Genomic DNA, 42,814 nt, shown 5'->3' with positions numbered 1-42,814 from the left:
GCAAGACGCTTTTTCAAACCCTTGCCCCGAACAAAACCCCGAAAACACCGTCTCCGAAGCCCGCTGGGCCAGCCCGTCTCCGAGCGAGGCGGCGATATACGTCCGCTCTTTCCGACTGGCAAGCGGCAAAAGCGGCTTTCCCGATCTATCCACAGAACGGGCGCTTATGCACAGGACGAGGCCGCGCCCTACCCCGCCGCTATATAGGTGCGCAGGCTTTCAGCTTCCTGCGTGGCCTGGGCGATCTGGCATTTGACCACGTCGCCGATCGAGACGACGCCGGCCAGCCGCTTGTCCAGCAATACGGGCAGATGGCGGATTCGGCGGTCGGTCATACGCGCCATCAGCGCCTCGACCGTTTCGGCCGGATCGGCGAAGACCACTTCGCTCGTCATATAATGGGAGACGGGACGCTTCAGCGCCTCGGGGCCGTCGCGGGAGATGGCGCGGACGATGTCGCGCTCTGACAGGACGCCGACCACGCCTGCGTCCTGACAGACGATCAGCGCCCCGACCTGGCGTCGCTCCAGTTCGGCGCAGGCGTCATTCAGAGAGGCGTCCGGCGCCAGGGTGAAGACGGCGTCTCCCTTGCCCTTGAGAATCTCGGCGACCAGCATGGCGACTTCCTCCTTATGGGCAGGCCGTCGTCCGCGCGTGTCGCGGACCGGCCGCAAGGCGGACAGGTTCGCTCAGACGCCGCCGATAGGCAAATCACGGCGCGCGGCGAACCACCCGCCGATGGGGCCGATGGCGACAATACCGAACAGGAAGCCGACGGCGTGCGCTTCCCAGGCGATGCGGGCGCCGTCCGCGCCCGGCGCCAAGCCGATCAGGCCCACAATGAGATTCACCGCCATCCACGCAGCGGACGCTTTCAGAACCATGGGATGAAACAGCGGCAGGACTCGCCCATGCCCGCCCATCAACCGGGTCGCGGCGCCGATCAGGCCGAAAACCGCGCCCGAAGCTCCGACAAGCGGCGCCATGCTGTTCGGATGCACCAGGCCATAGCCCAGCGCCGCCACGGCGCCCGCCGCTATATAGAAGAGAATGAAGACCAGGGGCCCCGGCCCGCGCTCCATCAGCCGCCCCACGGGCGCGCCGAAGGCCAGGGCGCCCACGGCGTTCATCGTCACATGGGGCCAGTTGCCATGCAGCAACATGGAGGTGAACAGCCCCGTCCATTCTCCGCGCCACAGCTCCAACGGGACGAAGGCCATGGAGAGTCCCTGATCGGGAAGCCGCTCCTGCAGATAGAAGAGCACCGGCATGGATGCTGCGATCAGCAGAGGCAGGAAGGGCGCGTTGAAGATCTTTTCGCGCGGCGGCCGCGGCGAACGGGCGTCAGATTGGGACATTCGCCCTTGATGGGGCCAGTCGCATCCGATCTCAAGACGCCGTTTTGCGCCAATACGACACTGAAACCGTATGGCACGGTCATTGCGTGAGCCGTTCCAGAAGTTCTCGGGAGCGCCTTATGCCGTCTCATAGCCTGACACTCATGACCGTAGCGGCCGCCGCCGTGCTGGCGGTCCTGCCCGCCGGTTCGGCCGCCGCGCAGTCGACCGGCTCGGCCGGAGCGGGCCAGTTCCAGGCCGGCTACGGCGCCTCGCGCTACACCACCGCCCAAGCCAGCCGCGGCACGACCCGCGACGCCAACGGCAACCGCCTGGTTGTCGACGGCATCATTCAGCAGAACGGCAGCGCCTACTCGCGCAGCGGCAGCAGCTCTTCGTCCAGCCACTTCAGCGGCGGCGTCGGATCGGGCGGCGGAACCAACATCGGCGGCTCCACCGCCATCGGCAACAACCTGAATGTGGTCGTCCAGGGCAACCGCAACACGGTCGTCGTCAACTCCAACCAGACCAACAACGGCGCCATCAACGCCGGCACCACCCTGAACGGGCCCCGTCCATGAACATCTCCGCCATCCGTCGCTCGCCCGTGCGCGCCCTCGGCTGCGTCGCCGCCGCTGCTGCTCTGCTGAGCGGCTGCGCCACCTCGGCCGGTCCCTCGGGCCAGTACGCCAAGCCGATCGGCAATGCGCCGGTCACGTCGAACCCGACGCCCTATTCGACCGCGCTGTACTGCCTGGCCGACTATGCGCGCCGCTACAACCTGCCCTCGCCGCGCATGGCGGTGGGCCGGATCAGTGACTACACCGGCTCTATCTCCTCGGACGGCGGCCGCCAGATCACCCAGGGCGCGTCCCTGATGGCCAACACCGCCCTGGCGAAAGCCGGTGCCCGCATCGTCGAGCGTTACGACACCTCGGTGTCCGAGCTTGAGCTGCGCTACGCCAACAACAAGCTGATCGGCGACGACGTGCCGAACGGCGCGCCCCAGGACGCCGCCTTCCGCCGCATCCTGGCCGGTCAGGTGCCGGGCTCGGACTTCTATGTGGTCGGCGGCATCACCGAGGTGAACTACAACATCCGCTCGGGCGGCTTCGACATCGCCGGCGGCGAAGTGGGCCAGAACGGCGGCTCGGGCCTGCTGACCGGCAAGGTGTTCGTGATGAACGTCGCGATCGACCTGCGCCTGGTGCAGACCACCACCCTCGAGGTCGTGGACGTCGTCTCCTATCAGAAGCAGATCGTCGGCCGTGAAGTGTCGGCGGGCGTCTTCGACTTCCTGAACGGCAACGTCTTCGACATCTCGGCCGGCACCAGCGGCCTGGAGCCCGTCCAGCTGGCGGTTCGCGCCCTCGTCGAACGCGCCACGGTCGAATTCATGGCCAATCTGTACGGCGCCCCCGGCCCGGAAATCTGCCTCAACCCCGCCAATGACCCGCTGGGCGACAGCCCGGTCGGCGCCACCGGCGGCTACTATCCCGCTTACGCAAACACGGACACGAACAATGGCCAAACTCGCGCCGACCCGTCTCGCTGGCACGATCGCCGCGACAGCGCTGTGCGTGGCGGCGGCCGCTGAGGCTTCCGCTCAGGATCGCGGGCTGGTCCTGAATGAACAGCTCAACCTGGGCGACGTCATCAGCGGTCAACGCCTGAACGTCGTCAACGTCAGCGATAACGTCGCCGTGTCGAACGCCGCCATGGGCAACGCCCTGTCCGGCGGCGCCGACGGCCGCGCCGCCGACATCCGCTCGACCCAGGACATGCAGGGCGCCGCCGTGGCGGACACCTCCCTGACCCTGCGCGGCGAGACCGGCTATGTGAACAGCGTGACCCAGGCGCGCGGCAACTATCTGGCCGGGACCGCGGTCAACACGGGCATCGACGTCGACGCCGTTCAGAATCTGAACGGCGACGTCACCGCGCGCAGCCAGATCGTGGAGACCGGCGCTCGCCTGAACTACGGCGGCCACGTCTCGGCCGACGCCATCGGCAACACCGTCGCCCTGGGCGCGAGCGGCACGGGCGAGCAACGCGGCGCCGTCACCGGCCGCACCGATCAGAACTCGACCGGCGAAATCTACGCCGAGAACGAAGCCCGTTTCACCTACGCCCCGGCGCCGGCCGTCTTCAGCAGCCAGGCTTCGGCCAACGCCGTGCAGGCGACCTCGACGCCGAACTCGCACCAGAACCTGGCGGTCAGCCAGAACGCCTCGGGCGCCGGCGTCACCGCCTGGACGGGCGTGTGGGCGGGCAACGCCTGGGACATCGCCGCGCGCAGCCGCGCCGCCTCCAACCAGGCCGCCTTCTACAACCAGGGCGGTTCGCTGGTCGTGGATGTGGATCAGCAGAACGCGGCGGAAGTGCTGTCGCGCACCGAGCTCAGCTCCTATGACTTCGGCGCCGCTCATTCGACGGCCGAGGCCGTGGGCAATGAGGTTCATGCGGGCAACAACGACATCTATGTCAGCATCGACAACACCCAGATGAACACCGGCGGCGTCACCGCCAGCGCCGGTTTCACGGGTCAGAACGGTTACGACGCCTACGTCGGCGCCAATGCGGCGGGCAACGCCGTCACCGGCTTCGGCTGCTCGACCTGCGGCAGCGACCTGAACGTGCGCAACAGCCAGACCAACATGGGCGACGTGCGGGCGACGGCGACGACCAACATCAACGGCTGGGGCCGCAACGTCGTCGCGGGCGCCAACGCCGTCGGCAACACGGCGAGCTTCTACGTCACCAATCCGGGAAATTAACTTTCGGTAACTTGAGGCAGTCAAGTTCGTTTGTCACCGTGAACAGGCGCGAGGCTGAAGAAGCTTCGCGCCTGTCTTACGTGCAGGGCCGCAATCAGTCCCGGGGGCCGCCCGCTCGCACGTCGCGGAGACTACTGAATGCGATCCCCTCGCCGCCTGCTCCTGCTTGCCGCGTCCAGTCTCGCCCTGATGGGCGGAGCCGCGCTTCCCGCTGTCGCCCTGACCCCGCCGTCAGCGGTCGCGACGCAGGACGCCCAATCTTCCAGGCCCTGGGCCCAGGCGACCAGCGACATTCCCGCCGACGCGGCCGTGCGCTTCGGCGTCCTGCCCAACGGCATGCGCTACGCCATCTTGAAGAACGCCACCCCGCCCGGTCAGGCGTCGCTGCGCCTGCGGATCGCGGCCGGTTCGCTGATGGAGAACGAGGACCAGTTGGGCCTCGCTCACTTCATGGAGCACATGGCCTTCAACGGCACGACGAACGTGCCTGAAAACGAGCTGCTGCGGATTCTGGAACGCCTGGGCCTGGCCTTCGGCGCCGACACCAACGCCTTCACCAGCTTCGACCAGACCGCCTATACGCTGGAGCTGCCGCGCACCAACGACGAGACCGTCGACACCTCGCTGCGGATCATGCGCGAACAGGTCTCCGAAGCCCTGATGAAGGCGGAAGACATCGACGCCGAGCGCGGCGTGATCGAGGGTGAAGAGCGCCTGCGCAACACCCCCGCCCTGCGCTCGCTGAAGGCGCAGATCGCCCTGCTGGCGCCCGGCCAGCGTCTGTCGAACCGTCTGCCGATCGGCGACCTCAGCATCATCCGCAGCGCCCCGCGCGAGCGCTTCGTCGAGTTCTACGAAGCCTATTACCGCCCCGAGCGCGCCACCATGATCGCGGTCGGCGACTTCGACGTCGATCAGATGGAAGCCAAGATCAAGGCGACCTTCTCGGACTGGACGCCCAAGGCCGCCGACGGTCCCGAGCCCGATTTGGGACAGGTCGCCCCGCGCCAGCCCGAGACCCGCATCCTGGTCGAGCCGGGCGTGCAGTCCTCGGTCCAGTTGAACTGGATCCGCAATCCCGACCTTGATCCCGACACGGCCGCACAACGTCGCGACGCCCTGCTGCAGAACCTGGGCATGGCCGTGCTGAACCGTCGCCTGGGCGAACTGGCCCGCGCCGACAACCCGCCCTTCATCGGCGCCGGCGGCGGCCAGGGGACTCTGTTCAAGACCCTGGACCTCGGCAGCGTCTCGGCCGCCTTCAACCCCGGCGGCATCAAGCGCGCGCTGGAGACCATCGAGCAGGAACAGCGCCGCCTGGTGCAGTTCGGCGTCTCGCAAGTCGAACTGGATCGCGAAGTCGCCAATACGCGCACGGCGCTGGAAAACGCCGTTCAGGCCGCAGCGACGCGCAGCACCCCGGCTTTGGCCAACGCCCTGCTGGGCGCCGCCAACGACGACAAGGTGTTCTCAGCGCCCGCCACTGACCTGGCCCTGTTCGAGGCCGCGGTGAAGGATCTCAAGGCGGAACAGGTCAGCGCCGAGGTCAAGCGCGCCTTTGAAGGTCAGGGCCCGCTTGCCCTGGTCATCACGCCCGAACCGATCGAGGGCGGCGAGGCGGGCGTCACCGCCCTACTGGAAGCTAGCCGCGCCACCCCCGTGACCGCCCCGGCCGCCCAGGTCGAACTGGAATGGCCCTACGCCGACTTCGGCGCCGCCGCCACGCCGGCCTCGACCACCGAAGTCGCCGCGGTCGGCGCCACCGTCGTCACCTTCCCCAACGGCGTGCGTCTGACCGTCAAGCCCACCGCCTTCAAGGATCAGCAGATCCTGATCTCGGTCCGCACCGGCATCGGCGAAATGGGTCTGCCGACCGACCGCTTCACCTCCGAGTCCCTCGCCCCGATGGTCTTCACGGCAGGCGGTCTGGGCAAGCTGACGGCGGATGAGCTGAACCGCGTCCTGACCGGCAAGATCTACGGCGCAGGCTTCGCCATCGACGGCGACGCCTATCAGCTGTCGGGCGCCACCCGCCCGGCCGATCTGCAACTGCAGATGCAGGTGCTGGCTGCCTATCTGACCGATCCGGGCCTGCGCCCGGCGCCGTTCGAACAGATCAAGGCCGTCCTGCCGCAGTTCATGGCTCAGCAGATGGCGACCCCCAGCGGCGCCTTCAGCCTTCAGGCCAGCGGCCTGCTGGCCAGCGGCGACAAGCGCGAGTCCATGCCCTCGCCGCAGGAAATCGCGGCCTTCACCCTGGATGAGCTGAAGCAAGGCGTGGTTCAGGGCCTCGCTTCCGGCCCGATCGACATCGTCATGGTCGGCGACGTGAAGGTCGAGGACGCCGTCGCCTCGGTCGCCTCGACCTTCGCCGCCCTGCCCGCCCGCGCTCCGGCCGCCCAGCCGATGGCCGGTTCAGATCAGCGCCGCTTCCCGGCGCCGACGGCCCAGCCGATCCGCCTGACCCACGCAGGTCCGGCCGAGCAGGGACTGGCCTATATCGCCTGGCCGACCACGGATGCGGTCAACGATCGCACCGAGTCGCGCCGTGCCGCCATCCTGGCCGAAGTGCTGAAGCTGCGCGTCCTGGACGAAATCCGCGAGAAGCAGGCCCTGGCCTATTCGCCCAGCGTCCGCGCCTCGGCGTCCGACGTGTTCCAGGGCTATGGCTCCATCTCGATCACGGCCGACACGGCGCCAGAGAAGTTCGGCGCCTTCTTCAGCGCCGTCGACGCCATCATCGCCGACCTGCGCGACAAGCCGATCAGCGAGGACGAGCTGAACCGCGCCCGCCTGCCGGTGATCGAGTCCCTGCGCCGGAGCCAGGCCGGCAACGAATACTGGCTGGGCCAACTGGAGGATCTGGCCGCCAAGCCCGCCTCCCTGGAGCAGATCCAGACGCACATCAGCGACCTGGAATCCTTCACCGCCGCCGACATCCAGGCGGCCGCGCGTCAGTATCTGAAGCCGGACACGGCGTGGAAGGCCGAGGTCGTCTCGGCCAGCGCCGCGCAGTAAGACGGCTTAGACGAAGAAAGGGCCCCGTTCCGCAAGGAACGGGGCCCAGTCATTTAGGCCTATCGACGGAGAGTCGATGCCTGGACCTTAGGCGTCTACGCCTGTCGCCAGGCTGAACAACCGGTTCAGAAAACCCGGCCGCCGACCCCGCCGTCCATCATGATCATGCCCGTGGACGCCGCGCCCTCGACCATTTCCTCGCGATACTCGGTGTAGGTCTCTTCGCGCATCATGGTCAGCACCTTCACGCCGGCGCCGTAGCGACGCAGCAGCGAACGCTCGTTGCACTGACGCGCCTGCTTTTCAGGACGGCATTCCAGACGCCCGCCCGCGCCGTGCCACAGGGCGTCGCCCTTGTTGCAGGCCACGGTCTCGCCCGGCGCGCCTTCGGCGTCGCTGATGGTCCACTGCAGCTTCGTGCCCGCCAGGCAGCGATACAGTTCGCCGTCATAGCTGTTGGCGACGTCGCGGCCCGGCGTCACCTGGGACGCGGGGTGCGGCACATTGCGGTCGTCGATGCAGACGGCCTGCAGCACGACCTGCTTTTCGATGCGGCGCGTGGCGGTGAAGGGCACGCGCACCGACTGCATCCCACCCTGGACGTTCAGGCCCTGGATGGTGGTCGGATAGGGCTGATCGACGTTGAAGTAAGCGCCGCCGCCGCCCGCGACGATGACCGTCGAGCCTGCTCGCGATCCGGCCCAGGCGCGCGCCGAGGCGTTGGCGCTGGCGTTCGCATTGACGTTCACGTTGACGTTCACATTGCCGCCGCCCGAGCCGCAGCACGGAGGGGGCGGAGGCGGCAGGCAGCCGCCGCCGGCGCACGGCGGCGTCACCGGCGGACGCGGCGGCAGACAGCCGCTGGGGCCGCACCCCCCGCCCGGCGGCGTCACCGGCGGGGTGATCGGCGGCGAAGGCGGCAAGATCGGAGGGTTGGGCGGCGGAGGCGGCAGGCAGCTCGAAGGCCCGCACTGCGCCGCAGCGGCGTCAGCGACCGCCATCAGCCCCACAAAGGCTACGGCGCCCGCCAGCATTTTCGTAATCCCTATCCGCATGGGATCGGACTCCTGCATTGATCGTCAGCAGGGGCGATGCAAGCGCCGGGCCGTTTCAAGCGTCCGACATTGGGCGGTTTCATCCCCCTTGAGGCGAGTTTGCGCCATTCCGCCTCGCCTAAGGGGCCGCCTGTCTCATTGTGAGCCGTGCCATTGTGGGGCGGCGGATCAGTCGAGACGTTTCAACCCGCCCGCATAACGACGCCAGTTCTGCACATAGTGCTGGGCCGAGAGACGCAGCGCCTCGATCTGCCCTTCTTCCAATTCCCGGACCACCTTGCCGGGTTGGCCCATGACCAGGCTGTTGTCGGGAATGACCTTGCCCTCGGTGATCAGGGCGTTGGCGCCGATCAGGCAGTTCTTCCCGATGCGCGCCCCGTTCAGAATGACCGCGCCGATGCCGATCAGGCTGTTGTCGCCGATCTCGCAGCCGTGCAGCATCACCTTATGCCCCACCGTCACCCCGGCGCCGATGGTCAGGGGAGAGCCGACGTCAGTATGCAGGATGCCGCCATCCTGAATATTCGTGTCAGCCCCGATGACGATGGGGTCGTTGTCGCCACGCAGCACGGCGTTGAACCAGATGCTGGCGCCCGGATGCAGAATCACGTTCCCTAGAACGGTTGCACTCGGCGCGATCCAGTATTCGCCCTCCGGCGGAAGCTGAGGCTTGCTGTCGCCCAGACTGTAAACACTCATCCGCACACCGCCTATTCTTCTCAAAATGAAGGCTTTAACCCTTCGGAAACCACGTTAGCATCAGACTGTTGATGCGATTCGGCAGGCTCCATTCGCCCCCGGATCCGAAGCCGGATCAAGCCCGGTCCGGTCAGACGCTGGAGAATGCGCTTGGCGTGTTCGCGACCAGTTCGGGGACGGCGACGCACCTGCTGCGGCGAAGACCCTGCGACCGTTCGGGACGGCTGCGCGACTTCGGCCCCCACCTCCCCCACCGACGACCGAGGCGAGACCCAGCCGGGCTCGCCTTTTTTCATGCCCTGGAGGCGTCCATGAGCAAACGATCGGCCATCAAGCGTCAGCTGCGCGAAGGCGTGCTGGATTCGCCCGAATTCATTCAGGACGCCAAGGTGCGGCGATTGCCCGCCCGCGTCGGCGGCTGGTCGCCCGTGCCGTCGAACGACGAGCGGGACCAGGGCTATATGAAGACGCTGAAGCCCAAGTCGGACGGCCAGGCCGAACTGATGGAGGCCGTCGATCACGCCAATCTGGTGCTGGCGCTGGGGCCGGCGGGCACGGGCAAGACCTATCTGGCCGTCGCCAAGGCGGTCGAGGCGCTGGAGGCGGGCAAGGTCGGCCGCATCGTCCTGAGCCGTCCCGCCGTCGAAGCCGGGGAATCGATCGGCTTCCTGCCTGGCGACATGGAGGACAAGCTGGCCCCCTACCTGCGGCCGCTCTACGACGCCCTGTCGGACCGTCTGTCCATGAAAAGGGTCAAGGCCCTGATGGCCGAGGGCCTGATCGAGATCGCCCCCATCGGCTATATGCGCGGCCGCACCCTGAACAACGCCTTCATCGTCGTGGATGAGGCGCAGAATTGCACCTACGTCCAGTTGAAGATGCTGCTGACCCGTCTGGGCTGGCACTCGACCATGGTGGTCACGGGCGACCCGCACCAGTCGGACCTGCTGCCGGGCGTATCGGGCCTGTCGGACATTGCCGACAGACTTGAAGCCGTGCCCGAAATAGCCGTCGTCCGACTGGCCGAACGCGACATCGTGCGTCACCCGCTGGTTGCCAGCATGATCGGAGTGCTGTGACCCTCGCCCTCCTCTGATGAGAGAAGGAAAAAATAGAGTCCAATTCGTCTGAATCGTCTGAAATCCCCTCTCGGCCCGGATGCAGTCTAGCACAGGCGCCGAGAGGGGATGGTCGATTGTGATTCAGCGACACCGTGCATCTCCGCTGGTGACGGGCATGATCGGGGTATTGTGCTCCTTGTCCATCTCCCCTTGCGGGAGAAGGTGGCAGGCGAAGCCTGACGGATGAGGGGTTGCGCGACGTCCGCCTCGCAGCCCTTCATTAGATTTCGGAGAGACCCCTCATCCGGCCCTGACGGGCCACCTTCTCCCACAAGGGGAGAAGGAAGAACGTCCTACGCCCTAACGGCCCGGCTGGCGTCGACGCCCAGCGCCGTCACGGCGGCGGCGGCGATGTGTTCGGCGTTCAGACCGGCCTGGGCGTACATGACCTCGGGCTTGTCCTGATCCTGGAAGATGTCAGGCAGGTGCAGGGTGCGAATCTTGAGCCCGCCGTCCAGCGCCCCCTTCTCGGCCAGCAACTGAAGCACGAAGGCGCCGAAGCCGCCCATGGCGCCCTCTTCCACCGTGATCAGCGCCTCATGCTCGCGCGCCAGACGCAGGATCAGGTCGGCGTCCAGCGGCTTGGCGAAGCGGGCGTCGGCGACGGTGGCCGAGACGCCCTTGGCGGCCAGCATGTCGGCGGCCTTCAGCGATTCCTGCAGGCGGGTGCCCAGCGACAGGATGGCGACCGATGTGCCTTCGCGGACGATGCGGCCCTTGCCGATCTCCAGCGGGGCGGCCAGTTCGGGGATGTCGACGCCCACGCCCTCGCCGCGCGGATAGCGGAAGGCGCTGGGGCGGTCGTCGATGGCCAGCGAGGTCGAGATCATCGCCGCCAGTTCAGCCTCGTCCGAGGCGGCCATCAGCACCATGCCCGGCAGAGCGCCCATATAGCCGATGTCGAACGAGCCCGCGTGGGTCGAGCCGTCGGCGCCCACCAGACCGGCACGGTCCATGGCGAAGCGCACCGGCAGGGACTGGATCGCCACATCGTGGACGACCTGGTCATAGCCGCGCTGCAGGAAGGTCGAATACAGGGCGCAGACCGGCTTCATCCCATCGGCGGCCAGACCGGCGGCGAAGGTGACGGCGTGCTGCTCGGCGATGCCGACGTCGAAGGTGCGATCCGGGAAGGCCTGTCCGAACAGGTCCAGCCCCGTGCCCGACGGCATGGCGGCGGTGATGGCCATAATGGTCGGGTCGGCCTGGGCGTGCTTGATCAGCTCGGTGCCGAACACCTTGGTGTAGCTGGGGGCGTTGGAGACGGCCTTGGCCTGCTTGCCCGAGACCACGTCGAACTTGACCACCGCGTGCAGCTTGTCGGCGCTGCTCTCGGCCGGGGCGTAGCCCTTGCCCTTCTGGGTGACGACGTGGACCAGCACCGGACGGTCGGTGATGGCCGCCGCATTCTTGAGGATGGGGACCAGATTCTCCATGTCGTGGCCGTCGATCGGCCCGACGTAGTAGAAGCCCAGCTCCTCGAACAGGGTGCCGCCGACGATCATGCCGCGGGCGTATTCCTCGGCCTTGCGCGCGGCGTCGCGGAAGGGGCGCGGCATGTGGTCGACGAACTTCTTCCCGACCTTGCGGATGTTCTGATAGGCGCCGCCCGAGACCTGTTTGGCCAGATAGGCGCTCATGCCGCCGACGGGCGGGGCGATCGACATGTCGTTGTCGTTCAGCACCACCATCAGTTGGCCGCTGGTGGCCTCGGCGGCGTTGTTCATCGCCTCATAGGCCATGCCCGCAGACATGGAGCCGTCGCCGATGACGGCCACGACCCGGTTGTTCCCGCCCTTGGCGTCCCGCGCGGCGGCGAAGCCCAGCGCCGCCGAGATGGAGGTCGAGGCGTGAGCCGCGCCGAAGGGGTCGTATTCGCTCTCGGAGCGCTTGGTGAAGCCCGACAGGCCGCCGCCCTGACGCAGGGTGCGCATCCGGTCGCGCCGCCCGGTCAGGATCTTGTGCGGATAGCACTGGTGGCCCACGTCCCAGATCAGGATGTCCTGCGGCGTCTCGAAGACGTGGTGCAGGGCGACCGTCAGTTCGACCACGCCCAGACCCGCGCCCAGGTGCCCGCCCGTCACCGACACGGCGTCGATGGTCTCAGCCCGCACCTCGTCCGCCAGCTGTTTCAGCTGGGCGATGTCGAAGCCCCGCGTGTCGGCGGGAAACTTGACGGTGTCGAGAAGCGGAGTGTGGGGCATGGGGATCGGGGGCCTTCAGACGACGGAGCGTCAACAGTAACCCGCTGAGGGCGGGCGCGTTTCCTATCAGGACCGGCGTTTAAGCACAAAGTCCACGCTGGCCTTGAGGATTTCGGCCTCATGACCGAACAGGTCAAGGTGCGAGCGAGCCTGATCGGCCAGATGCGCGACCCTCTGTCGCGCCGCATCGACGCCCAGCAGGGTGACGAAGTTGGTCTTGCCCAGGGCCGCGTCCTTGCCGCCCGCGGCCTTGCCCATTTCCTCGGCCGAACCTTCGGCGTCCAGAACATCGTCGACGATCTGATAGGCCAGGCCGATGTCGTGGGCGAAGCTGGTCAGGGCGTGCCAGGCCGCTTCGTTGGCGTCGGCGATGATCAGCGGGATCTCGAAGGCGTAGGCGAACAGGGCGCCGGTCTTCAGCCGCTGCATCCGGGCCACGCCGCCCAGATCGTCGCGCACCCCCATCAGATCGATCATCTGGCCGCCCGCCATGCCGCGCGCGCCCGACGCGAAGGACAGACGCCGCGCCAGTTCGCAGCGCACGGCCGCATCGTCGTGCGTGTCCTCGTCCAAGATGATGTCAAAGGCGGCCGTCTGAAGCGCATCGCCCGCCAGAATGGCCGTCGCCTCGTCATAGGCGATGTGCAGGGTCGGGCGGCCGCGACGCACGTCGTCGTCGTCCATCGCCGGCAGGTCGTCATGCACCAGAGAATAGGCGTGGACGCATTCCAGGGCGCAGGCGGCGCGCAGGGCCGCGCGCTCCTCGACCTCCAGCATCCGCCCCGCCTCGATGGCGAAGAAGGGACGCAGCCGCTTGCCCGGCCCCAGGGCGGCATAGCGCATGGCTTCGGTCAGGCGCGCTTCCGGTCCGTCGGCGCGCGGCAGCAACTGGTCCAGGGCGACGGTGACCAGATCGGCGATCTCGGCCACGCGGTCGATGACGGCCTGTTCCGGCGAATTGGCGGCGAGCATGGTCAAAACAGCCTCCCGCCCAGCGGCAGGTCGCGGTCGACGCCGGCCAGGACGACGTTCCCTTCCGCGTCCGGGAAGCCCAGCGTCAGCACCTCGGACATCACCGGCCCGATCTGGCGCGGCGGGAAGTTGACGACAGCGGCGACCTTGCGGCCGTGCAGCTCGTCCAGGGTGTAGTGATGGGTGATCTGGGCCGAGGACTTCTTGACGCCGATCGCCTCGCCGAAGTCGATGGTCAGCTTATAGGCGGGCTTGCGGGCCTCGGGGAACGGCTCGGCCTTGATGATCCGGCCGACGCGAACGTCCACCTTCATGAAGTCGTCGAAGCCGATCTGCGGCGCGATTGCGGAACCGGACATCAGCCGAACTCGGCCGGTTCGACGCCCTTGGCCTGACCGTCGGCGCCGACGACGATCTTCTCGACCCGCAGTTGGGCGGCCTTCAGCCGCGCCTCGCAGTGAGCCTTCAGCCGCGCGCCCTCTTCGTACAGGGCGATGGACTCCTCAAGCGGCGCCTGACCCGATTCCAGGCGCGAAACGATGCCCTCCAGACGCGACAGGGCGTCCTCGAAGCTGAGATCGGCGGGCACGGCGGGGGAAGCGGATGCGTCAGTCATGATGGGCGCAACCTAGAGAGGCAGGCGCGCCGCTTCAACGGCCTTCCTGACGCCGCGACGTCAGCGCTTCACGAAACGGCGCTGGGACCAGTATTTGAAGCCCTGGTTGTGGGCCAGACGCCAGCCGTGCGCCTTCAGCCGCTGGCCGACCATGTGGTTGAAATAGCCGTGCGCCAGCACCAGCACGTCATGGCCTTCCGAGGCGCGAGCGATCAGGACGCGCGCGGCCTGGTCGGCGCGGACCTCGGCCTCGGCGCGGGTCTCCTGGCCCTCGTGGTGGTTGAAGGCGTGCCACCAGATGCGCGAGATCACGCCCCAGTAGCGCGGCGACAGCTTGATCCAGGCCGGAAAATGCGGTGGCGGCAGGGGGGCCTCGATGAACAGGGCGTCAACCAGGACGTCGCGGCCCGGCGCGACGGCGCGGGCGGTTTCCTGCGCGCGCGGCCGGGTGGAGGCGTAGATCGCCCCGGCGCCCTCGGCCGTGCTCAGCAGGGCCTGGGGCGGCGTCTGACCCGCACGCAGGCCGCCGATCTCATAACGCCCCCACCAGTCGCGATACTGGTCCGAGGTGATCATGCATTTGCGCGACAGCGCCGGCTCGCCATGGCGCGCCAGGGTGATCGCGCCATAGGCGGTCTCCGACTCGGCGGAGCCGGCGGCCGCAACCGGCGTCTGAACTGCGGATTCGGAATGAGTCATGAGTGCAGGAGAAGTCATAGCACGGGGATCAGCCTGTGAAACCAAGGCCTTGGCGTCCCTTTACCTCCCCGATCCCAGCATTGGCGTGCGCCGCGAACAGCGCACCTTGGACAAAGGTGGTAGCTTCCGCCGCGCGCCCCTGCAACCACGCAAAGATGACGAGGTTGCAATGAACAGGGCGCGGAGCGTCCCGACGCGCCTTCACCCGGCCTCCGCGCGGCGCTATGCGTCGAAGAATGAGCGAACCCGTGATCCGTCCCGCCCGCCCCGATGACGCCGCCGCCCTGGCCGTGCTGGGACGCCAGACCTTCATCGACACCTTCGTCACCGGCTTCGGCATTCCCTATCCGACCGCCGACCTGACCATGTTCCTGGACGCCAGCTTCAACGCCGAGGCCATCACCAAGAAGCTGGCCGAGCCCGGCGCCGCCTGGTGGGTGGCCGAGCGCGACGGCGAACTGCTGGCCTTCGCCAACGCCGGGCCGAACACCTTGCCCCACCCCGACGGCCGCGCCAGCCACGCGGAGCTGCGCCGCCTCTACGTCGGCAAGCAGGCGCAAGGCCTGGGCCTCGGCACGCAACTGCTGAAGATCTCGCTGGACTGGATGGAGGCCCACTCCGACGGCCCCCTGTGGATCGGCGTCTGGAGCGGCAATCTGAAGGCGCAGAAGCTGTACGCCGCCTACGGCTTCGAGAAGGCGGGCGAGTATCAGTATCCGGTCGGCGCCTGGATGGACGACGAGTTCATCTTGCGGCGCGGCTAGGCCAGGCCCAGTCTTAAGCCCATGCTGCTGCCCTTCTTCACCGCCCTGCGCGAGGCCAAGGTGCCTGTGTCGCTCAAGGAATGGCTCCATCTGATGGAGGCAATGGACAAGGGCCTGGCGGGCCGCGACGTCGAAGCCTTCTACCACCTGTCGCGCGCCGTTCTGGTCAAGGACGAGAAGCACTACGACCGCTTCGATCAGGTTTTCGGCAAGGTGTTCAAGGGGCTGGAGGGCGTCAGCCCCGGCGAGGAGATCACCGCCGACATCCCCGAGGACTGGCTGCGCCTGCTGACCGAAAAATACCTGACCGACGAGCAGAAGGCCCAGATCGAGGCCCTCGGCGGTTTCGAGCAGCTGATGGAGACGCTGAAGCAACGGCTCGAGGAACAGAAGGAGCGCCATCAGGGCGGCAACCGCTGGATCGGCACGGGCGGAACCAGCCCCTTCGGCCACGGCGGCTACAACCCCGAGGGCGTCCGCATCGGCGGCCCCGGACGTCACGGCCGCGCGGTCAAGGTCTGGGAGAAGCGCGAGTACCGCAATCTGGACGACACGGTCGAACTGGGGACTCGCAACATCAAGGTGGCGCTGCGCCGCCTGCGCCGCTTCGCCCGCGAGGGCGCGGCCGAAGAACTGGACATCGACGGCACCATCGACGGCACGGCGCGTCAGGGCTGGCTGGACATCCAGATGCGGCCGGAGCGGCGCAACACCATCAAGGTGCTGTTGTTCCTCGACGTCGGCGGCTCGATGGACGGCCATATCCAGCTGTGTGAAGAGCTGTTCTCGGCCGCGCGGACCGAGTTCAAGAACCTGGAGTTCTTCTACTTCCACAACTGCCTCTACGAAGGGGTGTGGAAGGACAACCGACGCCGCCACAGCGAACGCATCCCCACCTGGGATCTGATCCACAAATACCCCGGCGACTGGCGCGCCATCTTCGTCGGCGACGCGACCATGTCGCCCTATGAAGTGACCATGCCCGGCGGCTCGGTCGAGCACTGGAACGAGGAAGCCGGCGCCGTCTGGCTGAAACGCGCCCGCGAACAGTGGGACAAGTCGGTCTGGCTGAACCCAGTGCCAGAGCGCCACTGGAGCTACACCCCCTCAGTCAGCCTGATCGGCGAGGTGATGGAGCACCGCATGTTCCCCCTGACGCTGGAAGGCCTGGAACGGGCGATGCGAACCCTGGCGCGCTAATCGACGCTGAGCGCGCCAAAGGCCGGCTGAATGCCCGCTGCGGTCTCTTGACGGAAGAAATAACGGCCGGGGTGAAGAAAGAACGTCGCCTCCGACGCGCCGGGCGGCAGCAGATAGTGATCCGACGGCGGGCCGGCCGTGGTTTCCGCCATCGACAGGGCCTGGATCAGCACCTGTTCGTCCAGCGGCGGAACCTTGATCGTCACGCGCCGCCGCTCGGGATCCGCCGCCAGCCACCCCGGGCGGCCCGCCACAGGCGTCATGCGCGGATGGAAGACCGACATATCCATTTTTCCGGCATAGTTGGGCGTGGCGATGCTCTCGCCATCTCTGGACACCACGATCGGGTTTTCGGGCGCAAAGCGCGCCAGGACGGCGGCTACGTGCGGCGCATCGTTCTGAGGCGCGATCGCGGGCCAGTTCCTCGACTGCTCAATCGTCAGCGGATCGATGCCCGTCTTGGCTTTCAGGCGCGCGGCGAACCACAGCCCGCCCCGTCCCTCAATCTCCATCGCATGACTGTAGCCGACGAAGGCGAAGACGCGCGCCGCAGAGTTAGTCGACAGGATGTTGGCGATCAGGTTGTCGGCCTGCGCCTCTTCACGCGCGGCGATCTGCGCGGCGCTGTCCGCGTCATCGGGCGCCCTTTGGTCGAAGCTCTGTTCATAGTCCGAAAAGCGGTAGCCGAGCCGGGCCGCCTCGCGCACCATCTCGGCGAAGACCGGATCGTGCGTGTAGTAGCCGTAGCTGGCCAGGAAGGGCGCGCCCTTCGTATAGGCGTCGACCCGGACAAGCGGCACAGGCTGAGGCGGGGTGAAGGTTTCGGCGGCGAACCAGTCGTAGCCCAGCGGGCGCAACGCACGCATCACCCGGGCGGCGAAGGCGCGATGTCCGGAAATGTTGTGCGCCTCGTTCAGGATGACAATGCGGGTGTTACGGGCCGCCTCGACGATGGCTTCGATCGCGTCACGCGCCACTGCGCCGTCCAAGTCGGGTGGAATCAGCGACGGCCGCGGAGGCCGCTCATCCAAGCCGACGGCCGTCGCCTCGTCCCCCAGGAAGGACGCGAACTGACTTAACATCTGTCGCGCCGCTTGATCACCCGCTTCAGCCTTGGCCTTCAGGTCGAGGTAGGTCGGCAAATAGCGACCTTCGGAGAAGAACTGGTCGTCGCTCGAAAGCGCTTCCTGCGCCAGGACGGACGCAGGAAGCCCCACGCTCAAACCCGCCGCTCCCAACAAGATCGATCGACGTGCCCACATCCGCTCTCCCCCTCGAGAAACTGACATTACAACGATACTAGAAAAGATTCCGGCGCGACTGTGGCGAAGCGTCCCTGAACAGAAGCGCTCCGTTCACACCCCGACAGCCTGACTTTCAAGAGTGAAAGCCGAATTGGTCAGAAGGCGCGCGTCACGCCGAAATTCACCTGGGTGTAGTCATAGGTGTAGCCACGGGCGACGGGGGTGTTGCTGTAGGTCAGGCCCGCTGTGAAGGCCCATTCGCGCACAGGGGGGCTGGTGACCTGAGCGTTGAAATAGCGGGCGTTGCGCCAGTCGCTGCCCGTTTCCTTCTGAGCGCCCAGGCCGCCGGCGATCACATAGCGCCAGCCGCCGTAGTAGCGGCGCACCTGCAGCACCGGCATGACCTCGACATAGTTCTTGGGCGAGAAATAGTCGTACTCGCCGGGGTCGCTGCTGTGGAAGTAGCGGGTGCGAAGTTGGGCGGACAGGCCCCATTCGGGCTTCAGCACATGGATGTAGTTGAGGCGCAGATGGGTGCGGACGTTGTCTCCCGTGAAATCCTGAACGCCCGCCATGACGGTGAAGTTGTTGCGATCATTGACCGGCAGGTCGAAGGCCCCGCCGAGGAACGTGTAGTAGAGCCCCTTCTCCAAGCCGAGCGGCGTTTCCAGAATCTCGCGCTCGATGAAGTATTCCTGGCGGAACCGGGCGTCGTTGTGAACGCTGACCGCGCCCAGGACGGTGTCGCCGTCCGTGCCGACCTGCCCCTTCCACGACCAGTCGCCGGTCTTGTCGGCGAAGCGCAGATAGACGCGCTGGTCCTCGGTCGACTTCTGGCCCAGCGGCTTGAAGCTGGCCGTCTCGATCCGCAGGCCGAGGTAGTCGTCCGGCCCCCTGTAGCGCCAGTCGAGGTTCACCCCCGCCTTGATGACGTCGGTGTTGTCGGCGTCGGTCGAGGCGAACAGGTCCGCGCCCACCGCGTAGCGCGGCAGGAAACCGGCCGCCACGCTGTCAGGATGCTCGGCGCGGGCGGTCTGCTGGGCCGTCTCCGGCGCGGACTGAGCCTGGGCGGAGGCCGCCGCCAGCAGAACGAGCGCCAGCGCGGCTCCCCCGGTCAGGGCGTTCATTTGGTGTCCCATTTCTTCCGCATCCCCAGCAGTTCGGCGCCATAGCCCCACACGCAGACCGGCTGCATCACCAGACTGTAGCCCAGGGCGTAGAAGAGAAATCCCCCGAAGTTGCGGCGCACCTTCAGTCCTTCGCTATGGAACATACGGCGCTGGATGCGGAAGATGAATATGTTCCACAGGGCCGCCAGCGGCAGCACCGCCAGCGTCAGCGGTCCGGCGATCCAGAAGATGCCGAACATCGCCAGCACCAAGCCGGGGATGAAGACGAAGGTGTAAACCAGATCCAGCGGCAGGAAGCACAGGTTCCACCAGATGAAGATGGTGGTCAGGCGTGGTTTGAGCAGCAGGCCGCCGTGCGCCTTGAACGCCTCGATCAGGCCGCGCGACCAGCGTTTGCGCTGCAAGGCGAACTGTTTGAAGCGCGTCGGCACATTGGTGAAGGCCAGGGCGTCCTCGGCGTAGCCGATGCGGTATCCCTTTTCGAGCAGGGCCCAGGACACGACGATGTCCTCGCCCACGCATTCGGGCCAGCCGCCGACCTGTTCCAGGGCCTCCCGCCGATAGAGGGAGAAGGCGCCCTGTGCGACCAGGGTGCCGTGATACATGGACTGCATCCGCTTCACGGCGGCGATGCCGTGGAAGTAGTCCCATTCCTGGGAACGGGTCAGGAAGTTCTCACGTGAGTTGCGCACCATGACGGCGCCGGCGATCGCCTGGGTGGAGGGCGGATCGGTCAGCAGACGCTCGACGATCTGGGCCAGGCCGTCCTCGCGCACCCAGGAATCGCCGTCGATGGTGACGATCAGGTCGTGGCGCGCCTCTTTCAGACCGCGGTTGAGCACCGCCGCCTTGCCCGCATTGACCGAATAGTCGAGCACGCGCACGGCGGCGTTGGGCGGAAAGTCCAATTCGGCGATCGCCCGGCGCGCGACCGCGACCGTGTCGTCGGTCGAACCGTCGTTGAGGATCAGAATCTCATAGGAACCGGGATAGGTCTGATGCGCCAGACTGGTGAGGGTGTCGCGAATGCCGGACGCCTCATTATAGGCGGCGACAAGAACGCTGACTGCCGGATAGGTCGTCGGGTGGATGCGCGGCGGCCTTCGATCGAACATCAGCGTGCCGAGCAGGAAGGCGTTCATGAACCCCGGCACATAGGCGATGAAGCCGATGGCGATGAGGGCGAAAACCCAGTTGCTCACACTCGCCAGATCCGCCAGCCAACGCTGCGAAAGCCAGACGCTGAGCGCCGTCCAGGCGATCGCCAAAGTCAGCGCCAGAATGAATTTTGCAGGAACCGGCAGGTACAATCGCCGGTAGGGATGCGACAGCCCGGTCGCGCCCTGCACGCCGACCATCGGCTCCGTGCTCGTCTCAGACACTCTATCGGACATCGCTGCCCCCGTGAACGCCTTGTGAATGACGATAGAAATTTTCGTTTTTGAACTTTACCGCTAACCGAAAGTAACCATCACTCGAATATTACACCGACCATATCGAATAAATCGTAAATTCTCTTATCAAGGGAGTAGCGGGCGTCATGAACAGACAACGCCCGCCTGGACGTCTTAGCCTCGCTCGCCCTTCAACGCGTCTTTCACGCCGCCGACGGCGTTCTGGATCTTGCCCGCCACCTGATCGGCGCGGCCTTCGGCTTTCAGCTTTTCATCGCCGGTCAGCTTGCCGGCGGCTTCCTTGAGCTTGCCGCCCATGTTCTTGGCGGCGCCTTCGATACGGTCGTGGTCGGGCATGGAGAGCTCCCTGTCTTTCGGATCGCCGGAACTGGCGCCCGTCAGGAAAACAACCCTTTTTCTCTAGCGAGGTTCCGAAGCGGAGGCTGCGGCATGACGATCACGCAACCAGCGCGCAACGGCCCAGCTGTGCGCCTCGTGCCGCAGGCTGAACAGGGCGCGCAGCGGCTCCAGCCAGACCAGCTCATGATCCGCTTCCTGCTTGGCCGAGGGGTCGGCGCCGGTCACATTGACGAGCCAGACGCCGCCGACGTTGTTGACCGGCGTGCCGTCCGACTTGAGGAAATACTGCGCCGCCTCGGTCAGGCGATCGACCGGCTGGATGATCAGGCCCGTCTCCTCGGCGAACTCGCGCGCCAAGGCCTGCTGCTCCGTCTCTTCGCCGTCCAGGGCGCCGCCGGGCAGATCGAAATAGGCGTGCCCGTCGCCGCGATCCACACGCACGCAGGCCAGACGGCCGTCACGCTCGGCGATGCCGAAGACGGCGGGACGGTGGATGTAATCGAGACCGGGACGGGTCGTACCGAACTGAAGCTTCATCGTGGGAGATTAACCCTGCCGCCTCGCCGGGCGAAACCCCCAAAGCGTCGTCAGAGATCAAACGCCAAAAGGGCGCGCACGCCGCGATGCGCCGGGTCCACCTCGATCGCCGAGCGCAGTCCGCCCGCCATGGCCGAGATGATCTTGGAGCCCAGGCCCGTCCCCTTGGGCAAACCGTCGCCCAGGCCGGGCCCGTCATCCTCGACCGTCAGCTGGGCGCGTCGCCCATCCTCCAGACGCCTCAGGATCACGCGGATCTCGCCCGCAGCATCCGGCTCATAGGCGTATTTGACGGCGTTGGTGACAAGCTCGGTCACGATGACGCCCAGGGACACGGCCTGATCGGTCGTCACCTGAAGAGGCTCAGCCTGCAGAGTCAGTCGCGGCCCGTCGCTGTCGGGGCCGATGGACTTGCCCAGCTCATCGACCAGACCGGCAAGATACTCGTCCATCTGAACCCGCTCGACATCGGCCGAGGTGTAGAGGCGGCGGTGGACATGGGCCACGGCCTCGATCCGCACCTGGGCCTCGCGCAGGGCGTCGCGCGCGCCCTCATCGGCCAGCTGGCGCAGTTGCAGGGAGATGAAGCTGGACACCAGTTGCAGCGAGTTGCCGACGCGATGGTTCACCTCGCGCAGCAAGGCCTCGGCGCGGTCGCGGGCCTGGCGCACTTCCTCGTGCGCCTCTTCGTTCTCGCGCTCCAGACGACGCCGCAGCAGCGCGTCCTCGAGAGCCGAACGCAGCAGGGCGGTGAAGTCCTCGGACACGTCCTTGATGACGTAATCGGCGGCCCCGGCGCGCAGGGCGGCGACGGCGATGCGGCCGTCCTGGGCCCCCGTCACATAGACCACCGGCGGCGGCGTCGGCAGTGCCAGGATGTCGGGCAGGACGTCCAGGCCCTCACGACCCGGCATGTAGTGGTCCAGGGCGCAGACATCGAACTGGCCCGCCTTCAGCACCTCATAGCCGCTGTCCGCATCGGGCGCGCAGATGACCTCATAGCCGTGGCGGCCGAGCTCCTTCTGGACCAGGCGGGACAAGCCGCGGTCATCGTCGATGTACAAGAGACGTATGGCGGCCCCCGGTTCCGTCACGGCGTCAGATCTCAGGCGCCTGCATGACCGACAGGAACAGGCCCAGCTGGCGGATGGCGCCCGCAAAGGCCTCGTAGTCCACCGGCTTGGTGATGTAGACGTTGCAGCCCAGATCGTAGCAGCGCTGGATTTCGATTTTGTCGTCGGTGGTGGTCAGCACGACCACGGGCGCGCGGCGCAGATTGTCGTCGGACTTGACCCGATCAAGGATGTCCGTGCCCGACATGTCCGGCAGATTCAGGTCCAGCAGGATCAACAGGGGGCCGGTGCGCCCCACCTCGTCGCTGAAAAGATAGTCGAGCGCCGCCTCGCCGTGATCGAAATGGACGATGTCGTTGGCGATGTTCGCCCGCCGGATGTTCTTCTCAATGAGCTTGGCGTGCCCATGATCGTCCTCGACCATGACGATCTTCACTGAGTGGCTCACAGGCGGTCTCCTTGGTAGTCACCCAGCATAGTCAGACGTTTCGGAAATTTCAGATGAAATGTCGACCCCTGGCCGAGTTCTGATTCGACGTCGATGGAGCCCCCGAGACGCCGCACGATGTTGCGCACGAAGGCCAGGCCCAGGCCCTCGCCCGGCGTGTCCTGCTTGCCCGAGCGACGGAACAGCTCGAAAATCCGCTCATGATCCTTGGGCGAGACGCCCCGGCCGTTGTCGCTGATGCGATACTCGAGCCAGCCGCCGGATGTCTCCTGCCCCTGTATCTCGACCCGGATGGGGCGGTCGGGCTGCTGATACTTCACCGCATTGTCGATCAGATTGCCGAAGATCTGCTCGACCGCCAGACGATCGCTCTCCAGCATCGGCAACTCGCCCACCACGATCTCGCCGCCTGTTTCGGCGACCTGATGATGAACCGTATCGGCGATGCCCTTGGCCATGGCCGTCATGTCCAGCCGCTCCGACGCCAGGGCGCGGCGCCCTTCGCGCGACAGACGCAGGATGGCGTTGATCAGCCGATCCATCTTGGCCGTCGAGGTGCGGATGAAGCCGACAGCCTCGGGGGCGTCCTCACGCACGGCGCGCACGGCCTCGGGGTCCACCAGACCAGGGTGCGCCGTCTCGACCGCCGCCAGTTGCTCGTCCAGCTGTTTGGCGACCTGCTCCAACTCAGACGTGTAGCCCATGACGTTGACCAGGGGCGCACGCAGATCGTGGCTGACGATATAGGCGAAACGCTGGATCTCTTCGTTGGCGCGGGTCAGTTCGGCGGTGCGATCGCGCACCTCGTTCTCCAGACCGGCGTTGACCCGGTCCAGTTCGAAATGCGCGGCCTCGATCTCGGCCACATAGCGTCGCACCAGCCAGACGCTGATCCCCGCCAGCACCAGGATCAGCACCCCGGCCAGAGCGTTGACCGCCACGGTCACCGCCTGGGCCCATTCCGACTGGCGGGTGCGTTCGGCCAGGCGTTTCGCTTCAATGGCGTCGATGGCGGCCAGCTCGACGCGCATGGCGTCCATCAGAGCCTTGCCCTGACCGCCGCGAATGCGCGAAACGGCCTCGCCGATACGGCCCGTGCGGGTCAGGTTGACGGTTTCATCCATCAGAGCCAGCCGGTCCCGCGCCATCTGCTTGACCTTGACCACGCGCGCCGAGGATTCAGCGTCGCCCTCAACCAGGGCTTCCAGCCGAGCGATCACGGCCGGCAACTTGGCGACCGCGTTGTCGTGCACGCCCAGATACTCGGTCCGCGCCGTCAACATGAAGCCGCGCTGCCCCGTCTCGGCGTCGGTCAGAAGCATCAGCGTGTCCTTGGCCGCCAGGCGCACCTGCTGGCTGTGGTCCACGGTGTCGTTGTAGTTGGAAGTCCGCTGGATCATCACCAGCGTCGCCGTATTGACGGCCAGCAGCAGCAGCAGCGCCAGGGCCAGAAGGGCGATGATCGAGCGACTGAGGGTCGGGGTGCGCAGGAAGGTTCCGAAGGTGCGCAGGGCCGGCCGAATGCGTTTCATGCCGCGAACCTTATTCGCCGTCGAAGCCGTGTCCAGCCCCTACCACGCCGCGACCTAGACTGATCCCACCGTCCTGAGGCGAGCCTTGGGATGAATCTCATTTTGGCTCATCACCACCGTCTGACCGCGGAAGCGTTCGATGATGGAGCGGACGTAGGGGCGCACCTGCGGCCCGGTCAGCAAGACCGGGTTCTCGCCCGTCATGGCGGCGCGCTCGAACACGTCGCGGACGGCGCGGATGAAATCCTGAAGCTTGCTGGGCGCCATGGCCAGTTGCTTGTCCTCGCCAGGGCCGATCAGGCTCTCGGCGAAGGCCTGCTCCCATTCGGGCGACAGGGTGACGATGGGCAGGGCGCCGTCGTCGGCCTTGTGCTGCCAGCACAGCTGACGCGCCAGACGGCCGCGCACGTGCTCGACCAGGGTGGCGACGCTGGTGGTGTGCGGCGCCGCCTCTGCCAGACCTTCCAGAATGGCGGGCAGGTCGCGGATCGACACCTTCTCGCGCAGCAGGGCCTGAAGCACGCGCTGAAGCGTGGTCACGGTGACGACAGAGGGGATCAACTCCTCGACCAGCTTCTGCTCCTCGCCCTTCAGCTCCTTCAGCAGCTTCTGCACCTCGGCGTAGGAGAGCAGCTCGGCCATGTTCTCCTTGAGGATTTCGGTCAGGTGCGTCGTCAGCACCGTCGAGGGGTCGACGATGGTGTAGCCGCGGAAGGTCGCCTCTTCGCGCAGGGAATCGTCGATCCAGGTCGCGGGCAAGCCGAAGGCGGGCTCGCGCGTATGCTCGCCGGGCAATTCGACCTGACGACCCGCCGGATCCATCGCCATCAGGGAGCCGAGGCGCACCTCGCCCGAACCGGCGTCCATCTCCTTGATGCGGATGGCGTAGCCCTGATTGGACAGGCGCATGTTGTCGAGGATGCGCACGCTGGGCATGACGAAGCCGTACTCCTGGGCCAGCGAGCGGCGCAGGGCGCGGATCTGATCGGTCAGGCGGCGGCCTTCCAGATCATTGATCAGGGCCAACAGGGCGTAGCCCAGCTCGATCTTCACCTCGTCGATGGTCAGGGCGGTGGAGATCGGCTCCTCCACGTCTTCCTTCGGCTTCAGGTTCACCGGCTCGGCGGGCGGCGGCTTCAGCCGGTCGCGGCCCAGCTTCCACGCCATGAAGCCCGTCCCCAGCGCCAGCGCCGCGAACGGCAGCAGCGGCATGCCCGGGATCAGGCCGATCAGTCCCGCCGTGCCCGACACCACGCCCAGCGACACCGGATTGCTGGCCAACTGGGCGACGAAGGCCTTGTCGGCCGAACCCTCGACCCCCGCCTTGGTCACGAGGAAACCCGCCGCAACCGAAACGATGATGGCCGGAATCTGCGTCACCAGGCCGTCGCCGACGGTCAGCTGGACATAGGTGTTGGCCGCCTCCATGGCGGGCATGCCGTGCTGCACCACGCCGATCAGCAGGCCGCCGATGGCGTTGATGAAGGTGATGATCAGGCCCGCAACGGCGTCGCCGCGCACGAATTTGGAGGCGCCGTCCATGGCCCCGAAGAAGGTCGATTCCTGCTCCAGCTCCTTGCGGCGCAGCTTGGCCTGATCCTCGTTGATCAGACCCGCCGACAGGTCGGCGTCGATGGCCATCTGCTTGCCCGGCATGGAGTCCAGGGTGAAGCGGGCAGAGACCTCGGCGATACGGGTCGCGCCCTTGGTGATGACCACGAAGTTCACCACCAGCAGGATGGCGAAGATGATCACCCCGATGATGAAGTTGCCCCCCATCATCAGCTCGCCGAAGGCCTGGATGATCTTGCCCGCGCTGTCGTGGCCTTCCTGACCGTTGCTGAGGATCAGCCGCGTCGAGGCCAGGTTCAGCCCCAGACGGAACAGGGTCGAGACCAGCAGCACCGTGGGAAAGATGGCGAAGTCCAGCGGCCGCTTCATCATCACGGCCGTCATCAGGATCAGCACGCTGGACACCAGGGAGATCGCCAGCAGCAGATCCAGAAGCATCTTCGGGATCGGCAGGATCAAGAGCATGATGACGGCGATGACGCCGACCGCCATGCCGACCTCGCCGCGCATCAGCCAGCCGAGCGCGTCACGCCCCGTGGGGCGCGCCATGCCGTCCTTCATCAGGATGGGCGCGTCAGCCATGACGACGTGCGAAGCTCATGCCGCCTGATGACAGGATTCGGCGGCCCTCAGCCATGCCCCAGCGCCTTGAGCGCCTGCCGGGTCGCATCGGCGATGACCGCCTCGCGCTGGGCGTCGGTCGAATCCTTCGTGGCGCGGAAATAGATCGCGATGGCGATGGGCGCCGCATTCGGCGGCAGGATCAGGCCGATGTCGTTGACGGGGCCATAGCCGCCGGTGCCGGTCTTGTGCGCCACGGTCCAGCCCGCCGGGACACCCGCCTTGATCCGCCCCTGCCCCGTCGGCGTATCGACCAGCCAGCGCATCAACAGGGTCTTGGACGCCGGGCTCAGCGGCGTATCGGCGGCGACCAGCAGGCGCTGGATGTTCCGCACCGACTGATCGGGCGTGATGGTGTCCTTGTCGCCGTCCTGGCGATTCATCTCGGGCTCGAGGCGATCGACGCGGGTGCTGTCGTCGCCGATGCCGCGATAGAAGGCGCGCAAGGCCTCCAGCCCGCCCATTTCACGGATCAGGATGTTGGCGGCGGGATTGTCGCTGACTTCGACCGTGCCCTTCATCAACTGCTCGATCGTCAGGGTCGAACCGACCGCCGGTTGCGTGACCGGGGCGTGGCTGATCATGTCGGCTTGCGTCACCGGGATCGCCCGGTCCAGCCGCTCCTGCCCCGCCTGGACGCGCAGCAGGGTCGCCGCCGCCAGATACATCTTGAAGGTCGAGCAATAGACGAACCGCTCGTCGCCGCGCCAGGCGGCGCTCCGGCCCTCGGTCGCGACCGACACGCCCAGACGACCGCCATGGCGCGCCTCCAGCGCCGACAGGTCGAGGTCGAGCATGGCGGGTTCAGCCGCCGCAGGCTCCGTCGCACGCGCGCAAGCGCCCAGGGCGAGGGCGCCCGCGCCGATCAGCAGGGTGCGGCGGTCGGCGCGCATCGGATCAGCCCGCCGCGCCGTAGGCGGCCGCGACGCCCGACTGGGGCGCCGGGATCGGCGTGCCTGCGTCAGCGTATTCGTTCAGCTTGTTGCGCAGAGTGCGGATCGAGATGCCCAGGATGGTCGCCGCATGGGTGCGGTTGCCCAGGCAGTGGCTGAGCGTGTCCAGGATCAGGGCCTTCTCCATCTCGGCCACCGTCTGACCGACGAAGCTGCGGGTCACGGCGTCGGCGACCTGGGCCGCCTGACCGGCCACGCCGGCGTCATAGGCCGAAGCGGCGGGCGTCGCGCCCCCCTCCCCCCCGCCCAGCAGCGGGCGGCCGTCCGGCAGGCGGATGGCGTCGACGTCGATCTCGGCGCCCGCCACCAGCAGGACGGCGCGGTGCATGGCGTTTTCCAGCTCGCGCACGTTGCCGGGCCAGCGGTGGGCGACCAGGGCGCGCTTGGCCTCGGAGCCGATAGCGCGCGGCGGCACGCCGTTGGCGGCGGCGTATTTCTTGACGAAGTGGTCCGCCAACACGGCGATGTCGCCGGGGCGTTCGCGCAAGGACGGCAGGCGCAGGTTCACCACGTTCAGCCGGTACAGCAGGTCTTCGCGGAACGTCCCCTCGGCCACGGCCTTGGCCAGGTCGCGGTTGGAGGTGGCGATGATGCGGATGTTCACCGGCACCGGCTTGGCGCCGCCGACGCGGTCGATCACCCGCTCCTGAATGGCGCGCAACAGCTTGGCCTGCAGACGCGCGTCCATCTCGCTGATTTCGTCCAACAGAAGCGTGCCGCCGTCGGCCTCTTCGAACTTGCCGATGCGGCGCGCCACGGCGCCGGTGAAGGCGCCCTTCTCGTGACCGAACAGCTCGGATTCCAGCAGGTTGTCGGGGATGGCGGCGCAGTTGACGCTGATGAAGGCCTTGTCGGCGCGGCGCGAGTGGGTGTGCAGATAGCGCGCCATCACCTCCTTACCCACGCCGCTTTCGCCGGTGATCAGGATGGAGGCCTCCGAACGCGCCACCTGATCGGCCAGCTGGATGACGTGCTTCATCGCCGGATCGGCCGAGATCATCGGCCGTTCGTCGTCGGCCACGGCGGACAGGACGGCGGCGATCAGATCCGCCTCGGGCGGCAGGGGGATGAACTCCTTGGCCCCGGCGCGGATGGCGTCGGCCGCCTCGCGCGCGTCAGCGTCGACGCCGCAGGCCACGACCGGCACATGGATGCGCTCGGCGTCATTGGCGGCGATCAGGGCGGCGATATCGATGCGATAGTCGACCATCAGCAGGTCCGCGCCCTGCCCCCGGCGCAGTTGCTCGGTCGCCTGATCGGCGCGCTCGACGTGCTGGACCTTGGCGCCGTGCGCCATGGCCATCTTCACCGCCGTCGCCAGTTGGCCGCTTAAACGACCCACCACCAGAAGACGCATCGCCCTACTCCTTCAAAATCCTGTCCGTGACGGGGCGGCCGATCAGGCGCCCTTGTCCTCGGTCTTGATGATTTCCGTCATGGTCACGCCCAGACGGTCCTCGACGACAACGACCTCGCCGCGCGCCACCAGGCGGTTGTTGACGAAGATGTCGATCGCCTCGCCGACCTTGCGGTCCAGCTCCAGCACCGAACCCTTGTTGAGCTTCAGCAGCTGGGCCACCGACATATTGGCCTTGCCCAGCACAGCCGAGATGTTGACCGGCACGTCGAAGACGGGCGCCAGGTCGACGGCGGACTTCTCGCCGCCCTCGTCGGCCAGGTTCAGGGCGGTGGACTCGCCGAATTCCTCAAGCGAAAGATCGTCGGTGGCCATCAGAAGCCCCTTCTGTCATGAGCGCCGCCTTCGAGGGGCGGCTCGGCGTGGCCGGCTTCGGCGGCCAGGGCGGCGTTGAGCGCGGCGACCACACGGGCCTCGGCTTCGGCCGGATCGAATTCAGCGCGGCCGTCGGCCCATTCCAGGGCGAAGGCGGCGGCGGGCAGGTGCGGCTCGTCGCGGAACACCACCAGTCCCGAGAAACCGGCCTGGGCGCACAGGGCCTCGATCTGGGCGCGGCCTTCGTCATCCAGCCCCGAGGCGCGAACCAGAAGGCGCGGCGTCGCGTCCATCTCCTGTCCCAGGGCCTCGATGGCGGCCTCGAGCGGACGGCGCGGAAAACGATCGAAGGCGGCTGAACCGATGACCCGCGCGGCGGCCAACGCCAGTTCGGCGGATTCGCGACGGTGCGACTCGGCCACGCCGCGCAACAGGGTCGCGGCCTGCGCCGTCGACTGGGCCACGATCGACAAGGCGTCGGCGCGCAGGGCCTCGACCTCGGCCAGGGCCTGCTGACGGGCCTCCAGCCGGGCCTGGGCGACCAGGGCTTCGACCTCGGCGGGGGCGAAGGATCGTTTGGCCGGCTGCCAGGTCGAGGCGCGCAGCACGGCGCCGTCGGCCCCGAACTCGGTGTCGAAAGCGAAGGGGACGGCGTTGGCGGGTTGGGCGCTCATGTCAGTAGATCAACTCGTCGTCGCCGCCCTGGCCGGCCAGCATGATGTCGCCCCGCGCCGCCAGATCCTTGGCCACCTGGACCATGGCCATCTGGGCGTTGTCGACGTCCTTGAGGCGGACAGGCCCCATGGAATCCATGTCCTCGCGCATGATCTTCGAGGCGCGCTCGGACATGTTGGAGAAGAACATTTCGCGCAGGGGATCCGAGGCGCCCTTCAGCGCCAGCCCCAGCTGGTCCTTCTCGACCGCGCGCAGCAGGGTCTGCACCCCGCCCGGATCGAGGCGCGACAGATCCTCGAACACGAACATCAGGGCGCGGATACGCTCGGCCGCGTCGCGGTTGCGTTCCTCCAGCGCGCCGATGAAGCGGGCTTCGGTCTGGCGGTCGAAACTGTTGAAGATGTCGGCCATAAGCTCATGGCTGTCGCGCTTGGACGTGCGCGCCAGGTTAGACATGAACTCGCTGCGCAGGGTCTGTTCGATCTTGTCGAGGATGTCGCGCTGCACCGGCTCCATGCGCAGCATCCTCTGGACGCACTCCAGAGCGAAGTCCTCGGGCAGGGCCGTCAGCACGCGCGAGGCGTGGTCCGGCTTGATCTTCGACAGGACGACCGCGACCGTCTGCGGATATTCGTTCTTCAGATAGTTGGCGAGCACGGCCTCGTTCACATTGCCGAGCTTGTCCCACATGGTGCGGCCCGCCGGACCGCGGATCTCCTCCATCAGGGCCTCGACCCGATCGCCGGGCATGAAGGAGGCCAGCAGGCGCTGCGTCTGCTCATAGGAGCCCATCAGCGAGCCGGACCCGCCGATGCCGGAGACGAACTCGACCAGCACCTCTTCGACCACGGCGGCGGTGACGGTGCCCAGCCCCGCCATGGCCTGAGAGACCTCCTTGATCTCTTCATCGTCGAGCTGTTGCCACAGGGCGGTGTGCTCTTCGCCCAGAGACAGCAGAACGACGGCCGCCTTTTCAGGCCCCGTCAGCTTCTTCGCGTCATCAACCGCAGCGCCCTTTGACACCAGCCGCGCCGCCATCAGCTTTCATGCATCCACGAGCGCAGGATCGCCGTGGATTCCTCTGGATGGCTGTCGACGAAATCGGCGACCTTCTTGATGGAGGAGGCCTTCACCTGGCCCTCGATGCGGGCGATGTCGATGCGCTGCTCCATGTCGCTGGGGCCCGCCAGCATGGGCGCGCCGCCCGGCAGGGTTCCGCCGACGATCTGGGTGTCCAGGGCGGTCACGGGAATGCCGCCGGCGCCGGCCAGGGCGGGCGCGCCGCCAGAACCCGTCGCCGCTTTCAGCAGCGGACGCAGGACGAAGAAGACCAGTACGAAGCCCGTGACGGCCAGGATCAGCAGCTCGACCCCGCGCATGATGTCGTTCTTGTCGAAGGCGAACATCGAGGAGCCTTCCTCGGCGCCCGGCGCGGCCGACGGCTCGCGACTGAAGCGGACGTTGACCACCTCCAGCTTATCGCCGCGCGTCTCGTCGATGCCGACGGCGGCGGCGACCAGGGCCTTGATCTGCTGCACTTCCTCGGCCGTGCGGGCGGCATAGGTCGGCTCGCCCTTGCCGTCGGCGGCGGGGGTGTATTTGCCGTCGACCGCGACCGAGACCGACAGCTTCTTGACCTCGCCCGGCTCCTTCACCGTGGTGGTGGTGGTGTTGGAGATTTCGTAGTTGGTCGTCTCGGTGTTTTCCGAGTTGGTCGAGCCGATCGGCGTGGTGTTCGGGGCCTGCCCGCCGGGAATGTTGTTGGTGGCGGTGACGCCGCCGTCCTGCTGACCGGTCGTGTCCTGCGACTGCGAGCCGTTGGTCGAGGTCGAGCGGACGACCTGGCCGTCCGGGTCGAACTTCTGCTCCTGCGTCGTCGAGCGGCTGTGGTCGATGTCGGCCGTGACCTGGACGCGGGCGGCGCCGGCGCCGACGACGCCCTCGACGATGTCCTTGATGCGAGCCTGCATCTGGGCCTCGGTCGAGGCCTTGGACGCCTCGGCGGTGGCCGAGGTGAAGCCGGTGTCCTCAGACCCCGCCGCCAGGGTGCGGTTGGCCTGGTCCGTCACCGTGACCTTGTCCGGCTTCAGGTTCGGCACGGACGAGGCGACGACGTTGCGGATGGCCCGCACCTGATCGGCCGACAGGTCGCGGCCCGACAGACCCACCACCACGGCGGCGGTCGGGTCGATGGCGGCGGCCTGGAACATCTCACGCCGGGGCATGGTGATGTGGACGCGGGCGGAAGAGATGCCGCGCATCGACATGATGGTGCGCGCCAGCTCGCCCTGTAGGGCGCGCTGCTCGTTCAGGTTCTGCTGGAACTCGGTCTGACCCAGCACCGACTGGTTGTCGAAGATCTCGTAGCCGACGCTGCCCGAGGTCACGAGCCCCTTGCCCGCCAGCATCAGGCGCGCCGTGCCCACCTCGTCGCGGCTGACGAAGATGGTCGAGCCGTCGCCCTTGGACGAATATTTGATGCCCGCCTGATCCAGGGCGGCGCTGATTTCGGAGGCTTCGCGCAGGTCGAGATTGGAATAGAGCAAGGCGTCCGGGGCCTGGCCCACGCGCAGCATGACGGCGACCAGAACGGCGGCCACGCCCGCAGCCACGCCCAGGATGGCGGCCAGGCGTCCGATGCCGAACCTTTTCAAAGCTTCCGTGAAGCCGCCCACGCGCCATCGCCCCTGCACACGCGGGACGAACCGAACCCGCTAGGCAGAAACTGCCGCCTGGATGGTAAATGCGGCGTTAAGAGGCGTTAAAGAATGGAAGGCGGAGCCGCTGGCGCAGGCCCAAGAATGATAAAGGGGCGCGGACTTATGGCCCGCACCCCTCAGGCGCCCCCCGGCGCCCGCCCGCCTCCCGAGAGAGGCAGGCTAGCTGGTCAAAGGTCGATCTGACCTTCAAACTTTAGATCTTTAGGGCCGCGGCCTTCTTGTCGGCGGCGGCCTTGATGCGGGCCTCGGCGATGGCGTCGGCGATCAGATGGGTCGGCTTGTTCTCGGCGACCGAACGCTCGAGGATTTCCTCGAAGGTCTCCATCAGGCGCGACAGCTTGCCTTCGACCCACGAGGCGTCATAGGCGCCGCCGGTCTGACGGGCGTTCATTTCCGAGGCGACGTTGATGATGCCGCCGCCGTTGATGACGTAGTCCGGCGCATACAGCACGCCGCGCTTGAACAGCTCGTCGCCGATGTCGGCGGTGGCCAGCTGGTTGTTGGCGGCGCCGCAGACGGCCTTGACCTTCAGGCGGTCCAGCGTCTGCGGGTTCAGGGTCGCGCCCAGGGCGCACGGGGCGTAGATGTCGGCGGCGACGTCATAGATGGCGTCCGGAGCGACGATCTCGGCGCCGGTCTTGGCGGCGACGGCTTCCAGGTTGGCCTGGTTGACGTCGGTGATGATCAGCTTGGCGCCGGCCTTGTGCAGCTTCTCGGCCAGATAGGCGCCGACGTGGCCCACGCCCTGGATGGCGACGGTCAGGCCGGTCATGTCGTTCTGGTTGAACAGGCGACGCGCGACGACCAGGTTCGAGCGGAACACGCCCTCGGCGGTGACGGGGCTGGGATCGCCCGAGGCTTCCGGACCGTCTTTCAGGCCCAGAACGAATTCGGTGACCTTGCGGGCTTCGGCGATGTCCTCGACCGAGGTGCCGACGTCTTCGGCGGCGTAGTAGTGACCGCCCAGACCGTTCAGATAGCGGCCGAAAGCATGGAACAGCTCCGGCGACTTCTGGGTGCGGCTGTCGCCGATGATGACCGACTTGCCGCCGCCCATCTCCAGATCCGCGACGGCGTTCTTGTAGCTCATGCCCTTGGACAGGCGCAGCACGTCTTCCAGCGCCTCGGCGGCGGTGGCGTAGTTCCACATGCGGGTGCCGCCGACGGCCGGACCGCGCGCGGTCGAGTGCACCGCAACAATCGCTTTCAGGCCGGTTTTCTCATCATAGAAGGCGTGGACGCCTTCATGGTTCGAGAAAGAAGGAGAATCAAACAGCGTCATGCCCATGACAGGCCTTTCCTGGGGTATTTTTTGTGCGGAAGGACATACGCGCAGCCTGACCAAACGGCAAGCATCACCATGCGGCCGCCCCAGGCTTCTAGGAAACATGCGGAAAACGCCTCCGCATTCCGCAAGTTCTGCGTTCAGCGCGCCTTGGGATCAGCCTGCAGGGCGGGCAGCACAGCCGGCGCGCCTGACGGCAGAGGGCGTGTCGGATCGCGCAGCCAGGATTCGACATCGGCGAACACGGTCTCGGCCTGAAGATCGCGATTCAGGATGTGCCAGCCGTCGGCGTAATAGCCCGTCGTCAGGTTCGCCCGTTCGCCCGCCTGTTCCAGGGCGCGGCGCATGGGGCGTTTGGTGATGATCTGATCGTGCGCGCCGTAAAGCAGGAGGGTCGGTTTCTCGACCTGTCCTAACCGCTGGGTCGCCGTCTCCATCAGATCGACCAGGCCGTACAGGGCATCGAACCGCGTCGACAGGATCGACAGGGGGTCGCGGCCGTTGCGGATCAGCTCCAGCGTATTGTCCGAGGCGCGGATGTCGCGCACGGCGAAGGACGGCGGCTCGACCCGCTTGGCGCCCATCATGCGCGCGGCGGTCCACAGGCCCGCGCTATTGAAGGCGCTCTGGCTGGACCAGCCCCAGACGCCGGGCGCCAGCAGCACCACCCGATCGGCGTCCGGCGGCGTCTCCGATCCGAAGGCGGCGATGGTCGAGGAGCCGCCCATGCTCTCGCCCGCCACCACGATCAGGGCGTTCGGGCGCTCGGCCCGAACCAGGGCGACGATGGTGCGCAGATCCTGACTGGTCAGGCTTTCGGCCGCGAACTGGCCCCGGTTCGGCGCCAGGCCGAAGCCGCGCTGATCATAGGCCCAGGTCTCGATGCCCCGCTGCGCCCACCACGGCCCGGCGAAGCGGAAGGAGGCGTAGTGGTCGTTGAAACCGTGCAGGGCGACGATGACGGCCCAAGGCGCCTGGCCTTCCGGACTCCAGCGCAGATAGGGCAGCCGCGCCCCGTCCTGCACCACAAAGGCGCCGCGTCCCAGGGTTCCCGTTTCGATGCGCGGCCCGTTGAACCCGTTGGGCGGCGTCAGCGGCGACTGGACGTGCGGCGTGGCGCAGGCGCTCAGGCCCAGGGAAAGAGCCATAAGGCCCGCCGCCAATCCGCCCCGCCAAATCTTCACGTCAGTATCTCCGCTGTCCGCTGACGAAGGTAGGGCAGAACCTCGGCCTCGAACCACGGGTTTTTCTTCAGCCAGGCCGTATTGCGCCACGATGGATGCGGCAGAGGCAGTATGGCGGGGGCGTAGTCGCGCCAGGCGTGGACCGTCTCGGTCATGTTGGCCTTGGCCGCCGCGCCCAGAGCCCAGGCCTGGGCGTAGCCGCCGACCAGCAGAGTCAGGTCGACCTTCGGCAGTTCGGCCAGCAGGCGCGGCCGCCACAGCTCGGCGCAGCGGCGCGGCGGCGGATAGTCGCCGCCCTTGGGATCGGTGCCAGGGAAGCAGAAGGCCTGCGCCGCCACGCCGAGACGCGGATCGCCGTAGAAGGTCGCTTCATCCACCCCCATCCAGTCGCGAAGGCGAACGCCGGACGGGTCGGTGAAGGGCAGGCCGCTTTCATGCACTCGCCGCCCGGGCGCCTGGCCGCAGATCAGCAGGCGCGTCTCAGGCGCGACCATGATCACCGGGCGCGGCGTGTGGGGCAGCTGGCCCAAGCACGCCCGGCAGGCGCGGATCTCGGCCAGGAGCGCGTCCAGGCCGTTGTCCGGTTCAGTCGAAGTCGTCATCCGAAGCTTCGACCGGCGGCAGGGCCGCCAGGGCTGCGGCCGTCTCGGCCTCAGTCGGCAGGCGCAGGCGGATCACGCCGCGGAAGTTGTTGGGATCGACCGCCTTGCCCTTCTTGGTGATGGTCAGCTTGCCCTGACGCATCAGGCCCAGAGCCGTCGCCTTCACCTTGGGCAACAGGCGTTGCCACTGCTCGGGCTGCAGCTCCTTGGCCACATCGGCCGGTTCAATGCTCTTGCCGCCGACGTTCTTGGGGTCGGCCTTGGCCAGTTTTTCGAAAATGGCCGCTTCGATTGGATCGCTCATAGGCGCTATATGCTGCACCGCGAGATCGGAAAGAAGGCAAAACCGACATGGCCGAGATAATCACCGTCACCGAGGGCGAGTTCGCCGGTTGGCAGACCTATGACCTGCGCGACACCTTCGACGTGGTGGTGGGGCCCTTCTACGGCAAGCCCGATCCCGACGGCCACATGCGCTGCGCCTTCCGCGCCGAGCAGAAGCACATGAACGCCGGCGGCCGGATGCACGGCGGCTGTCTGATGACCTTCGCCGACATCGCCATGTTCCAGATCGCCTATCAGGAGATGGAGGGCGCCTCGGGCGTGACGGTGCAACTCGACTCCACCTTCATCGACGGCGCCTATGTGGGCGAACTGATCGAGGCGACCGGCCAGGTGACCAAGGCAGGCAAGAGCCTGATCTTCGTGCGCGGCCAGATCACCACCGGCGAACGGCTGCTGATGACCTTCTCGGGCGTGATCCGAAAGTTCACGCCGCGCGGTTGAACCGTACGCCCAGCGCCAGGGCCATGGCGACGGCGGCCGCCGGCCACAGGGCGGTCAGCCCCAGACGGCCGTAGACGACCGCGCCCATCAGCGCGCCTCCGGCCAGCCCCGCCCACAACGCCATATAGGGCCGAAACGCCCAGGGGTCGCCGCCGCGCACGGCCGCGGCCAGGGCGTGGCCGGTCTTGATCAGGGTTCCGGTCATATAGGTCAGGCTGACCCCGACCTCGCCGTCGCGCAGGAAGACCGAGTTCTCCACCGCCATGGCCAGGACCATCAGGCCGATCGCCAGGGGCGCGATCCCCGCCCCCGCCGCCACGGCGGCCCCGGCCAGCAGCGCCGCCTCGACCGCCAGCACCCGGCTGCGCGAGCGCGCCCCCTCGCCGCCCGCGACCAAGGCCCCGAGCATGGCGCCCAGGATAAACAACAGCAGAACGCCCGCCACCGCGCCCGCCGCCAGCCACCGTCCCTCGGCCAGGTTGACGGCCAGGCGGGTGGTGTTGCCGCTCATGAAGGAGACGAACACCCCGCCCAGATGCAGAAAGCCCAGGCTGTCGACGTAGCCCGCCAGCCCCGCCAGCATCAGAGCCAGCCCGCGATCGGGCGCTGTCAGAGTCCGCAAGGCAGGCTCACATCCCGGCCGTCGCCGCCGGACGGGCGCGGCAAGTCTCCAGCCAGCGGGCCAGGTGGGTCAGCTCCTCGGGCGGGCGGTATTTGACCAGGCGAGCGAAATCCAGACCCACGGCCCCGACGATGTCGGCGATGGTGAAGCGGTCGGCGGCGATGAACTCATGCTCCGCCAGGTGGCGATCCAGCGTCTTCATGAAGCGTTCGGCGCCCAGGCGGTTGTATTCGGCGACCTGGGGCTGGGGCGCCTCCAGCGCGGCCAGGGCCGGGTGGGTGAAGCGCACGTTCAGCATCATCGGATTGGCCAGATACATCTCGCACCGGCGCATCCACATCTCGATGATCGCCTGCTCCTTGGGATTGCGGCCGAACAGGTTCGGCTCGGGGTGCAGGGCCTCCAGATAGCGGCAGATGGCGATGGATTCCGTCAGGCAGGTTCCGTCGTCCAGCTCCAGCGCAGGAACGTGCGGCACGCCGAACTTGGCGCGATAGGCCGGGGTGCGATGCTCGCCCGCCAGAAGCTCGATCTCGACCCGCTCGACGTCGGTCACGCCCTTTTCCGCCATGACCCAGCGGACGCGGCGCGGATTGGGCGCGCGGCGGCTTTCATAGAGCTTCATCAGAGGGTTCCCCTTCGGCTGCCCTCGGAACGCTACTAGGCGAAGACGGCGGCGGGCAAGGCCCCGACGATGCAGGCCGTCATCAGCGTGGCCAGGAAGCCCGCCAGCAGCGCCTTCCACACCATGCCCAGCACCTCCTCGCGGCGTTCGGGCATCAGCACCGACAGGCCGGTGACGGTGATGCCGACCGAGCCGATGTTGGCGAAGCCGCACAGGGCGTAGGTCATCAGCATCCGCGTGCGCTCGCTCATCTCGGCGACGGGCACCTTGCCCAGCTCGATGAAGGCGACGAACTCGGTCAGGGTCAGCTTGACCCCCAGCAGCCAGCCCGCCTTCTGGGCGTCGGCCCATTCCACGCCGGTCAGCCAGGCCACCGGGGCGAAGAGCACGCCCAGGATGCGCTCGATCGTCAGCGGCTCTCCGGCGATGACGAAGCCGCCCAGGATGACGTTGGCCAGCGCCACCAGGGCCACGAAGACGATCAGCACGGCCGAAATGTTCAGCACCACCATCAGGCCGTCGGACGTGCCCTTGACGATGGCGTCGACGGCGCTGTCGTACTTCAGCGCCGAGTTGTAGTCGGCGACCGCCCCGCCCTCGCCCGGCTTTTCCGGAATGATGACGCGGGCCAGCAGGATGCCGGCGGGCGCCGAGACGATGGAGGCCACCAGGACGTGGCCCGCCGCATTGGTCAGCACCGGCGACAGAATGGTCGCATAGGCCACCATGGTCGAACCGGCGACCGTGGCCAGACCGACCACCATCATCAGGAAGACCTCGGACCGGCTCAGCTTGTCCAGATAAGCGCGGATGACGATCGGGCTTTCGATCATGCCCAGGAAGACGTTGGCCGCGACCGCCAGGGCCGAGGCGCCGCCCAGCCCCATCGTCCGCTGGAACAGGAAGCCGAAGCCGAGCGTGATCCACTTCAGGATCTTCCAGTGCCACAGCAGGGCCGACAGGGCGGAGATCACCAGGATCAGCGGCAGCACATTGAAGGCGAAGGTGAACAGGGCGCCCTCATTGGCCACGGCGTAGGGCTGATCCCCGCCCGCCAGATAGCCGAAGACGAAGCGCGTCCCCTCTGCGGTCGCCAGCTCCAGCCCCTTCACCGCATTGTTGATGCCGTCCAGCACCACCTGCGAGCCGGGAATGGCGAAGGTCGCCAGCACCAGCGCCGCCTGCACCAGCACCGCCCCGATCGCCAGCCGCCACGGAAAGGCGCGGCGGTTCTCGGAAATCGCCCAGCAGACGGCGACGATGACGACCAGGCCGAACAGGCTCTGGAGGTTCAGGAGGCTGAACATGGAAAGGCGGCTCCGCGACCGGCGCTATGGGAGCCGGCTTCTTCAGTGCGCATCAACGACAGCAGAACGCCGCTGGCAAGGGGGACGACGAAACTCGTCGATGGAAGCGCCTAGAGTTGGCCGCGCACCAGCTTGCCGTAGTCGTCCATCAGGCTGAGCGACAGCGCGCCCGGCGTGAAGCGATAGTCGCCGACCTGGCCCACCGGCGTCACCTCGGCGGCCGAGCCGGTGAGGAAGCATTCGGAGAAATCGCCCAGCTCTTCCGGCAGGATGTCGCGGACAATGACCTCGATCCCGCGCGCCTGCGCCATTTCGATGACGGTCTGGCGGGTGATGCCGTTCAGGATGTGATCGACGCGCGGCGTGTGCAGGGCGCCGTTCCGGACGAAGAAGACGTTGGCGCCGGTCGCCTCGGCCACATAGCCGCGCCAGTCCAGCATCAGGGCGTCGGCGAAGCCGCGCTTCTCAGCCGCCGTCTTGGACATGGTGCAGATCATGTAGAGGCCGGCCGCCTTGGCCGTCGACGGCGCCGTGGCCGGGTCGGGACGGCGCCACTTGGCCCACTCCAGGGCGATGCCCTTCTTCTTGACCTCGGGGTCGAAATAGCTGGGCCACTCCCAGGCGGCGACGGCCAGATGGACCTTGCTGTTCTTGGCGGTGACGCTGAGCTGTTCCGGTCCCAGATAGGCGACGGGGCGGATATAGCAGTCGATCAGACCGTTGCGCGCGCAGGTTTCCTTGCAGGCGGCGTCGATCTCGGCCACGCTATAGGGAATCTCGAAGTCGAGCAGCTCGGCGGAGCGCTTCAGGCGTTCGCTGTGCGCGGTCAGCTTGAAGATTTCACCGCCATACATACGCTCACCCTCGAACACCGACGAGCCGTAGTGAAGGCCATGGGTCAGAACGTGCGTTTTCGCCTCCCGCCAGGGAACGAATTCTCCGTCAAACCAGATCCATCCGTCACGATCGTCGAAAGGAACGAAGGCCATTGAAGAACATCTCCCGCGCAAGATATTTATTTAGACGCCCGTCGCACGCCCGCGTCAACGGCGCCTCGCGAGGAGATTCGCAGTGAGCATGATCGAGCCTCGCGCCAACGGCCGGTCCGGCCCCATCGCGCCCGCCGGCAGCGGACGGCACATCCTGGTCGTCGACGACGACGACCGCATCCGCGAACTGCTCAAGGAGTTCCTGAGCCGCGAGGGTTATCGCGTCACCGGCGCCGCCCATGCGGGCGCGGCGCGGCGCATGGTCGAACTGATCGAGTTCGACCTGATCGTGCTGGACGTGATGATGCCGGGCGAAAGCGGCTTCGACCTGACCACCTGGATTCGCAGCCAGGCGGCCCTGTCCAAGACGCCCGTGCTGCTGCTGACGGCCAAAGGCGACCCCGACGACCGGATCGAAGGCCTGTCGCGCGGCGCCGACGACTATATGTCCAAGCCCTTCGACCCGCGCGAGCTGTCGCTGCGGATCGAGGCCATCCTGCGCCGCACCGGCGGCAAGCTGATGACGCCCAAGGAGATCCGCATGGGGCCCGCCGTCTTCGACATGGAGCGGCTGGAGCTGACGCGCGACGGCGAACTGCAACGCCTGACCGAGGCCGAGGCGCAACTGCTCAAGACCCTGGCCATTCACGCCCACTCGCCGGTCGAGCGCATGACCCTGTCGCCCGACACGGCCGACGTGACCGGCCGCGCCGTGGACGTCCAGGTGACGCGCCTGCGCCGCAAGCTGGAGGCGGACCCCAAGAATCCGCGCTACCTCCAGACGGTGCGCGGCGTCGGCTATATGCTGGCGCCGGACTGACGACAGGACCGGAACGCTCCTCATGCGGCTGATGCCGTTCAACGTCTGGACGCGGTGGATCAAGCGTCGGCTGCCGACCTCCCTGTGGGGACGGTCGCTGCTGATCATCGTCCTGCCGGTGCTGATCATGCAGGCGGCGGTGACATGGGCCTTCTTCGACGCCCACTGGCAGGCGGTGACGGCGCGCCTGTCCGAGGGTCTGGCCGGCGACGTGGCCTGGGCGGCCGAAAGCTATCGCGACGATCCCTCGCCCCAGAACCTGGCCCTGATCTCCGAGCGCGCCGAACGGTCGATGCAGCTGTCCATCGCCTTCCAGCCCTCCGCCTCCCTGCCCGACGAAGAACGGCGCGGCGCCCTGGGCCTGGTCGACCGGACGCTGGAGAAGGCCCTGGCCTCGCGGCTGGACCAGCCCTTCTGGTTCGACACCACCCGCTACCCCGCCTATGTCGACATCCGGGTGCAGGAGTCCGACGGCGTGCTGCGCGTCATCGCCCCGCGTGAACGGGCCGTGGCGACCCAGGCCCACATCTTCGTCCTGTGGCTGATGATCGCCACCATCCTTTTGCTGGGCGTGGCGGTGCTGTTCATTCGCAACCAGGTGCGCGCCATCGAGCGCCTGGCCTCCGCCGCCGAGGCTTTCGGCCGGGGCGAGAGCGTGCCGCGCTTCAAACCGCACGGCGCGCGCGAGGTGCGGGCCGCCGCCACAGCCTTCCTGGACATGCGTTCGCGCATCCAGCGCCACATCGACCAGCGCACGGCCCTGCTGGCCTCGGTCAGCCATGACCTGCGCACGCCCCTGACCCGCCTGCGTCTCGAACTGGCCCTGGCCCCGCCGTTCAAGCGCGCCGAGGCGATGAAGGGCGACCTGGACGAGATGGAGCACATGATCGACGAGTACCTCGCCTTCGCGCGCGGCGAGGCGGGCGAGGCGATGCAGACGATCTCCGTACCCGAAATGCTGCGTCGCGCCGCCGAGGACGCCCGCCGCTCGGGCGCCGTGGCCGAAGTCGAGGCTCCCGACGATCTCAATATGCTGGCCCGCCCCCTGGCCTTCCGTCGGGCGATCAACAACCTGGTCGGCAACGCCGCCTCGCACGGCGAACGGGTGCGGCTGTCGGCCCGCCCCTTGCCCTCCGGCGGGCTGGAGATCGTGGTCGAGGACGACGGCCCCGGCATTCCCGACGACATGCACGAAGAAGCCTTCCGCCCCTTCTCGCGGCTGGACGCCTCGCGCAATCAGAACCGCAAGGGGGTGGGCTTGGGCCTGGCCGTGGCGCGGGACGTGGCGCGCGGCCACGGCGGCGACATCATCCTGGGCCGCAGCGACCTGGGCGGGCTGAAGGCGTCCATCCGACTGCCGGCGGATCGTCGCGCCGCCTAGATCTTTGCTTCGCGCCCCTAGCGGAACCGTAAAATCGTCGCCATCTTGTCCTGTGTTCCAGGGGGGCCTGGAATCAGGAGCCCGTACTATGCGTCGTATTGCTTTTCTTGCGCCGCTCGCCGCCGCCCTCGCCGTTTCCGGCGCCGCTGCGGCCCAACCCTCGGCCGTCGTCGTGACGGTCAGCCCCGACTTCGCCCAAACCGCCCGAGAATTGGGCGAACGCGACGTCCAGCAACAGGTAAGCGACCTGACCCGCACCGTCGAGCGCGTGCTGACGGATCGTCACGCCTTGGACGGCGCTCGCGTCGAGCTGGTCATCACCGACCTGAAGCCCAACCGCCCGACGATGCAGCAACTGTCAGACAAGCCGGGTCTGGATTCCATGCGCAGCCTGTCGATCGGCGGTGCGGCGGTGGAAGGGTCCGTGACCATGGCCTCGGGCGAGGTCCAGCCGGTCAAGTTCGACTACTACACCCCGACCCTGGCCGATGCGCGCGGTTCGACCACCTGGACCGACGCCCAGCGCGCCTATGACCGCCTGGCCCGCAACCTGGCCGAGGGTCGTTTCGTCCGACGCTGAAGCGCCTGACGATCAGCCGCTGAGTTCAGTGGACTTGGCGACCGCCGCCTTCACGGCGCTTTCGACAGAACGGTCGAGGGCGCCGTTTTCATTGAGGGCGATCAGACCGGCCTGGGTCACCCCGCCGGGCGAGGCCACGCGGTCGATCAGAGCGTTCAGAGCCTCGTCGCCCTCCACGCC

Annotated in this window: 44 protein-coding genes (1 of these 44 running past the window's edge); 11 read left to right on the top strand and 33 right to left on the bottom strand. The window is 67.2% G+C overall.

Features of this window, described 5'->3' with window-relative positions:
* Positions 1 to 188: 188 nt before the first annotated feature.
* Together BJP32_RS07950 and BJP32_RS07945 are read right to left on the bottom strand one after the other, a co-directional pair.
* Positions 189 to 617, bottom strand: coding sequence for a CBS domain-containing protein (locus BJP32_RS07950; RefSeq protein ID WP_046651600.1), 429 nt, complete (start codon positions 615 to 617; stop codon positions 189 to 191).
* Positions 618 to 689: 72 nt separating this feature from the next.
* On the bottom strand, positions 690 to 1,358 hold the full coding sequence (locus BJP32_RS07945) for a rhomboid family intramembrane serine protease (RefSeq protein ID WP_046651601.1): 669 nt from the start codon (positions 1,356 to 1,358) through the stop codon (positions 690 to 692).
* 143 nt (positions 1,359 to 1,501) lie between these two features.
* Here BJP32_RS07945 and hfaA point away from each other — a divergent pair, with 143 nt between their 5' ends.
* From hfaA to BJP32_RS07925, 4 genes are all read left to right on the top strand, one after another.
* Entirely contained in the window at positions 1,502 to 1,918 is a 417-nt protein-coding gene (gene hfaA / locus BJP32_RS07940) for a holdfast anchoring protein HfaA (protein WP_052747924.1), read from the top strand.
* Positions 1,915 to 2,934, top strand: coding sequence for a holdfast anchoring protein HfaB (gene hfaB / locus BJP32_RS07935; protein WP_003163501.1), 1,020 nt, complete (start codon positions 1,915 to 1,917; stop codon positions 2,932 to 2,934). Before hfaA ends, hfaB begins: the two co-directional genes overlap by 4 nt.
* The gene (hfaD, locus tag BJP32_RS07930; RefSeq protein WP_046651604.1) at positions 2,861 to 4,114 is read left to right on the top strand and encodes a holdfast anchor protein HfaD; all 1,254 of its coding nucleotides are present in this window, start codon (positions 2,861 to 2,863) and stop codon (positions 4,112 to 4,114) included. The genes hfaB and hfaD overlap by 74 nt, the downstream gene beginning before the upstream one ends.
* A 138-nt stretch (positions 4,115 to 4,252) precedes the next feature.
* Positions 4,253 to 7,132 (top strand): pitrilysin family protein, encoded by a 2,880-nt coding sequence (locus tag BJP32_RS07925; protein ID WP_076223543.1) that lies wholly within the window; start codon positions 4,253 to 4,255, stop codon positions 7,130 to 7,132.
* 125 nt (positions 7,133 to 7,257) lie between these two features.
* Here the strand turns inward: BJP32_RS07925 and BJP32_RS07920 are convergent, their stop codons facing one another.
* Together BJP32_RS07920 and BJP32_RS07915 are read right to left on the bottom strand one after the other, a co-directional pair.
* Positions 7,258 to 8,187 (bottom strand): hypothetical protein, encoded by a 930-nt coding sequence (locus tag BJP32_RS07920; protein ID WP_223850948.1) that lies wholly within the window; start codon positions 8,185 to 8,187, stop codon positions 7,258 to 7,260.
* Between the two features lie 168 nt (positions 8,188 to 8,355).
* Positions 8,356 to 8,886 carry a gamma carbonic anhydrase family protein gene (locus BJP32_RS07915; RefSeq protein WP_046651606.1) on the bottom strand — a complete coding sequence of 177 codons (531 nt, stop codon included), beginning with the start codon at positions 8,884 to 8,886 and terminating at the stop codon, positions 8,356 to 8,358.
* 299 nt (positions 8,887 to 9,185) lie between these two features.
* Between BJP32_RS07915 and BJP32_RS07910 the strand changes: the two genes are divergently transcribed.
* Positions 9,186 to 9,965, top strand: a complete 780-nt coding sequence (locus BJP32_RS07910) for a PhoH family protein (protein ID WP_088412108.1) — start codon at positions 9,186 to 9,188, stop codon at positions 9,963 to 9,965.
* Between the two features lie 335 nt (positions 9,966 to 10,300).
* On the opposite strand, the gene dxs is transcribed toward BJP32_RS07910, so the two are convergent.
* The 5 genes from dxs to BJP32_RS07885 all read right to left on the bottom strand — a co-directional run bounded on the left by dxs (position 10,301) and on the right by BJP32_RS07885 (position 14,498).
* Positions 10,301 to 12,211: a 1-deoxy-D-xylulose-5-phosphate synthase gene (dxs, locus tag BJP32_RS07905; RefSeq protein ID WP_046651607.1), complete on the bottom strand. Its 1,911-nt coding sequence runs from the start codon at positions 12,209 to 12,211 to the stop codon at positions 10,301 to 10,303.
* 66 nt (positions 12,212 to 12,277) lie between these two features.
* Entirely contained in the window at positions 12,278 to 13,183 is a 906-nt protein-coding gene (locus BJP32_RS07900; RefSeq protein WP_046651608.1) for a polyprenyl synthetase family protein, read from the bottom strand.
* 2 nt (positions 13,184 to 13,185) lie between these two features.
* Positions 13,186 to 13,542: a tRNA-binding protein gene (locus BJP32_RS07895; protein ID WP_046651610.1), complete on the bottom strand. Its 357-nt coding sequence runs from the start codon at positions 13,540 to 13,542 to the stop codon at positions 13,186 to 13,188.
* Positions 13,542 to 13,799: an exodeoxyribonuclease VII small subunit gene (locus tag BJP32_RS07890; RefSeq protein ID WP_040344421.1), complete on the bottom strand. Its 258-nt coding sequence runs from the start codon at positions 13,797 to 13,799 to the stop codon at positions 13,542 to 13,544. Before BJP32_RS07890 ends, BJP32_RS07895 begins: the two co-directional genes overlap by 1 nt.
* A 60-nt stretch (positions 13,800 to 13,859) precedes the next feature.
* A complete protein-coding gene (locus BJP32_RS07885; RefSeq protein WP_003163512.1) occupies positions 13,860 to 14,498 on the bottom strand; it encodes a histidine phosphatase family protein in 639 nt (212 codons plus the stop codon).
* 236 nt (positions 14,499 to 14,734) lie between these two features.
* Between BJP32_RS07885 and BJP32_RS07880 the strand changes: the two genes are divergently transcribed.
* Together BJP32_RS07880 and BJP32_RS07875 are read left to right on the top strand one after the other, a co-directional pair.
* Positions 14,735 to 15,262: a GNAT family N-acetyltransferase gene (locus BJP32_RS07880; protein WP_046651611.1), complete on the top strand. Its 528-nt coding sequence runs from the start codon at positions 14,735 to 14,737 to the stop codon at positions 15,260 to 15,262.
* A gap of 21 nt (positions 15,263 to 15,283) precedes the next feature.
* Entirely contained in the window at positions 15,284 to 16,462 is a 1,179-nt protein-coding gene (locus BJP32_RS07875; RefSeq protein ID WP_046651612.1) for a VWA domain-containing protein, read from the top strand.
* On the opposite strand, the gene BJP32_RS07870 is transcribed toward BJP32_RS07875, so the two are convergent.
* The 19 genes from BJP32_RS07870 to BJP32_RS07780 all read right to left on the bottom strand — a co-directional run bounded on the left by BJP32_RS07870 (position 16,459) and on the right by BJP32_RS07780 (position 35,828).
* Complete coding sequence (locus BJP32_RS07870) at positions 16,459 to 17,679, bottom strand: hypothetical protein (protein ID WP_083673935.1); 1,221 nt, start codon at positions 17,677 to 17,679, stop codon at positions 16,459 to 16,461. The genes BJP32_RS07875 and BJP32_RS07870 overlap by 4 nt on opposite strands.
* 182 nt (positions 17,680 to 17,861) lie before the next feature.
* Positions 17,862 to 18,833 (bottom strand): hypothetical protein, encoded by a 972-nt coding sequence (locus BJP32_RS07865; protein WP_046651614.1) that lies wholly within the window; start codon positions 18,831 to 18,833, stop codon positions 17,862 to 17,864.
* A complete protein-coding gene (locus tag BJP32_RS07860) occupies positions 18,830 to 20,230 on the bottom strand; it encodes a glycosyltransferase family 2 protein (protein ID WP_198935267.1) in 1,401 nt (466 codons plus the stop codon). The genes BJP32_RS07865 and BJP32_RS07860 overlap by 4 nt, the downstream gene beginning before the upstream one ends.
* A 174-nt stretch (positions 20,231 to 20,404) precedes the next feature.
* Positions 20,405 to 20,587 (bottom strand): CsbD family protein, encoded by a 183-nt coding sequence (locus tag BJP32_RS07855; protein ID WP_046651615.1) that lies wholly within the window; start codon positions 20,585 to 20,587, stop codon positions 20,405 to 20,407.
* A gap of 63 nt (positions 20,588 to 20,650) precedes the next feature.
* Positions 20,651 to 21,127, bottom strand: coding sequence for an NUDIX domain-containing protein (locus BJP32_RS07850; protein ID WP_046651616.1), 477 nt, complete (start codon positions 21,125 to 21,127; stop codon positions 20,651 to 20,653).
* Between the two features lie 50 nt (positions 21,128 to 21,177).
* Positions 21,178 to 22,221, bottom strand: a complete 1,044-nt coding sequence (locus BJP32_RS07845) for a sensor histidine kinase (protein WP_255370625.1) — start codon at positions 22,219 to 22,221, stop codon at positions 21,178 to 21,180.
* A 4-nt stretch (positions 22,222 to 22,225) separates the two neighbouring features.
* Positions 22,226 to 22,624, bottom strand: coding sequence for a response regulator (locus BJP32_RS07840; RefSeq protein WP_046651841.1), 399 nt, complete (start codon positions 22,622 to 22,624; stop codon positions 22,226 to 22,228).
* A 20-nt stretch (positions 22,625 to 22,644) separates the two neighbouring features.
* Positions 22,645 to 24,180 carry a CHASE3 domain-containing protein gene (locus tag BJP32_RS07835; RefSeq protein WP_046651617.1) on the bottom strand — a complete coding sequence of 512 codons (1,536 nt, stop codon included), beginning with the start codon at positions 24,178 to 24,180 and terminating at the stop codon, positions 22,645 to 22,647.
* A 54-nt stretch (positions 24,181 to 24,234) separates the two neighbouring features.
* Entirely contained in the window at positions 24,235 to 26,334 is a 2,100-nt protein-coding gene (gene flhA / locus BJP32_RS07830; RefSeq protein ID WP_076223541.1) for a flagellar biosynthesis protein FlhA, read from the bottom strand.
* Positions 26,335 to 26,381: 47 nt separating this feature from the next.
* Positions 26,382 to 27,266: a class A beta-lactamase gene (gene bla / locus BJP32_RS07825; protein ID WP_076223540.1), complete on the bottom strand. Its 885-nt coding sequence runs from the start codon at positions 27,264 to 27,266 to the stop codon at positions 26,382 to 26,384.
* A 4-nt stretch (positions 27,267 to 27,270) separates the two neighbouring features.
* Positions 27,271 to 28,683: a sigma-54-dependent Fis family transcriptional regulator gene (locus tag BJP32_RS07820; protein WP_076223539.1), complete on the bottom strand. Its 1,413-nt coding sequence runs from the start codon at positions 28,681 to 28,683 to the stop codon at positions 27,271 to 27,273.
* 42 nt (positions 28,684 to 28,725) lie between these two features.
* On the bottom strand, positions 28,726 to 29,058 hold the full coding sequence (gene fliN, locus BJP32_RS07815) for a flagellar motor switch protein FliN (RefSeq protein ID WP_003163531.1): 333 nt from the start codon (positions 29,056 to 29,058) through the stop codon (positions 28,726 to 28,728).
* The gene (locus BJP32_RS07810; RefSeq protein WP_003163532.1) at positions 29,058 to 29,732 is read right to left on the bottom strand and encodes a hypothetical protein; all 675 of its coding nucleotides are present in this window, start codon (positions 29,730 to 29,732) and stop codon (positions 29,058 to 29,060) included. The genes fliN and BJP32_RS07810 overlap by 1 nt, the downstream gene beginning before the upstream one ends.
* Position 29,733: 1 nt before the next feature.
* Positions 29,734 to 30,771: a flagellar motor switch protein FliG gene (fliG, locus tag BJP32_RS07805; RefSeq protein WP_003163534.1), complete on the bottom strand. Its 1,038-nt coding sequence runs from the start codon at positions 30,769 to 30,771 to the stop codon at positions 29,734 to 29,736.
* Positions 30,771 to 32,408, bottom strand: coding sequence for a flagellar basal-body MS-ring/collar protein FliF (gene fliF, locus BJP32_RS07800; RefSeq protein WP_003163535.1), 1,638 nt, complete (start codon positions 32,406 to 32,408; stop codon positions 30,771 to 30,773). Before fliF ends, fliG begins: the two co-directional genes overlap by 1 nt.
* Before the next feature lie 238 nt (positions 32,409 to 32,646).
* Positions 32,647 to 33,735 carry a Glu/Leu/Phe/Val dehydrogenase gene (locus BJP32_RS07795; protein WP_003163536.1) on the bottom strand — a complete coding sequence of 363 codons (1,089 nt, stop codon included), beginning with the start codon at positions 33,733 to 33,735 and terminating at the stop codon, positions 32,647 to 32,649.
* A 143-nt stretch (positions 33,736 to 33,878) separates the two neighbouring features.
* Positions 33,879 to 34,922, bottom strand: a complete 1,044-nt coding sequence (locus BJP32_RS07790; RefSeq protein WP_083673926.1) for an alpha/beta fold hydrolase — start codon at positions 34,920 to 34,922, stop codon at positions 33,879 to 33,881.
* Positions 34,919 to 35,524 carry a uracil-DNA glycosylase family protein gene (locus BJP32_RS07785; protein ID WP_076223537.1) on the bottom strand — a complete coding sequence of 202 codons (606 nt, stop codon included), beginning with the start codon at positions 35,522 to 35,524 and terminating at the stop codon, positions 34,919 to 34,921. The genes BJP32_RS07790 and BJP32_RS07785 overlap by 4 nt, the downstream gene beginning before the upstream one ends.
* Positions 35,508 to 35,828 carry a DUF3253 domain-containing protein gene (locus BJP32_RS07780; protein ID WP_046651625.1) on the bottom strand — a complete coding sequence of 107 codons (321 nt, stop codon included), beginning with the start codon at positions 35,826 to 35,828 and terminating at the stop codon, positions 35,508 to 35,510. The genes BJP32_RS07785 and BJP32_RS07780 overlap by 17 nt, the downstream gene beginning before the upstream one ends.
* Positions 35,829 to 35,875: 47 nt before the next feature.
* On the opposite strand from BJP32_RS07780, the gene BJP32_RS07775 reads away from it, so the two are divergent.
* A complete protein-coding gene (locus BJP32_RS07775) occupies positions 35,876 to 36,310 on the top strand; it encodes a PaaI family thioesterase (protein ID WP_003163540.1) in 435 nt (144 codons plus the stop codon).
* On the opposite strand, the gene BJP32_RS07770 is transcribed toward BJP32_RS07775, so the two are convergent.
* The 4 genes from BJP32_RS07770 to BJP32_RS07755 form a co-directional block, all read right to left on the bottom strand.
* Positions 36,294 to 36,932, bottom strand: coding sequence for a YoaK family protein (locus BJP32_RS07770; RefSeq protein ID WP_198935266.1), 639 nt, complete (start codon positions 36,930 to 36,932; stop codon positions 36,294 to 36,296). The two genes, BJP32_RS07775 and BJP32_RS07770, sit on opposite strands and share 17 nt — an antisense overlap.
* Before the next feature lie 7 nt (positions 36,933 to 36,939).
* The gene (locus tag BJP32_RS07765; protein WP_076223535.1) at positions 36,940 to 37,557 is read right to left on the bottom strand and encodes a glutathione S-transferase family protein; all 618 of its coding nucleotides are present in this window, start codon (positions 37,555 to 37,557) and stop codon (positions 36,940 to 36,942) included.
* A 35-nt stretch (positions 37,558 to 37,592) separates the two neighbouring features.
* Positions 37,593 to 38,864 carry a NupC/NupG family nucleoside CNT transporter gene (locus BJP32_RS07760; protein ID WP_003163544.1) on the bottom strand — a complete coding sequence of 424 codons (1,272 nt, stop codon included), beginning with the start codon at positions 38,862 to 38,864 and terminating at the stop codon, positions 37,593 to 37,595.
* Positions 38,865 to 38,974: 110 nt separating this feature from the next.
* On the bottom strand, positions 38,975 to 39,853 hold the full coding sequence (locus BJP32_RS07755) for a branched-chain amino acid aminotransferase (protein WP_076223534.1): 879 nt from the start codon (positions 39,851 to 39,853) through the stop codon (positions 38,975 to 38,977).
* 88 nt (positions 39,854 to 39,941) lie between these two features.
* On the opposite strand from BJP32_RS07755, the gene BJP32_RS07750 reads away from it, so the two are divergent.
* The 3 genes from BJP32_RS07750 (at position 39,942) to BJP32_RS07740 (ending at position 42,634) form a co-directional block, all read left to right on the top strand.
* Positions 39,942 to 40,673, top strand: coding sequence for a response regulator (locus BJP32_RS07750; RefSeq protein WP_003163547.1), 732 nt, complete (start codon positions 39,942 to 39,944; stop codon positions 40,671 to 40,673).
* Between the two features lie 22 nt (positions 40,674 to 40,695).
* A complete protein-coding gene (locus BJP32_RS07745) occupies positions 40,696 to 42,054 on the top strand; it encodes an ATP-binding protein (protein WP_095045987.1) in 1,359 nt (452 codons plus the stop codon).
* 88 nt (positions 42,055 to 42,142) lie between these two features.
* Positions 42,143 to 42,634: a hypothetical protein gene (locus BJP32_RS07740; RefSeq protein ID WP_003163549.1), complete on the top strand. Its 492-nt coding sequence runs from the start codon at positions 42,143 to 42,145 to the stop codon at positions 42,632 to 42,634.
* A 12-nt stretch (positions 42,635 to 42,646) separates the two neighbouring features.
* Here BJP32_RS07740 and BJP32_RS07735 read toward each other — a convergent pair whose 3' ends face one another.
* Positions 42,647 to 42,814, bottom strand: partial view of a pyrroline-5-carboxylate reductase gene (locus BJP32_RS07735; protein ID WP_046651626.1) — the end only. It continues 636 nt past the right edge of the window; 168 of the gene's 804 nt are visible here — the last part of the coding sequence; the start codon falls outside the window, past its right edge; the stop codon is at positions 42,647 to 42,649.

The sequence above is a fragment of the Brevundimonas sp. ZS04 genome (genome assembly GCF_001956865.1).
In the GTDB taxonomy this organism is placed as follows: Bacteria; Pseudomonadota; Alphaproteobacteria; order Caulobacterales; family Caulobacteraceae; genus Brevundimonas; species Brevundimonas diminuta.
This window is presented reverse-complemented; position numbering and strand designations above follow the sequence as displayed.

Coding starts and splice junctions, on each gene's coding strand:
- BJP32_RS07950 (WP_046651600.1), bottom strand. CDS start 617: ATGCTGGTCGCCGAGATTCTCAAGGGCAAGGGAGACGCCGTCTTCACC.
- BJP32_RS07945 (WP_046651601.1), bottom strand. CDS start 1,358: ATGTCCCAATCTGACGCCCGTTCGCCGCGGCCGCCGCGCGAAAAGATC.
- hfaA (WP_052747924.1), top strand. CDS start 1,502: ATGACCGTAGCGGCCGCCGCCGTGCTGGCGGTCCTGCCCGCCGGTTCG.
- hfaB (WP_003163501.1), top strand. CDS start 1,915: ATGAACATCTCCGCCATCCGTCGCTCGCCCGTGCGCGCCCTCGGCTGC.
- hfaD (WP_046651604.1), top strand. CDS start 2,861: ATGGCCAAACTCGCGCCGACCCGTCTCGCTGGCACGATCGCCGCGACA.
- BJP32_RS07925 (WP_076223543.1), top strand. CDS start 4,253: ATGCGATCCCCTCGCCGCCTGCTCCTGCTTGCCGCGTCCAGTCTCGCC.
- BJP32_RS07920 (WP_223850948.1), bottom strand. CDS start 8,187: ATGCGGATAGGGATTACGAAAATGCTGGCGGGCGCCGTAGCCTTTGTG.
- BJP32_RS07915 (WP_046651606.1), bottom strand. CDS start 8,886: ATGAGTGTTTACAGTCTGGGCGACAGCAAGCCTCAGCTTCCGCCGGAG.
- dxs (WP_046651607.1), bottom strand. CDS start 12,211: ATGCCCCACACTCCGCTTCTCGACACCGTCAAGTTTCCCGCCGACACG.
- BJP32_RS07900 (WP_046651608.1), bottom strand. CDS start 13,183: ATGCTCGCCGCCAATTCGCCGGAACAGGCCGTCATCGACCGCGTGGCC.
- BJP32_RS07895 (WP_046651610.1), bottom strand. CDS start 13,542: ATGTCCGGTTCCGCAATCGCGCCGCAGATCGGCTTCGACGACTTCATG.
- BJP32_RS07890 (WP_040344421.1), bottom strand. CDS start 13,799: ATGACTGACGCATCCGCTTCCCCCGCCGTGCCCGCCGATCTCAGCTTC.
- BJP32_RS07885 (WP_003163512.1), bottom strand. CDS start 14,498: ATGACTCATTCCGAATCCGCAGTTCAGACGCCGGTTGCGGCCGCCGGC.
- BJP32_RS07880 (WP_046651611.1), top strand. CDS start 14,735: ATGAGCGAACCCGTGATCCGTCCCGCCCGCCCCGATGACGCCGCCGCC.
- BJP32_RS07875 (WP_046651612.1), top strand. CDS start 15,284: ATGCTGCTGCCCTTCTTCACCGCCCTGCGCGAGGCCAAGGTGCCTGTG.
- BJP32_RS07865 (WP_046651614.1), bottom strand. CDS start 18,833: ATGAACGCCCTGACCGGGGGAGCCGCGCTGGCGCTCGTTCTGCTGGCG.
- BJP32_RS07860 (WP_198935267.1), bottom strand. CDS start 20,230: ATGTCCGATAGAGTGTCTGAGACGAGCACGGAGCCGATGGTCGGCGTG.
- BJP32_RS07855 (WP_046651615.1), bottom strand. CDS start 20,587: ATGCCCGACCACGACCGTATCGAAGGCGCCGCCAAGAACATGGGCGGC.
- BJP32_RS07850 (WP_046651616.1), bottom strand. CDS start 21,127: ATGAAGCTTCAGTTCGGTACGACCCGTCCCGGTCTCGATTACATCCAC.
- BJP32_RS07840 (WP_046651841.1), bottom strand. CDS start 22,624: ATGGTCGAGGACGATCATGGGCACGCCAAGCTCATTGAGAAGAACATC.
- BJP32_RS07835 (WP_046651617.1), bottom strand. CDS start 24,180: ATGAAACGCATTCGGCCGGCCCTGCGCACCTTCGGAACCTTCCTGCGC.
- flhA (WP_076223541.1), bottom strand. CDS start 26,334: ATGGCTGACGCGCCCATCCTGATGAAGGACGGCATGGCGCGCCCCACG.
- bla (WP_076223540.1), bottom strand. CDS start 27,266: ATGCGCGCCGACCGCCGCACCCTGCTGATCGGCGCGGGCGCCCTCGCC.
- BJP32_RS07820 (WP_076223539.1), bottom strand. CDS start 28,683: ATGCGTCTTCTGGTGGTGGGTCGTTTAAGCGGCCAACTGGCGACGGCG.
- fliN (WP_003163531.1), bottom strand. CDS start 29,058: ATGGCCACCGACGATCTTTCGCTTGAGGAATTCGGCGAGTCCACCGCC.
- BJP32_RS07810 (WP_003163532.1), bottom strand. CDS start 29,732: ATGAGCGCCCAACCCGCCAACGCCGTCCCCTTCGCTTTCGACACCGAG.
- fliG (WP_003163534.1), bottom strand. CDS start 30,771: ATGGCGGCGCGGCTGGTGTCAAAGGGCGCTGCGGTTGATGACGCGAAG.
- BJP32_RS07795 (WP_003163536.1), bottom strand. CDS start 33,735: ATGACGCTGTTTGATTCTCCTTCTTTCTCGAACCATGAAGGCGTCCAC.
- BJP32_RS07785 (WP_076223537.1), bottom strand. CDS start 35,524: ATGACGACTTCGACTGAACCGGACAACGGCCTGGACGCGCTCCTGGCC.
- BJP32_RS07780 (WP_046651625.1), bottom strand. CDS start 35,828: ATGAGCGATCCAATCGAAGCGGCCATTTTCGAAAAACTGGCCAAGGCC.
- BJP32_RS07775 (WP_003163540.1), top strand. CDS start 35,876: ATGGCCGAGATAATCACCGTCACCGAGGGCGAGTTCGCCGGTTGGCAG.
- BJP32_RS07765 (WP_076223535.1), bottom strand. CDS start 37,557: ATGAAGCTCTATGAAAGCCGCCGCGCGCCCAATCCGCGCCGCGTCCGC.
- BJP32_RS07760 (WP_003163544.1), bottom strand. CDS start 38,864: ATGTTCAGCCTCCTGAACCTCCAGAGCCTGTTCGGCCTGGTCGTCATC.
- BJP32_RS07755 (WP_076223534.1), bottom strand. CDS start 39,853: ATGGCCTTCGTTCCTTTCGACGATCGTGACGGATGGATCTGGTTTGAC.
- BJP32_RS07750 (WP_003163547.1), top strand. CDS start 39,942: ATGATCGAGCCTCGCGCCAACGGCCGGTCCGGCCCCATCGCGCCCGCC.
- BJP32_RS07745 (WP_095045987.1), top strand. CDS start 40,696: ATGCGGCTGATGCCGTTCAACGTCTGGACGCGGTGGATCAAGCGTCGG.
- BJP32_RS07740 (WP_003163549.1), top strand. CDS start 42,143: ATGCGTCGTATTGCTTTTCTTGCGCCGCTCGCCGCCGCCCTCGCCGTT.